General features: G+C 64.1%; 46 protein-coding genes and 2 pseudogenes. 20 read left to right on the top strand and 28 right to left on the bottom strand.

The features are described from left to right. The first annotated feature begins 45 nt into the window (after window positions 1-45). On the top strand, window positions 46-387 hold the full coding sequence (locus AXW67_RS19910; RefSeq protein WP_063679214.1) for a DUF190 domain-containing protein: 342 nt from the start codon (window positions 46-48) through the stop codon (window positions 385-387). Between the two features lie 46 nt (window positions 388-433). After that, window positions 434-739: an ATP-dependent Clp protease adapter ClpS gene (gene clpS, locus AXW67_RS19905; protein WP_027554299.1), complete on the top strand. Its 306-nt coding sequence runs from the start codon at window positions 434-436 to the stop codon at window positions 737-739. An 89-nt stretch (window positions 740-828) separates the two neighbouring features. Here clpS and AXW67_RS19900 read toward each other — a convergent pair whose 3' ends face one another. The 5 genes from AXW67_RS19900 to fabI all read right to left on the bottom strand — a co-directional run bounded on the left by AXW67_RS19900 (window position 829) and on the right by fabI (window position 6,480). Further along, window positions 829-2,010, bottom strand: coding sequence for a radical SAM protein (locus tag AXW67_RS19900; RefSeq protein WP_063679213.1), 1,182 nt, complete (start codon window positions 2,008-2,010; stop codon window positions 829-831). 567 nt (window positions 2,011-2,577) lie between these two features. After that, window positions 2,578-3,768 carry an adenylate/guanylate cyclase domain-containing protein gene (locus AXW67_RS19890; protein ID WP_063679212.1) on the bottom strand — a complete coding sequence of 397 codons (1,191 nt, stop codon included), beginning with the start codon at window positions 3,766-3,768 and terminating at the stop codon, window positions 2,578-2,580. A gap of 77 nt (window positions 3,769-3,845) precedes the next feature. Continuing rightward, window positions 3,846-4,934, bottom strand: coding sequence for a chorismate synthase (gene aroC, locus AXW67_RS19885; protein ID WP_027554295.1), 1,089 nt, complete (start codon window positions 4,932-4,934; stop codon window positions 3,846-3,848). Window positions 4,935-5,052: 118 nt separating this feature from the next. Next, window positions 5,053-5,652: a histidine phosphatase family protein gene (locus AXW67_RS19880; RefSeq protein WP_027554294.1), complete on the bottom strand. Its 600-nt coding sequence runs from the start codon at window positions 5,650-5,652 to the stop codon at window positions 5,053-5,055. Between the two features lie 12 nt (window positions 5,653-5,664). Further along, entirely contained in the window at window positions 5,665-6,480 is an 816-nt protein-coding gene (gene fabI / locus AXW67_RS19875) for an enoyl-ACP reductase FabI (RefSeq protein WP_063679211.1), read from the bottom strand. Between the two features lie 171 nt (window positions 6,481-6,651). Between fabI and AXW67_RS19870 the strand changes: the two genes are divergently transcribed. Both AXW67_RS19870 and AXW67_RS19865 read left to right on the top strand, forming a co-directional pair. Continuing rightward, a complete protein-coding gene (locus AXW67_RS19870) occupies window positions 6,652-7,140 on the top strand; it encodes a sigma-70 family RNA polymerase sigma factor (RefSeq protein WP_027554292.1) in 489 nt (162 codons plus the stop codon). Window positions 7,141-7,246: 106 nt separating this feature from the next. Then, entirely contained in the window at window positions 7,247-8,017 is a 771-nt protein-coding gene (locus tag AXW67_RS19865) for an anti-sigma factor family protein (protein ID WP_027554291.1), read from the top strand. 323 nt (window positions 8,018-8,340) lie between these two features. On the opposite strand, the gene AXW67_RS19860 is transcribed toward AXW67_RS19865, so the two are convergent. Together AXW67_RS19860 and AXW67_RS19855 are read right to left on the bottom strand one after the other, a co-directional pair. Beyond that, complete coding sequence (locus tag AXW67_RS19860; protein ID WP_027554290.1) at window positions 8,341-9,306, bottom strand: DnaJ C-terminal domain-containing protein; 966 nt, start codon at window positions 9,304-9,306, stop codon at window positions 8,341-8,343. 112 nt (window positions 9,307-9,418) lie between these two features. After that, the gene (locus AXW67_RS19855) at window positions 9,419-9,829 is read right to left on the bottom strand and encodes an RT0821/Lpp0805 family surface protein (RefSeq protein WP_027554289.1); all 411 of its coding nucleotides are present in this window, start codon (window positions 9,827-9,829) and stop codon (window positions 9,419-9,421) included. A 113-nt stretch (window positions 9,830-9,942) separates the two neighbouring features. Between AXW67_RS19855 and pdxH the strand changes: the two genes are divergently transcribed. Both pdxH and AXW67_RS19845 read left to right on the top strand, forming a co-directional pair. Next, window positions 9,943-10,584, top strand: coding sequence for a pyridoxamine 5'-phosphate oxidase (gene pdxH, locus AXW67_RS19850; RefSeq protein ID WP_027554288.1), 642 nt, complete (start codon window positions 9,943-9,945; stop codon window positions 10,582-10,584). A gap of 14 nt (window positions 10,585-10,598) precedes the next feature. Then, window positions 10,599-11,351 carry an SDR family NAD(P)-dependent oxidoreductase gene (locus AXW67_RS19845; protein ID WP_027554287.1) on the top strand — a complete coding sequence of 251 codons (753 nt, stop codon included), beginning with the start codon at window positions 10,599-10,601 and terminating at the stop codon, window positions 11,349-11,351. Between the two features lie 150 nt (window positions 11,352-11,501). On the opposite strand, the gene AXW67_RS19840 is transcribed toward AXW67_RS19845, so the two are convergent. Both AXW67_RS19840 and AXW67_RS19835 read right to left on the bottom strand, forming a co-directional pair. After that, the gene (locus tag AXW67_RS19840) at window positions 11,502-11,714 is read right to left on the bottom strand and encodes a hypothetical protein (protein WP_063679210.1); all 213 of its coding nucleotides are present in this window, start codon (window positions 11,712-11,714) and stop codon (window positions 11,502-11,504) included. Window positions 11,715-12,005: 291 nt separating this feature from the next. Continuing rightward, complete coding sequence (locus tag AXW67_RS19835) at window positions 12,006-12,983, bottom strand: magnesium transporter CorA family protein (protein WP_063679209.1); 978 nt, start codon at window positions 12,981-12,983, stop codon at window positions 12,006-12,008. 340 nt (window positions 12,984-13,323) lie between these two features. Between AXW67_RS19835 and AXW67_RS19830 the strand changes: the two genes are divergently transcribed. After that, on the top strand, window positions 13,324-14,010 hold the full coding sequence (locus tag AXW67_RS19830; protein ID WP_027554285.1) for a L,D-transpeptidase: 687 nt from the start codon (window positions 13,324-13,326) through the stop codon (window positions 14,008-14,010). A gap of 36 nt (window positions 14,011-14,046) precedes the next feature. Here the strand turns inward: AXW67_RS19830 and AXW67_RS19825 are convergent, their stop codons facing one another. Beyond that, entirely contained in the window at window positions 14,047-15,204 is a 1,158-nt protein-coding gene (locus tag AXW67_RS19825; RefSeq protein ID WP_063679208.1) for an extensin family protein, read from the bottom strand. Window positions 15,205-15,268: 64 nt separating this feature from the next. Here AXW67_RS19825 and AXW67_RS19820 point away from each other — a divergent pair, with 64 nt between their 5' ends. Beyond that, window positions 15,269-16,897, top strand: a complete 1,629-nt coding sequence (locus tag AXW67_RS19820; protein ID WP_063679207.1) for a fatty-acid--CoA ligase — start codon at window positions 15,269-15,271, stop codon at window positions 16,895-16,897. 194 nt (window positions 16,898-17,091) lie between these two features. Here AXW67_RS19820 and AXW67_RS19815 read toward each other — a convergent pair whose 3' ends face one another. Then, the gene (locus AXW67_RS19815; RefSeq protein WP_063679206.1) at window positions 17,092-18,288 is read right to left on the bottom strand and encodes a TAXI family TRAP transporter solute-binding subunit; all 1,197 of its coding nucleotides are present in this window, start codon (window positions 18,286-18,288) and stop codon (window positions 17,092-17,094) included. 57 nt (window positions 18,289-18,345) lie between these two features. Further along, window positions 18,346-19,491: a hypothetical protein gene (locus tag AXW67_RS19810; RefSeq protein WP_245315638.1), complete on the bottom strand. Its 1,146-nt coding sequence runs from the start codon at window positions 19,489-19,491 to the stop codon at window positions 18,346-18,348. A gap of 475 nt (window positions 19,492-19,966) precedes the next feature. Between AXW67_RS19810 and AXW67_RS19805 the strand changes: the two genes are divergently transcribed. Continuing rightward, window positions 19,967-20,821, top strand: coding sequence for a DUF1499 domain-containing protein (locus tag AXW67_RS19805; protein WP_063679205.1), 855 nt, complete (start codon window positions 19,967-19,969; stop codon window positions 20,819-20,821). Window positions 20,822-20,943: 122 nt separating this feature from the next. Here AXW67_RS19805 and AXW67_RS19800 read toward each other — a convergent pair whose 3' ends face one another. The 4 genes from AXW67_RS19800 to AXW67_RS19785 form a co-directional block, all read right to left on the bottom strand. Next, window positions 20,944-21,867: an MBL fold metallo-hydrolase gene (locus tag AXW67_RS19800; protein ID WP_063679252.1), complete on the bottom strand. Its 924-nt coding sequence runs from the start codon at window positions 21,865-21,867 to the stop codon at window positions 20,944-20,946. Window positions 21,868-22,002: 135 nt separating this feature from the next. Then, window positions 22,003-23,217 carry an acyl-CoA dehydrogenase gene (locus AXW67_RS19795; RefSeq protein ID WP_027554278.1) on the bottom strand — a complete coding sequence of 405 codons (1,215 nt, stop codon included), beginning with the start codon at window positions 23,215-23,217 and terminating at the stop codon, window positions 22,003-22,005. A 188-nt stretch (window positions 23,218-23,405) separates the two neighbouring features. Continuing rightward, complete coding sequence (gene ribB / locus AXW67_RS19790) at window positions 23,406-24,482, bottom strand: 3,4-dihydroxy-2-butanone-4-phosphate synthase (RefSeq protein WP_063679204.1); 1,077 nt, start codon at window positions 24,480-24,482, stop codon at window positions 23,406-23,408. 176 nt (window positions 24,483-24,658) lie between these two features. After that, on the bottom strand, window positions 24,659-26,389 hold the full coding sequence (locus tag AXW67_RS19785) for a cation:proton antiporter (RefSeq protein ID WP_063679203.1): 1,731 nt from the start codon (window positions 26,387-26,389) through the stop codon (window positions 24,659-24,661). 67 nt (window positions 26,390-26,456) lie between these two features. On the opposite strand from AXW67_RS19785, the gene AXW67_RS19780 reads away from it, so the two are divergent. Continuing rightward, a complete protein-coding gene (locus AXW67_RS19780) occupies window positions 26,457-26,984 on the top strand; it encodes a DUF3124 domain-containing protein (RefSeq protein ID WP_027554276.1) in 528 nt (175 codons plus the stop codon). An 88-nt stretch (window positions 26,985-27,072) separates the two neighbouring features. Further along, window positions 27,073-28,308, top strand: coding sequence for an aminotransferase-like domain-containing protein (locus AXW67_RS19775; protein WP_063679202.1), 1,236 nt, complete (start codon window positions 27,073-27,075; stop codon window positions 28,306-28,308). A gap of 12 nt (window positions 28,309-28,320) precedes the next feature. Here the strand turns inward: AXW67_RS19775 and AXW67_RS19770 are convergent, their stop codons facing one another. Beyond that, a complete protein-coding gene (locus AXW67_RS19770) occupies window positions 28,321-28,593 on the bottom strand; it encodes a helix-turn-helix domain-containing protein (protein WP_063679201.1) in 273 nt (90 codons plus the stop codon). A gap of 155 nt (window positions 28,594-28,748) precedes the next feature. On the opposite strand from AXW67_RS19770, the gene AXW67_RS19765 reads away from it, so the two are divergent. Together AXW67_RS19765 and AXW67_RS19760 are read left to right on the top strand one after the other, a co-directional pair. Further along, window positions 28,749-29,198: a hypothetical protein gene (locus AXW67_RS19765; RefSeq protein ID WP_245315646.1), complete on the top strand. Its 450-nt coding sequence runs from the start codon at window positions 28,749-28,751 to the stop codon at window positions 29,196-29,198. 95 nt (window positions 29,199-29,293) lie between these two features. Then, the gene (locus tag AXW67_RS19760) at window positions 29,294-29,518 is read left to right on the top strand and encodes a hypothetical protein (RefSeq protein WP_063679199.1); all 225 of its coding nucleotides are present in this window, start codon (window positions 29,294-29,296) and stop codon (window positions 29,516-29,518) included. Window positions 29,519-29,588: 70 nt separating this feature from the next. Here the strand turns inward: AXW67_RS19760 and AXW67_RS19755 are convergent, their stop codons facing one another. The 8 genes and pseudogenes from AXW67_RS19755 to AXW67_RS19720 form a co-directional block, all read right to left on the bottom strand. After that, complete coding sequence (locus AXW67_RS19755; protein WP_063679198.1) at window positions 29,589-30,407, bottom strand: aldo/keto reductase; 819 nt, start codon at window positions 30,405-30,407, stop codon at window positions 29,589-29,591. A 190-nt stretch (window positions 30,408-30,597) separates the two neighbouring features. Beyond that, window positions 30,598-32,172, bottom strand: coding sequence for an alkaline phosphatase D family protein (locus AXW67_RS19750; RefSeq protein WP_063679197.1), 1,575 nt, complete (start codon window positions 32,170-32,172; stop codon window positions 30,598-30,600). A gap of 304 nt (window positions 32,173-32,476) precedes the next feature. Next, on the bottom strand, window positions 32,477-32,896 hold the full coding sequence (locus AXW67_RS19745; RefSeq protein ID WP_063679196.1) for a hypothetical protein: 420 nt from the start codon (window positions 32,894-32,896) through the stop codon (window positions 32,477-32,479). Window positions 32,897-33,003: 107 nt separating this feature from the next. After that, entirely contained in the window at window positions 33,004-34,005 is a 1,002-nt protein-coding gene (locus AXW67_RS19740) for an NAD(P)H-dependent flavin oxidoreductase (protein WP_063679195.1), read from the bottom strand. Between the two features lie 63 nt (window positions 34,006-34,068). Then, the gene (locus tag AXW67_RS19735; protein ID WP_027553705.1) at window positions 34,069-34,806 is read right to left on the bottom strand and encodes an SDR family oxidoreductase; all 738 of its coding nucleotides are present in this window, start codon (window positions 34,804-34,806) and stop codon (window positions 34,069-34,071) included. Window positions 34,807-35,043: 237 nt separating this feature from the next. Further along, window positions 35,044-36,663 (bottom strand): DHA2 family efflux MFS transporter permease subunit, encoded by a 1,620-nt coding sequence (locus AXW67_RS19730; RefSeq protein ID WP_063679194.1) that lies wholly within the window; start codon window positions 36,661-36,663, stop codon window positions 35,044-35,046. Continuing rightward, entirely contained in the window at window positions 36,660-37,820 is a 1,161-nt protein-coding gene (locus tag AXW67_RS19725) for an HlyD family secretion protein (RefSeq protein ID WP_063679251.1), read from the bottom strand. The genes AXW67_RS19730 and AXW67_RS19725 overlap by 4 nt, the downstream gene beginning before the upstream one ends. Before the next feature lie 359 nt (window positions 37,821-38,179). After that, window positions 38,180-38,550: pseudogene (locus AXW67_RS19720) on the bottom strand (PRC-barrel domain-containing protein). Window positions 38,551-38,694: 144 nt separating this feature from the next. Between AXW67_RS19720 and AXW67_RS19715 the strand changes: the two are divergent. From AXW67_RS19715 to AXW67_RS19695, 5 genes and pseudogenes are all read left to right on the top strand, one after another. Continuing rightward, the gene (locus AXW67_RS19715) at window positions 38,695-38,922 is read left to right on the top strand and encodes a hypothetical protein (protein WP_063679193.1); all 228 of its coding nucleotides are present in this window, start codon (window positions 38,695-38,697) and stop codon (window positions 38,920-38,922) included. Window positions 38,923-38,962: 40 nt separating this feature from the next. Continuing rightward, a complete protein-coding gene (locus tag AXW67_RS19710; RefSeq protein ID WP_063679192.1) occupies window positions 38,963-39,547 on the top strand; it encodes a phosphatase PAP2 family protein in 585 nt (194 codons plus the stop codon). Next, window positions 39,544-39,891 carry a DUF3147 family protein gene (locus AXW67_RS19705; RefSeq protein ID WP_063679191.1) on the top strand — a complete coding sequence of 116 codons (348 nt, stop codon included), beginning with the start codon at window positions 39,544-39,546 and terminating at the stop codon, window positions 39,889-39,891. Before AXW67_RS19710 ends, AXW67_RS19705 begins: the two co-directional genes overlap by 4 nt. Next, window positions 39,891-40,325, top strand: a pseudogene (locus AXW67_RS19700) (DUF3147 family protein); the annotation flags it as partial. The gene AXW67_RS19705 and the pseudogene AXW67_RS19700, both read left to right, overlap by 1 nt. 527 nt (window positions 40,326-40,852) lie before the next feature. Next, a complete protein-coding gene (locus tag AXW67_RS19695; protein WP_027553712.1) occupies window positions 40,853-41,095 on the top strand; it encodes a hypothetical protein in 243 nt (80 codons plus the stop codon). Between the two features lie 132 nt (window positions 41,096-41,227). Here the strand turns inward: AXW67_RS19695 and AXW67_RS19690 are convergent, their stop codons facing one another. Both AXW67_RS19690 and AXW67_RS19685 read right to left on the bottom strand, forming a co-directional pair. Further along, a complete protein-coding gene (locus AXW67_RS19690) occupies window positions 41,228-41,434 on the bottom strand; it encodes a hypothetical protein (RefSeq protein WP_027553713.1) in 207 nt (68 codons plus the stop codon). 340 nt (window positions 41,435-41,774) lie between these two features. Continuing rightward, window positions 41,775-41,969, bottom strand: coding sequence for a hypothetical protein (locus AXW67_RS19685; RefSeq protein WP_063679190.1), 195 nt, complete (start codon window positions 41,967-41,969; stop codon window positions 41,775-41,777). A gap of 97 nt (window positions 41,970-42,066) precedes the next feature. Between AXW67_RS19685 and AXW67_RS19680 the strand changes: the two genes are divergently transcribed. Beyond that, a complete protein-coding gene (locus AXW67_RS19680; protein ID WP_063679189.1) occupies window positions 42,067-42,579 on the top strand; it encodes a DUF4142 domain-containing protein in 513 nt (170 codons plus the stop codon). 5 nt (window positions 42,580-42,584) lie between these two features. Here the strand turns inward: AXW67_RS19680 and AXW67_RS19675 are convergent, their stop codons facing one another. Next, entirely contained in the window at window positions 42,585-42,881 is a 297-nt protein-coding gene (locus AXW67_RS19675) for a hypothetical protein (RefSeq protein WP_063679188.1), read from the bottom strand. 274 nt (window positions 42,882-43,155) lie between these two features. Here AXW67_RS19675 and AXW67_RS19670 point away from each other — a divergent pair. After that, on the top strand, window positions 43,156-48,024 hold a 4,869-nt coding region (locus AXW67_RS19670), incomplete at its 3' end, for a HAMP domain-containing protein (RefSeq protein WP_245315636.1).

Below are 48,024 nucleotides of genomic sequence, written 5' to 3'. Positions count from 1 at the left end.
CCATATGATGGCGAGCCGCTATAATCGGTTGAAAAGGAGCTGATCATGCAAATTCCCAGACAGGCAGTTTTGCTCCGGATCTTCATCGGCGAGAGCGACCATTACGACGGCAAGCCGCTCTATGAAGCGATCGTGACGACGGCGCGCGAGCGGCATCTTGCCGGCGCCACCGTGCTGCGCGGACCGATGGGTTTCGGCAAGTCGAGCCGGCTCCACACCTCGAAGATCCTGCGACTCTCGGAAGACCTGCCGCTCGTGATCGAGATCGTCGACAGCGAGGACAACATCAATGCATTCCTGCCCATCCTGGATGGCATGATGTCGAGCGGCCTGATCACCTTGGAGAAGGTGCAGGTCCTGCAATATGGTGAGAAAGCCGCAGGCTAAGGCGCCGCGGCAGGAACCCGAAAGGCCCGCCGTTTCAGGAGGCGGAATGAACGACACCGTCACCACGCCGAAAACCAGGACGAAGACGAAGGTCGAGCGGCCGCGGCTGCACAAGGTCATCCTGATCAATGATGACTACACGCCGCGCGAATTCGTCACCATGGTGCTCAAGGCCGAATTCCGCATGACCGAAGATCAGGCCTACAAGGTCATGATCACCGCGCACAAACTCGGCATCTGCGTCGTCGCCGTGTTCACCAAGGACGTCGCCGAAACCAAGGCCACCCGCGCCACGGACGCCGGCCGCGCCAAGGGCTATCCGCTGCTGTTCACGACGGAGCCGGAGGAATAGTCGCGCGCGTTTTCCGACTTTGCATCCCCGCCAAAGATCATCGACAATGCCGTAAAACCGGCGCAGGCCTTGCGACGAAGCAGCCGCGACTAGGCGCCCGTCGGCGTGTCGCGCACGTTGACGCGCCCCCCGTCCGGCTTGCTGACATAGAGATGGCTCTCCAAGACGGATTGCATGTTCTCAAACATCGAATAAAGATCGTCGCAATAGACTGAGGGATTGTCGTAACCGTTTTTCTTGGAGAAACGATGCGGAAGATATCCTCCCCCGCAGGCGTTCATGAACTTGCATTGCTGACACTTCGCACAGAGATTGATTGAAGCATCGCGCGCGGCTTTCCAGCGAGGCTCATTCCTGACCTCATCGATCGCGTGATCGAAGATGTTGAATCTGGTGCTCGTGAAACCGTCGCCTGCAATCCGCAGCACATCGTGGGCCTCCACGGTGCCATCGGTCATCACCGTGCAAAGCTCAACGGGTTTGTGACCCACGCCCTCGGTCGGCGAATTGTTGCCAAGCAGGGCGGTGATCATGTCGGAGATGATGCGGATATCGGTCGTCGGCGTCGTACGATTTGCCTCCAGCCACAGGTCGAACAGGCCCTTGTAGAAGGCGGCAATGGATGGCGGCCTCTCATCCACCGTCGCGTCAGGGATCATGATGTCGTAGTTGGAGATTCCACACGCGGCGAAGAAATCGGCGTATTGCTGCGGCGCGTAAGCGGGATTGCAGACGGCCAGGGCAATGACGCCAATGTTGCGTGATACCAGCATGCGAGCGGCGCGTTCCACGGCGGAATGGGTGCCCGTCCCCTGAAACGTCCTGCGGTGGAGGTCGTGAATATGGGCCGGCCCGTCCAGGCTGATCGCAACCGAAATGTTGCGGGCCTCGAAGCAAGCGAGCCATTCGTCATCGATCAGCACGCCATTGGTCGTGACCGCGATGGGTATCTCGCAGCCCGTCCGCAATGAGATGGCATCGCAAGCCTCGGCAAAACGGTGGAAGTTCTCGACGCCCCACAGCAGCGGCTCGCCGCCGTGCAGAACGATGGGAAAATCGACGAGGGCGTATCTGACGACGTGCTCCTCGATGCGTTGCAGCAACCGATGCTGCACATCAGGGCTCATCAGCTTTGGCTTGCTATAAACGGAGGCGTCGCGGAACCAGTAACAATACGAACAGTCGATGTTGCATCTGGTCGCGACCTTGACCAGCAGCTGCGTGATCGGCTGATCCTGGAAGGCGACGCAATCTGGCCCCTCAGCCGACATGCCGATACCGCGACAAGTTGGAGGAAACGTACCTAGTACCCTCGAACAAATCCCCCTCGGCGGAACGCGCCTGCGCCCGGAGCGTATGCCGCCCTACGAAAGGCGCCTGCATTGGGTCCTTTCGCGAACCCGCCTCGCCTGAAAGCAGCCTGGGTCGCCACGGGTTCGTCGGAGACAACGCCTTGCTCCGCACCCTGTCCACGCAGATCGTTCAGCAACGCGTCGATACCCTGATGGTCGCTCTGAATGGTTGCCCCTGGCCCATGCAATTGGATGAGGCTCGCCAATACCTTCAGCGTCGTAATCGGCATGATTGTGCTCCTCTTTTCGCGACGCAATGCAGGGATCGAACGAAAGGCCGGGATGTCGAGCCGGCTGAGCAGTGACAAACACTATACCTTTTCCAATGTTGCGGCAATGTGTCGGGGCGAACCGGACTTAACCGATCCATACGAACGCACTTGTCGAACTCTCGGCGCCGGATCGAGATGCTTGCGGCCCTAGTCTGAGCCTGACGTTTCGGTCTGCTTCGCCTCGGAGAGCGGACTTCGCTCCTGGAAACATGCCCTAAGCCATCACCACCGGCGCTTCTTCGGCGAGCCCGTACACGCGCTGCGCCTTCGAGAACCCGGCGATCGGAAACTCGCCGAGCTCGCGCCAGCCGTGGTGACAGACATTTGCAAAGCCTTCCGAGGCGACGACGGTGCGCCCCAACCGGCCGGCGATCTTCTCCAGCCGCGCCGCGAGATTGACCGCGGGGCCGATGCAGGTGAAGTCGAGCCGGTTGCCGCCGCCGATATTGCCGTAGAGGATGTTGCCGACATGCAGCGCGACGCCGAAGCGGAAGCGCTCGATGATCTCGCCGACGGGGAATGCGAGGGCATCGACGCTGGCGCGGGACTCGCGCGCGGCTTCCAGCACGCGCGCACAGACATGCGCGGCGTCGCCGACATACTCGTCGATTGGAAACACCGCGAGCAGGCCGTCGCCCATGAACTTCAGGACTTCGCCGCCATGGCCCCGGATCGCGGTCACCTGGCAGTCGAAATATTGGTTGAGGATCTCGACCACCGTCTCGGCCGGCAACCGGTCCGACAGCGCCGTGAAGCCGCGCAGATCCGACAGCCAGATCACCGCCTGCATGGTGTCGGTGTGGCCGCGGCGGATCTGGCCGCCGAGGATGCGCGCGCCGGCGCGGTTGCCGACATAGGTGTCGAGCAGCATCGCGGCGGTGCGGCGGAGGCTGACGATCTCGCTGACGCGCGCAAGCGGCGCCATGATGGCCCGGATCGTCGCGATGTGGTCATCGCTGAAACCGCCGGGATGCCGTGTCATCCAGCTCGTCGCGTGGATCGATCCATCGAGAAACGGCATCGGCACCGCGACGTAGTCGGTCACCCCTTCGGAGCGCATGTCGTTGATGATCGGAAAGCGCTTGCTGTCGGGATCGTCGGCGCGCCCCCTGACCTCCAGCCCTTGCTCGAACACGATCCGAAGCGGGCTCTGGGCGAACTCGGGTGAATCCAGGATATCGAAATCGACGGTGCCGACCTCGACCTCCCCGCCCTGCCGCCAGATGAAGTTACGACCGAAGATTTCAGGATGCAGCGTGCGGATGAAGATGCCGAACCGCCACAGCGGCAGGCCGGCCCCGACCAGATGCTCGCAGACATCGGCGACCATCTCGGCCGGCCCGCCCGACGACCTCGCGCCGTCGATCAGCCAGTTGGTGATCCGCTGCAGCTCGGAGCTTTCCATGGCCGCATTTGCGGACGAAGTTGCAGGCCCGTCAAGCTGCTCGGAGGACTGGTGGCGCGACCTTAGAGCGCGATGAGCTAGCGCCCGACCTGACCGCGGTCGCGCAGGAAGTGGTCGGCCAGAACACAAGCCATCATGGCCTCGCCGACGGGGACGGCGCGGATGCCGACGCAGGGGTCGTGGCGGCCCTTGGTCATGATCTCGGTGTCGGCGCCCTTGCGATCGACCGTCAGACGCGGTTGCAGGATCGACGAGGTCGGCTTCACCGCGAAGCGCACCACGACCGGCTGGCCGGTGGAGATACCGCCCAGAACGCCGCCGGCATGGTTGGACAGAAAGCGCGTGCCGTCATTGCCGGTGCGCATCTCGTCGGCGTTCTCTTCGCCGGTGAGCTCGGCCGCGCCAAAGCCGGCGCCGATCTCGACGCCCTTCACGGCATTGATGGTCATCATCGCGCCCGCGAGGTCGGAATCGAGCTTGGCGTAGATCGGCGCGCCGAGGCCGGCCGGCACGCCCTCAGCGACGACCTCGATGACCGCGCCGATCGAAGAGCCGCTCTTGCGGATGCCGTCGAGATAGGTCTCGAAGAATGCGGCCTTGTCCTTATCGGGGCAAAAGAACGGATTCTTCGCAATCTCGTCCCAATCCCATTTCTCGCGATCGATCTTGTGCGGACCGATCTGCACCAGCGCGCCGCGCACGGTCATACCGGGCAGCACCTTGCGCGCGATTGCACCCGCAGCCACGCGCATCGCCGTCTCGCGCGCCGAGGAGCGCCCGCCGCCGCGATAGTCGCGCAGGCCGTATTTGGCCTCATAGGTGAAGTCGGCGTGACCGGGTCGGAACTTGTCCTTGATCTCGGAATAGTCCTTCGAGCGCTGATCGGTGTTCTCGATCAGAAGGCCGATCGGCGTGCCCGTCGTCACCTGCACGCCAGTCTCCGGATGCGCCATCACGCCGGAGAGGATCTTGACCTGGTCCGGCTCCTGGCGCTGGGTCGTGAAGCGCGACTGGCCGGGCCGGCGGCGATCGAGATCGCGCTGGATGTCGGCCTCGGTGAGCGGGATCAGCGGCGGACAGCCGTCGACCACGCAACCAATCGCCACCCCGTGACTCTCGCCAAAGGTGGTGACGCGAAACATGTGGCCGAAGGTGTTGAAGGACATCCGTCTCTAGCTCGTAAGTCAGTTCTGACTTGTGGTAGCGCCCAGGGACACGGCGTTCAACCCTGTTCCCGTCATTCCAGGTTCGCCCTTCGGGCGCCCCGAGTGACGGCGTGTGGGGTTAACTATACTTCTCCAGCCGCCCATCGCGAAACACGTAGACGGCGCCCTGCTCGATATAGAGCTCCGCGGCGCTGGCCGGGGTCTCGATGCCGAGGGCGACCATCAGGGCCCGGGCGGTGCCGCCATGGGCAACCGCGACGGTGTCGACCAGCCGCGACTCGTACCAGTCGAGCATGCGCTGCTGCACGGCCGCGTAGGTCTCGCCTCCCGCGGGGGCCACCGTCCATTTGTCGGCGAGGCGGCGGGCATAGACCTCGGGATCGAAGGCCTCGCTCTCGGCCAGAGTCAGCCCTTCCCAGCTGCCATAGCCGATCTCGCGCAGGCGATCATCCAGCGAATAATCCATGGCCGGCAGTTCGAGCTTGCCGCGCACGAGCTCCATGGTGGAGCGCGCGCGCCCGAGCGGGCTCGACACATAGGGCAGCGCCGCCTTGTCGCGGCCATCGCGCTTGAACAGATCAGCCAGGATGCCGGCAGCCTGCACGGCCTGGCCACGGCCGCGCGCATTCAGCGGAACGTCTTTGTTGCCCTGCAGCCGCCCGAGCGCATTCCACTCGGTCTCGCCATGGCGAAGATAGTAGATCGTAGGCACGGACATGCGGTCGGCAGGTTAGTCCTTCCCGCCCAGCGCGATGTCGGGCGCGTCGGGCCGCTTCATGCCGAGCACGTGATAGCCGGAATCGACGTGATGCACCTCGCCTGTGACGCCGCGCGACAGGTCGGAGAGGAAATACAGCGCACTGCCACCGACGTCCTCGGTCGACACGTTGCGCCGCATCGGCGCGTTGTACTCGTTCCACTTCAGGATATAGCGGAAATCGCCGATGCCGGAGGCGGCGAGCGTCTTGATCGGTCCCGCCGAGATCGCGTTGACGCGGATGTTCTTCTCGCCGAGATCGGCGGCGAGGTAGCGCACGCTGGCCTCCAGCGCCGCCTTCGCCACGCCCATCACATTGTAGTGCGGCATCCACTTCTCGGCGCCGTAGTAGCTGAGCGTGATGAGCGAGCCGCCGTCGGTCATCAGCTTCTCGGCGCGCTGCGCCACCGCAGTGAACGAATAGCAGGAGATCAGCATCGACTTGCTGAAGTTCTCCTGGGTGGTGTCGACGTAACGGCCGTCGAGCTGCTCGCCATAGGCGATCGCGTGCACCAGGAAGTCGATCTTGCCCCACTTCTCCTTCAGCACCGCAAACGCGGCGTCGATGGTCGCCGCGTCGGTGACGTCGCAATGGCCGAGCACGAGGCCGCCGATCTCGGCAGCGAGTGGCTCGACGCGTTTCTTCAGCGCGTCGCCCTGATAGGTGAACGCGAGCTCGGCACCGGCAGCGTGGCATGCCTTGGCGATGCCCCAGGCGATCGAGCGGTTGTTGGCAACGCCGAGGATCACCCCGCGCCTGCCCTGCATCAGACCTGAATTCTGCGCCATTTCCTTATCGTCCCATCGAGCGGGGTTGAGATCTGGAGGTACACCAGCCCTCTCTCGCGGTACAGTCCTAATACGCGGCGTTAACGCTGTTTCGAAGCCCGGAATAGCCGTTCCGCTCGGGTGTTATGATCGTTGAGGCGCTCGCGCCGATCGGCAGGACTTCAAGACGGCATGAGTGCATTTCGCCAGAGTGTGGAAGCGATGATCCCGGCGTTGCGCCGTTACGCCCGCGCGCTCACGCGCGATGCGGATGCGGCCGACGATCTCGTGCAGGACACCTTGGTGCGGGCGCTGCGCTCGGAGCGGCTGTTCCTCGGAGGCGACGTCAGGAGCTGGCTCTACACCATCCTGACGAACCTCAACAAGAATCGCCGCCGCTCGCTGGCGCGGCGGCCGCAGTTCATGCAGCTGACGGAGAACAACCCGGATGCCAGCGGCACGGAAGCCGAAGGACGCGACATCGAGAAGGCGCTGACAACGCTCGTCGAGGAGCAGCGCTCGGTGCTGCTGCTGGTGATGCTGGAGGGCCTCAGCTACCGCGAGGTCGCCGACATCCAGGGCGTACCGATCGGCACCGTAATGTCCCGGCTGGCGCGGGCCCGCGCTCACGTTAAAGCATCGCTGGAAGGTGAGCGCCCGGCGCTCAGGCGGGTGAAATGATGGCGGGATTGATGCATCGCGTGTCTCGCATCCTCCGCATGCAGAGGCGCAACGCGCAAGTAAGTCGCGAACGATATTTTGGGCCGCAGAGCCAGAGACGACCGATATGAACGACCGCAAGACTTCAGTGACCGAGGACGAACTGCACGCTTATGTCGATGGCGAGCTGCCGGCCGAGCGCCGCGCCGACGTCGAGGCCTGGCTTGCCGCCAACCCCGAGGATGCCGAGCGGGTGCAATCCTGGCGCGCGATGGCCGAATTGCTGCACGCCCGCTACGACGCCGTCGCTCATGAGCCCGTGCCGGCGCGTCTGGAGCTCGAGCGGCTGGAGCGCCGCCCCAGGCGATGGTTCTTTGGCGCCGCCGCGGCCACCCTGGTTGCGTTCGTTGCCGGCGGCACGGCCGGCTGGATCGCCCATGGCGCCGCCAAATCGCCCTCGACCTTCCAGAGCTTCACGGAGGACGCGCTCGACGCTCACCGCCTCTATGTCGTCGAGGTCCGCCACCCCGTCGAGGTCCCCGGCAACGAGCGCGACCATCTCCAGGCCTGGCTGACCAAGCGCTGCGGCTGGACCGTGTTCGCGCCGAACCTGGAAGCGAGTGGGCTCAAGCTGGTCGGCGGCCGGCTGCTGCCGGGGCCGAACGGCCCAGCGTCATTCCTGATGTATGAGAGCCCCTCGGGCGAGCGGTTCACGATCTACACCGCCAAAACCGAGAGCGGCGCGACGCAAATGCGCTATGCCAAGGCGGACAGGGACGGGGCGGTGTTCTGGGCCGACGGTGGCGTCGGCTATGTCGTCACCGGCGGCGGCGACCGTGACCGGCTGACCAAAGTGGCGCAGGCGGTCTACGACCAAACCGAGAAAAACGGAACATAATCAGCTGACGACCGCCGTGCCTCGATTCCGACATTGAAAATTTGGAATCAAGACATGCGTGCGTCTCATTATCGCACCGGATGATCACGCGAAAATGAGCAGCGTTCGATCCGCCGATCGACGCGGGCGGCCTCGATTGGGGTTTTTGGTACCGCGCTGGTCCCCCTCTCGAGGCCGCACCTTTTTGGCGGCTGCCCCGCCGGGCAGCCGACACGCCGAGGCCGCTTAGCGTCGAAGCGCTACTGCGCTCCAGGCGTATTGTGTCCGAGCATCATCTGTCGGGAAGAGAGTGCTCCCATGTGAAGACGGTCTCGGCCAGCGCCCTAGCCGAGCCCGCTGCGCGGATTGTAGGGGTGTTGATCCCGCCACTTCTCCATCAATGCTTCAAGCTCGGCGTCGTTCCCATCCGGTAGCATAATCCTGATGGTGACGAAGAGATCACCGGTTCCAGCCGCCTTCGGCAGGCCCTTGCCCTTGAGGCGGAAGGTCCGGCCGCTGGAGGTGTTTTTCGGGACAGACAGCTCCACGGCATTGCCGAGGGTGGGCACGCGGACCTTGCCGCCGAGCACGGCCTCGTAGAGCGTGACCGGCAGATCGATCCGCAGGTCGGCGCCCTCGACCTTGAAGAACGGGTGCGGAGCGATGCTGATGGTGATCAGGAGGTCGCCGGGCGGATGGCCCTGCGCGGTCTCGCCCTGCCCCCGCAGCCGAATCTGCTGGCCTTCGGTGACGCCGGCCGGAATCTTGACGTTGAGTTCCTTGCCGTTCGGCAGCCGGACGCGCTTATCCCCGCCTTTCACCGACTCCTCCAGCGAGACGGTCATGGCGACGTTCAGGTCCAGATCGAGCCCGATCCCGCCGGTGTCGAATTCGAACTGGGCACCGCCGCCGGCGCCGGGCCGCGCACCGCGCATTCCGCCGCCGAACATGCTGTTGAGGATATCCTCGAACGCACCCGCGCCGGCTCCGCCGCCAGTGCCACCGCTACGGAACGTATAGCTCTCGAAGCCGCCGGGACCCGCCCGCCCGCGCGGACCGCCGCCGCCCGGAAAGCCTTGGAAGCGCGGCTTGCCGTCGGCGTCGATTTCGCCGCGGTCGAACTGCTTGCGCTTGTCCTCATCGCCGAGGATCTCGTTGGCGGTGTTGATCTCGGCGAAGCGCTCGGCGGCCTTCGGGTCGTCCTTGTTGCTGTCGGGATGATGCTTTTTCGCAAGCTTGCGATAGGCGCTCTTGATCGCGGCAGCGTTGGCGCTCCGCGGCACCCCCAAGACCTCATAGGGGTCGCGCATCCGTCACGTCTCCTTCAAAGGGATATCGATGTTTTCAAAGGGCTCCCCGCCCCACCTGCACTTCATGTGGAGGGCGAGTGGCATTTTTGCAACTAGGGTCGCGAGACGATTCCTAGCTCCGCCACGGCTTTAGCGTATGAATCTCCCAGCGACCATGGCTGCTTTGGCAGCCGGCCCCCTGGAGCCAGCTTTCGGTGTTGCCGTTGACGTAGCTGGCCAGGAAATCGCGGCACTTGCGGCCATCCTCAGCAGCATAGGATTGTGCGATCGGCGTCACCGAGCCGCGCGCCCCGGTCTCCGGATTCTCCCAATGCTGGCTGGAATCCTTGTCACCCTTGCTCAGCACATCGGAAGCGGCATTGCGGGCAAAGGCGAGATCGGTCTCGGTCGGCGCGGCGTCCTTCGCGGATCGCGTGATCGAGCCGGTGAGGTCGCTTTCGTCGGCCTTGGCGAAGGGACCGCCGCTGTCATTGCGGGAGAAGCTGCAGCCGCCGGCACCGAGGCCGATCAGAATCATTGTCATGACGAGGCCGGACGGGCGGATCGCCGATAGGCCAACGGGTCCCCATGCCCTATATAGGGCGAGAGCAGACAACAACGCGCTTTGGGCCGCGGGACGCAACTCGGACTCCGGACATGACCGACACGACCTCGATGAAACACCAGACACCCTTAACATCCGGTGATTTCACCGCCGCCGACGAGCCGTTCGTGCTGTTCGAGGCCTGGCTGAACGAAGCGATCAAGAGCGAGCCCAACGATCCCAACGCAATGGCGCTCGCAACCGTCGACCCGGACGGCCTGCCGGACGTGCGCATGGTGCTGATGAAGGGCTTCGATACCGACGGTTTCGTCTTCTACAGCCACATCGCGAGCCAGAAGGGCCGCGAACTCGCCGCAAATCCTAAGGCGGCGTTACTTTTTCACTGGAAGTCGCTGCGCCGCCAGGTCCGCATCCGCGGCAACGTGACGCCGGTGACTGATGCGGAAGCCGACGCCTATTTCGCTACCCGCCCCAAGCAGGCCCAGATCGGCGCCTGGGCCAGCAAGCAGTCCGAAGCGCTGGAAAGCCGCTTCGCCTTCGAGCAGGCGATCGCCAAGGTCGCCGCCAGACACGTCATCGGCGAGGTACCGCGGCCGCCGGGTTGGAGCGGCTGGCGCATCACGCCGTTGCGCATCGAGTTCTGGCACGACCGCCCATTCCGCCTGCATGACCGCATCGAATTTCGTCGTGACGCCGTCGGCCAGCCGTGGTCCAAGACGCGGATGTATCCTTGACCTGAAAGATCTCCATGCCGCATCCATCCAACGTGCCGCGACGTACGCTGCTCCTCACCGGCGCCAGCCGCGGCATCGGCCATGCCACCGTAATCCGCTTCTCCTCGGCGGGCTGGCGCGTCATCACCTGCTCGCGGCATCCGTTTCCGGAGGACTGCCCGTGGGATGCAGGCCCTGAGGATCACATCCAGGTCGACCTCGGCGACCCCGAGGATACCGCGCGCGCGATCAGCGAGATCCGCCGCCGTCTCGAGGGCGGCACCCTGCACGCGCTCGTCAACAACGCCGCGATCTCGCCGAAGGGCCCGGGCGGCAGCCGGCTCGGCTCGGTCGACACCGACCTAGACACCTGGACCCACGTCTTCCACGTCAACTTCTTCGCGCCGATCATGATGGCGCGCGGATTGATCGAGGAATTGAAGGCGGCCAAGGGATCGGTGGTGAACGTCACCTCGATCGCGGGCTCGCGCGTGCATCCCTTCGCGGGCGCCGCCTATGCCACCTCGAAGGCCGCGCTCGCCGCGCTGACGCGCGAGATGGCGTCCGACTTCGGCCGCGTCGGCGTGCGCGTCAACGCGATCGCGCCGGGCGAGATCGACACCTCTATCCTGTCGCCGGGCACCGAGAAGATCGTCGACCAGCAGATTCCGATGCACCGGCTCGGCACGCCGGACGAGGTCGCCAAGATCATCTACGTGCTGTGCACGGACACCTCGTCCTACGTCAATGGCGCCGAGATCCACATCAACGGCGGCCAGCACGTGTAGATGCTTGCGGGCATTCCGGGACGCCCGAAGGACGAACCCGGAATGACGTCTCAGATCAAGGATGTCGCGGAAATCTTTGGCGCGTAGACGGAAGCAAGGCGATCCAGACAAGGCCGCCGCAAGACCTGGATCGCCCTTACCTTCCGTTGCTCATTCGACTCGAATCCGACGTGACCTCTCGCGCAGCCGCGGAGCGGCCGTGCTGAATGCGGTCGAGCAGTCGTCATCGTTCTCGCCATCGAGCAGCGGAGCACCACAGTGCCGGCACAGGCGTGCCGACATCACCATGCCGCTCGCCAGGACCTGACGATAGCTCGCCAGATCGATGACGTTGCGGGGCGATGTTATGCGTTTTTCAACCATGGCTGTTCCTCGCGGCTACCCCTGTCTTATCGCAGACAAGTTTCGCCCAAACGTTCAGCCCACCGCTCAAATTTTACCGGAGGAATTGGGGCAGAGCGCACACATCACTTCGCGGCCAGAATCTCGATCTATTCTGCGACACTAGGCGCCGCCTCTCTGCGAACGGCGTAAGGTCTCGGTAGGTATCTCCTTTTGAGCATGATCACCGCGCAAACGCGTTCCGTGTTGTCGCGAGGGAAAACCGCTGTGCACTTTGTGCCAGCGCACGGCCCTTCGGGTCCGTATTGTGCGCTAGAGCCACTTCTTGAACTTGAAGATCCAGTACGGAACGATCGCCGCGATCAGCATCATCACCAGCGCCATGGGATAGCCGTGCACCCATTCGAGCTCCGGCATCACTTTGAAGTTCATGCCGTAGATCGAGGCGATCAGCGTCGGCGGCATCAGGACAACGGCCATGACCGAAAACAGCTTGATGATGTTGTTCTGCTCGAGATTGACGACGCCGAGCATGGCGTCGAGCACGAAGGTGATCTTGTTGGACAGATAGGACGCGTGGTCGGTCAGGGACGCCACGTCGCGCTGCATGGTCTTGAGTTGCTCGCGCATGTCCTTGGACCATTTGACGCCTTCGACCACCGCGGAGAGGAAGGTGACGAGGCGGCCGATCGAGACCAGGCTCTCGCGGACCTTGGAGGTCAGGTCGCCCTTGCGGCCGATCGCGATCAGGATCTGCGAATACTGCTTGGCGTGGCCGTGGCGCTCGCTCTCGGGCTCGAAGATGTCGTGCGAGACCTGGTCGATCTCGGCGCCGCAGCGTTCCAGAATGTCGGCGCAGCGGTCGATCACGGCGTCCAAGAGTTCCATCAGCACCATCTCGCCGGTGATGGCCGGGGTGCAGGTCCGGGCGAGCTTGGCCTCCACCAGTGAGAACGGCTTGGGCTGGTCGTAGCGCACCGTCACCAGGCGATGGTCGCCGAGGATGAAGGTCACCGCCGTGGTCCGGGGCATGTCGGTGTCGGACTGGCACATCAGCGTCGCGGTCATGTAGCGCGCGCCGTTCTCGATATAGAGGCGGCTGGAGATCTCGATCTCCTGCATGTCTTCCCGGGTCGGGATCGCGATCCCCGCCAGTCGTTCCACCGCCTTGTCCTCGACGGAGGTCGGGTTGAACAGGTCGATCCACACCGCGGTCTCGGGCAGCGCCGAGAGATCTTCGACGACGGCCTTCTTCAGGGAGGACTCGGACGGAACAAACACGGAAAACATCAACAACTCCAGATGAGGCCTCAGAGCGACCAAGACCCCCTTAGCGCGATTCTGACAAGTTCATGATGACAAGCACATTAACGAGGCCTTTGCATTTGTGGCCGCCCTGTGGCCCAACCGTGACACGTGATCGAGAGTTGGGCACGCCTTGCCCAAAAATCCGCCCAAGCCCGCAAAACTTGCGGCAAAAAAGCCACAGCTTCGGCCTTGCAGCGCGGGAAAACGCCCTAAATGCTGGAATTGTGGCAGATTTCAACGATAATGGGATTAACGGAGTCGAGGGAACTGTGGCGGTAAGCTCAGGTCCTGCGCGGTATTGCTTGATTGGAAGAACCAAACCATGTCGTCGCTGAAAGTTAAGTTCGGTATTTTGGCCGCCGGTCTGATGTTGTCTGGTTGTATGCAGGCGACACATTTCGAGGCGACCGACACCAAGGCCTTTAAGCCGAAGGACAAGGAACTCCTTGCCAAGGTCCGGTACGAGAACACCCCCGTTGCGGAGCCGTTCCGGCGCGCCATCGTCGATTACCACCGCAAGGAATCGCCGGGCTCGATCGTGGTCGATTCCGACAATCACTACCTCTACTACGTGATGGATGGCGGCAAGGCGATCCGTTACGGCATCACCGTCGGCGAAGAAGCCATGGCCTGGTCCGGCATCGCCAAGGTCGGCAGCATGACCGAGTGGCCGGCTTGGCACCCGACCCCCGGCGAGATTTCGCGCCTGGGCGTGCCGACCTATGTTGCCCCCGGCCCGGACAATCCGATGGGCTCGCGCGCGATGTATCTCTACTCGGGCGGCAAGGACACGCTGTTCCGCATCCACGGCACCAACCAGCCGGAATATATCGGCGCCTCGATCTCCTCGGGCTGCATCCGCCTGACCAACGAGGACGCGATCGACCTCTACAACCGCGTGAAGGTCGGCACCATCGTGGTCGTGCTCGAACCGAAGCACGGCGACTCCCCGTACAACTCGCGGCTGGCGCTCGGCAGCAGCCAGACCGGTCAGGCCGGCAGCTACTGATCGCCTCCTGATCTCTGAGATCCAAAAGCGCCGGTTTCACCGGCGCTTTTTTGTTGCGCCCTTGCGCGGCGGCGGGCTGGGTTTGGCGTCAGGCGACGGCTTGTCCGCCGCTACGGCCGCATCTCCCTCCTCGGCCCCGTCCTTCTCAGCTCCGTCCTTGACCCCGTCCTTTGCCCCGTCCTTGGCCTTGTCGGATTTCGCTGCGACTTCGCGCGGCGGTGCCTCCTCGGGGCGCTCCACCGGGAGCAACGGCGCGACGTGCGGCAGGGGATCCCAGACGTTCCACTGGCAGATCCGGTAGTCGTTGCGCCGCTGCGCGAGATCAAGGTGGATATGGTCCTCGTGGTACCAGTCCGAGCCCGGGCCGAGCACGGTGGTGAAGCGCGAGCAGACTGAATGCAGCACGCGCTCGCGCACCTCGCGCGACACGGCGCGGTCGGTCAGGCCGATCGACTGGCCGTTGGCGAGCTTGAGCGAACGCACGTCGAGCGCATTCGCCTTGCCGTGCTCGGACAGCATCGCGCCGACGATGCGATTGCGGCCACGGCACTCGAAGGAGTCGAAATTATCGAGATCGCTGATCGTGGATCCGAGGCTCGCGGCGAGCGGTACCATGTCCGAGCGCACCCAGTCGGCGATCGCGGACGCCATCGTGCAGCGGAGGATCGCGGCCGGCTTCACCGCCACCTTGCGCTTGTCCGGCAGCACGATCGCCTCCAGTCGTACCAGGTCATCGCCGCCGCAGCCGCCGGGGCCGCGGACATCGGGAATGGACGGCGCGATCGCGATCTCCTCGGTCAGCGCGAGCCGGCAGGCCGAGACCTTGGGCTCCGCCGGCTGGCGCTCCGCCGTTGAGGGCTCGCTCGGCTTTTCGGCGGGAGCCTTGTCAGGGGAAGGCTTGCCCTCGGCCGCCGGAATCTCCGGTTCGGTCTTGTCAGACCCCTTTTGCGCCTCATCCGGACGCGGTCTCGGCAAGGGGATTTGCGGGGAGATTTTTTTGGCCGAATGCACCGCTCCGCGCGGCCGTGGTGTACCAATGCCAAAGATATCCAGCGGGGCAGCAAATTTTCGCGCCTCCGCCGTCTCCACCAGAACGAGCGACATCCCGAGCGCGGCGGTAACCATTGCCGCACGGGCGGACATATAGCCGCGACAAGACCATTTGCGGCGAAACTCCTGCAGGCTAAAATTCATGACAATTCTTTGGCCCGCGCTGAGAGCAATAACCCGCCCAGCGAATTCTCGGAGGAACGTCGGAATGCTTGGTTTGATGCAAGATTGGCCCCTGCTCTGCCACCGGATCATCGAACACGCCGCCAGGATTCATGGCAAGCAGGAGGTCGTCACGCGATCGATCGAGGGACCGATCCATCGCACCAACTATGCCGAAATCCACAAGCGCGCGCTCAAGGTCTCGCAGATGCTGGAGCGCGACGGCATCAAGCTCGGTGACCGTATCGCCACCATCGCCTGGAACACCTGGCGCCACCTCGAAGTCTGGTACGGCATCATGGGCATCGGCGCCATCTGCCATACCGTCAATCCCCGCCTTTTCCCCGAGCAGATCGCCTGGATCATCAACCATGCGCAGGACCGCATCGTGATGACCGACCTCACCTTCGTTCCGGTCCTGGAGAAGATCGCCGACAAGCTCCCGAGCGTGGAGCGCTACGTCATTCTCACCGACAAGGGGCATATGCCCGAGACCACGCTGAAGAATGTGGTCGCCTACGAGGACTGGATCGCGGAGGCCGACGGCAAGTTCAAATGGAAGGATTTTGACGAGAACACAGCGGCCGCGATGTGCTACACGTCCGGCACGACGGGCGATCCCAAGGGTGTGTTGTATTCGCATCGCTCCAACGTGCTGCACGCGCTGATGGCCAACAATGTCGACGCGCTCGGCACCAGCGCCTCCGAGACAATGTTGCCGGTGGTGCCGCTGTTCCATGCTAACAGCTGGGGCATCGCCTTCTCCGCGCCCTCACAGGGCACCAAGCTGGTGATGCCAGGCGCCAAGCTCGACGGCGCTTCGGTCTACGAGCTGCTCTCGACCGAGAAGGTGACGCACACCGCCGGCGTGCCGACAGTGTGGCTGATGCTAATCCAGCACATGGCCGCCAACAATCTGAAGCTGCCGGATTTGAAGATGGTGATCTGCGGTGGCTCGGCGATGCCGCGCTCGATGATCAAGGCCTTCCTCGACATGGGCTCGAACGTGCGTCATGCTTGGGGCATGACCGAGATGAGCCCGATCGGTAGCGTCTCGGCGCTGAAGCCGCCGTTCAGCGACGCGACCGGCGATACGCGGCTCGACGTGCTTCAAATGCAGGGCTATGCGCCGTTCGCCGTGCAGATGAAGATCACCGACGATTCCGGCAAGGAACTGCCTTGGGACGGCAAGACGTTCGGCCGCCTGAAGGTTTCGGGCCCTGCGGTAGCCAAGGCCTATTACCGGGTCGACGCCAACATCCTCGACGAGGAGGGCTTCTTCGACACCGGTGACGTCTCGACCATCGACGAGGACGGCTACATGCGGATCACCGACCGCTCCAAGGACGTGATCAAGTCCGGCGGCGAGTGGATCTCCTCGATCGACCTGGAGAACCTCGCGGTGGGTCACCCGGCCGTGGCGGAGGCCGCCGTGATCGGCGTCTTCCACCCCAAATGGGACGAGCGTCCGCTGCTGATCGTCCAGCTCAAGCAGGGGCAGCAGGCCACGCGCGAGGACATCCTGAAGTTCATGGACGGCAAGATCGCCAAATGGTGGATGCCCGACGACGTCGCCTTCGTCGACGGCATCCCGCATACGGCAACAGGCAAGATCCTGAAGACGGCGCTGCGCGACCAGTTCAAGGACTACCGCTTCCCCAACGCGGCGGCGTGAGCGGACCGGAATAGCTTGCCCAAAAACCGGTTCGGTCCTGCGGTTGCGAACTCGCTTCATCTCCCCCGCTTGCGGGGGAGATCGGTTTCATCACGAACGCAACTCGATCCAATCTCGTGACGCCCTCTGGGCCCTCCGGACGTATCGAGGTCAGGCAGGCAGAATGATCATGATCTGGTCCACCTTCGGCGGATCTAGTGCTTTGCATCTGCCTGGCCGGAGCTCTTCTGCCATTTCAGGAATTGTTGATAGAGCGCCTCGTCCTGTTCCGGCGTTCGCGTGCCCTGCTGACCGGTTTCTCGGGTCTGCGCGGCCAGGAACCGGTCGAATCTCGCGCGTGTGTCGGAGGCCGGACCGGAATGCTGGTCCAGCCACTCCTGCGCCGGCGGAAAGCGATTCCATCCCTTCAGTGGCGCGCTCAACACCACCTCCTTCCACTTCGGATGGAAGGGCGGCCGCTGCAGGTCTTTCAGGCGGTCGAAGAAGACCTGAACGAAATGCTCCACCTTGCCGTATCGCTCGGTCTTTGCGGGCCAGTTGTAGGCCGCAAGGATGGCGGGCACAGCGATCGTGTCAACGCGGCCGCCCGGCGGGATCAGTGAAGGATAGTCCTCCGCCTTGAGGACAGATGGAAGATAGTCGCTCTGCAAGGGCCCGCTATACGGGATCGGCACGAAATGCAGGCCGTCTCCAGTCACCTGGCTCACGGCCTTAGAGGGACTTCCCTGCACCGCGATCACCGCGTCGAGCTCGCCGTTCTTCAGTTTTTCATAGGCGATGCGCTGCTCGATATAGGCGTAGACCGGCTTGATGCCGAGCCTCTCGAAGATCGTGATCGCGGTGACGAAAGTGCCTCCGTTCGGCAAGTCGACGGCAACACGCCGGCCGTTCAGATCGGCAAGGTTGCGGATCGACGACCGCGCGACGACGTGCATCTCCTCATTGTAGAGCTTCGTGATGTAGACAAACTGGTTGCGGATGTTGCCGGTGTAACCCTTCCTTTCCAGGTAATCGAGCGTATCGGCGCGCACGATGCCGAGATCGACCCCCTTGAGGAACAGGATGTCCGCGATGCTCTGGACCGAGCCCCTCCCGATGATCGGCAGCACGCGCATCCGGTCGCCGTCATCCAGCGCGGAGGCAAGGTCGGCGCCGAACTGGACATAGGTTCCGCCGATCGTGCCTGACATCAGCGTCACGGTGTTGGCGTTGAGCCGCTCACGCGTGCTCTTGCTGGTGCTGGAATAGCTGAAAATCGCCTTCAGGCCCTCGCTCACTGCGGCCGGATCGACCTCTCCTCCCCGGTCCTGGGAAAAGGCCGGCGTCGTCAGCAGCAGCCCGACGCCGGCCGCGCAGCCGAATGCCAGGTCGGTCAAACGTCGGATGATCATGTCGTGAAGCTCCGGATGGTCGAGATTGACAGGCGCGCGCGACGCACGGTGCCGGGATCAGCGGGTGGGCATGAGCGTATCAAGCTGTCGCTGCGCTTCGGGGTCGCCCCATTCTTTTGCTTTCTGGTACCAATTCCGGGCCTGCGCGAGGTCCGCAAGCGGTCCACTGGCGCCCAACTGCTTAAGCACGGTCGGATCGTACGTCCTGGCCACCAGCAGCGCGGCACGCGCGTCTCCTCCTTCGGCCGCGCGCAGCAGCAGTAGCCTCGCCGCCGAGACGTCGCCGCTGGTGAGCAAATCCTGTCCACGTTTGACGAGGCCAGAAATTTCCTTCGGATCCAGGTTGCGCACGGCGTCCGTCTGCGGCGGTGGGGAGGCCACCACGGAGCGCGCCGGCGGTACGGCCGTGACGGCGGCCGACGGTTGCGGAGCGACTGTGACTGCGGGTTTCCAGGAAAGCCGGCTCGAGCCAACCACGAGCACGGCGCCGTTACTGTCACGCAATTCTGCCATCGCGACCATCTGACCGGCGAAACCATGTGGCGGAATGACCGACACGGCGGAAATTTCCGACGCGGGCACGCGCCACTCGTTGGCAACGCGCTTGCCCGACGTCAACCGCGCGTCGCCTGGCAGTCCGTTGATGGCAACGATAGCGCCGGAAGGGGGAGCACCCAGGCGCATCCCGAGCGGCAAGGGAGCGTTGGCAGGCCCGCTGCTGTCCTCCACCGCAAGGCTCGCGACCTGCTTGCGTTGCGGTGCCGGACCGATCGCGGCTTTCACCGATTGCCAAAGCGACGAGATCGATGTGGCGTCGTTCGATTGAACTCCGGGCCTTTGCGACGCCGGAATGACCATGACGAGAATCAGCGCGATGCCCCCCGCAACTGCTACCGCGATCGCGAACCTGACCACGACGCTGAGCAGCGCGCGCCTTCCCGAGTTACGGAGGGCGGCCGGCACCTCGATGGGCTCCATCGCCTCGTGCATGGCTTGGGCGACGGCTTTGGAGAACACGTCCGAATGGTCACGACGTCGCGGGTTGCCGGGCGATGGCAAGGGCGGACCATCGGCAGTCGACGATGGATGCTCCGCGGACCGTCTCGGCGCCGCCGTCTGCATCGTCCGCTCGCGCAAGCTGCGCGGCGCGTAGTACATCGGATCGTGCGGATCGATATAGCCTTCGTGCGGTCCACCACTCATACTGAACACTCGCCCTGATGGGGCTGGCCGCCAGCCGCGCTGGTCGGTACCGGCTACGCTGTTTGCGATCCATGCAGCCCATGAGCGCAACCGCGCACATCCGGTCAGCCTTTTGCTGCACAACCGGGAGCTGAGGTCACTCTTACAACGTTTCCGGCTGACGCCCGCCGTTGTTCCTGCCGTTGTTCTTTTTTGACTGCCGTTCGCTGATGTCCCTCTCGCTGGGACAGTCCCTCGCTTCGGCGGTTCCGACAACCTGCAGTAGAGCCTTGAGGCGAAATTGCGACCAAGTCAATCTACAACTAAAGATCATTTCGATTGAATGGTTAATCAATTAAGTTGCAGATTCCCGCCTGTTCTCTGTGCCATATGGCCCGCAAACCTTGAAATTGCCGGGCCGCCGTGGTCTCAAGCAGCCAGTTTCCAACTGGCCCCCCTGGCGGCGGGCCAAGCTCCAACCCGGCAGTTTTCGTCGATGGCCCGCAGGTTTTCCGCTCCCTATCAGTCGGAGCCAGTGTCCAGCCTCGCGAGCTGGGCGCGCAATCTGGCTGTGTTCGCTGTGGTGGCGGTGGTGGTGTCGATCATCATCGTCCGCTTCGGCTTCTTGGAGCCGAAGCCGGCGCTCGCCACCTTCTTCGGCGGGCTCGCGATCGCCGGGCTCTCGTTCCTGTTCGGGCTCGCCGGCTTTGCGGCGATCTGGCAGAACGGTTCGCGCGGGATGGGGCGCATCCTGCTCGCCTTCCTGATCAACGCGCTGATCCTCGCTTATCCTGCCTACCTCGCCCTTCAATACCGCAGGCTGCCGGCGATCCACGACATCACCACCGATCCGATCGACCCGCCGCGCTTCGACGCGCTGGCGCGCCTGCGCACCGGCGACGGCACCAACCCAGCGGTGTATGCCGGCCTCTACTCGGCCGAGCAGCAGCGCCACTTCTATCCCGACATCGAGCCGATCGAGCTGGAAATCACCGCCGAGCGCGCCTATGCGCTGGCGCTTCAGCTCGTCAACAAGCGCAAATGGCTCGTCATCGACGAGCGCGCGCCGCAGCCGCCGCGCCGCATCGGCCGCATCGAGGCGGTGGCGCGCACGCCGATCATGGGGTTCCGCGAGGATGTCTCGATCCGGGTCGCGCCTGATGGCGACGATTCCCGCGTCGATATCCGCTCCGCCTCGCGTTATTTCGACAGCGACCTCGGCAGCAACGCCGCGCGCGTCACCAAGTTCATCGACGATCTCAACACCGCGGCCGATTCCGACGCGCTGAAGCCGGTGAAGAAGACGCCGGTCATCCCGCCGAAGGCGCCGGCGAAGACGGTGAAGAAGTGACGCGCTAGCGTCATTCCGGGGCGGTCCGCAGGACCGAACCCGGAATCCATCGGGCAGCAGGGTTGGTGGATGAATGGATTCCGGGCTCGATGCTGCGCATCGCCCCGGAATGACGGGTGGAGCTAGGTGCTCGCCATCCTGTACGTCCCGGAAATCACGGGATCGCCGTCCGTCGCGACCACGCCGCGGGCGACCAGATCCTCCAAATGCGCCAGCACGGAATAGCCGGCGGCCGTCGTCAGCCGCGGATCGATGCCGATATAGATCGCCCGCACCATGGTAGGGATATCGGCCTCGCCCTTGGCGAGGCGGTGCAGGATTGACGCCTCGCGCGCCTTGCGGTGGCGGATCAGGAAGCGCACGAAGCGCGGCCCATCCGGGATCTCCGGTCCATGGCCGGAAAAATAGAGATCCTCCTCGCGCGCAGCCAGCCGCTCGAGCGAGTCCATATAGTCGATCATCGAGCCGTCGGGCGGCGCCACGATCGAGGTCGACCAGCCCATCACGTGATCGCCGACGAAGTTGAACTTTCGCTCGGGCCAGGCGAACGCCAGATGATTGGCGGTATGGCCGGGCGTCGCCACGGCCTCGAGCCGCCAGCCGGCGCCTTCGATGACGTCGCCATGAGCGATCCTGACGTCGGGCGCGAAGTCGCGGTCGGCACCGGACTCCGGATTGTGCTTCTCGCTCTCGAAGCGCGGTCGCGAGGCGCGGTGCGGCCCCTCGGCGTAGACGGTCGCTCCGGTCGCCTGCTTGATCCGCCCCGTGTTGGGCGAGTGATCGCGGTGGGTATGGGTGATAAGGATGTGGCTCACGGTCTCGCCGCGAACGGCATCGAGCAGCGCGGCCGCATGCGCCCCGCTGTCCGGACCGGGATCGATGATCGCGACGTTACCCTTGCCGACGATGTAGCTGACCGTACCGGTGAAGGTGAACGGGCTCGGATTGTCGCACAGCACGCGTCGCACGCCGGGACGGACTTCCTCGACGATTCCAGGCTTCAGCGGGAAATTGCGGTTGAACGGGACGTCGTCGTTGTCGGACATGGCTTCTTCTTTGTTCTTTGACGTCATTCCGGGACGGCCCGTCAGGGCCAGACCCGGAATCTCGATTGAACAGGATGATGCGGCCCGAGATTCCGGGGGCGCGCTTTGCGCGCCCCGGAATGACGGAAGACGTACTTAGAAGAACGCCTGGATGCCCGTGATGGCGCGGCCAAGGATCAGGGCGTGGACGTCGTGGGTGCCCTCATAGGTGTTGACCGTCTCGAGGTTATGGACGTGGCGCATCACATGGTACTCGATCGAGATGCCGTTGCCGCCGTGCATGTCGCGCGCGACGCGCGCGATATCGAGCGCCTTGCCGCAATTGTTGCGCTTGACGATCGAGATCATCTCGGGCGCGAACTTGCCCTCGTCCATCAGGCGGCCGACGCGCAGCGAGGCCTGCAGGCCCAGCGCGATCTCGGTCTCCATGTCGGCGAGCTTCTTCTGCACGAGCTGGGTCGCGGCGAGCGGCTTGCCGAACTGCTTGCGGTCGAGCGTGTACTGGCGAGCGCGGTGCATGCAGTCCTCGGCGGCGCCAAGCGCGCCCCAGGAGATGCCGTAGCGGGCGCGGTTGAGACAGCCGAACGGACCCTTCAGGCCGGAAACGTTGGGCAGCAGCGCGTCTTCCGGAACCACGACACCGTCCATCACGACTTCGCCGGTGATCGAGGCACGCAAGGACAGCTTGCCGCCAATCTTCGGCGCGGACAGGCCCTTCATGCCCTTCTCCAGCACGAAGCCACGGATCTGGTTGTCGTGCTCGGCCGACTTGGCCCAGACCACGAAGACGTCGGCGATCGGGGCGTTCGAGATCCACATCTTGCTGCCGGTCAGGCGATAGCCGTCCGAGACCTTCTCGGCGCGGGTCTTCATGCCAGCCGGGTCGGAGCCGGCGTCGGGCTCGGTAAGGCCGAAGCAGCCGACCCACTCGCCGCTGGCAAGCTTCGGCAGGTACTTCTTGCGCTGGTTCTCGTCGCCATAGGCGTAGATCGGATACATCACCAGCGAGGACTGCACCGAATTCATCGAGCGATAGCCGGAATCGACCCGCTCGATCTCGCGCGCGACGAGGCCGTAGGCGACATAGCTCGCGTTGGCGCAGCCATATTCCTCCGGCAGCGTGATGCCAATCAGGCCGAGCTCGCCCATCTCGTTGAAGATCTCTCGATCGGTCTTCTCTTCCAGATAGGCCTTGGAGACGCGCGGCAGCAGCTTGTCCTGGGCATAGGCGCGCGCGGTGTCGCGCACCATACGTTCGTCTTCGGTGAGCTGTTCGTCGAGCAGGAACGGATCGTCCCACTGGAAAGAAGCCGCAGCCGGCTTGTCCTTGGCCTGAGGGCGCACGCTCATGAAACGTCCTTTCGCGTCTGGTTCCGTCTAAAAATTGCCCGACAAATTAAAGCGCCGGGGCAACAAGTGCAATTGCATCCTGGTTTCGGTCATTCCGGGACGCGCAATGCGCCCCCGACATCTTTCGACGTCAACCAACATCGAGGCTCCGGGGCTGGCGCTTTGCGCCAGCCCCGAATGACAACGCCTCAGGTCTCGAGCTGTTCGTTCGCAACGATCTCGATGCCGAAGCCCGACAATCCCTTGTAGTCGTGCACCGAAGAGGTGAGATGCCGGATCGAGGTGACGCCGAGATCGCGCAGGATCTGCGCGCCGACGCCGACCTCGCGCCACTGGCGGTTGCGGTCGGCCTCGGTCGACGTCTCGTCCGGCAGCGGCGACACCGGCACGCCGGCCGCGCCGTCGCGCAAGTACACCAGCACGCCACGGCCGGATTTCTTGAAGTGCTCGAGCACGGCCGCCATGCGCTTGTGGCCGGTAAAGGTGTCCTTGACGATGTTCGGCTTGTGGAAGCGCGTCAGCACGTTCCTGCCGTCGCCGACCCCGTTGTAGACGAAGGCGACGTGGGCGATGGAGTCGAAGGGCGAGCGGTAGGCATAACCCTGGAGCGGGCCGATCGGGCTCTCGGTGACGAAGGTCGCGACCCGCTCGATCAGTTTTTCGCGCGCCTGGCGATATGCGATCAGATCGGCGATCGTGACATGCTTGAGCTTGTTCTGGGCGGCGAAGCGGGCGACCTGCTCGCCCTTCATCACGCTGCCATCATCGTTCATCAATTCGCTGATCACGCCGACCGGCGGCAGCCCCGAAAGCTTGCAGAGATCGACTGCCGCTTCGGTGTGGCCGGAGCGCAAGAGCACACCGCCGTCCTTGGCGATCAGCGGGAAGATGTGGCCCGGACGGGCGAAGTCGGCGGCGCCGACATTGGGATTGGCGAGCGCGCGGCAGCAGGAGGCGCGTTCCTCCGCCGAGATGCCGGTGCCGCCGTCAGGCTTGTAGTCGATCGAGACTGTGAAGGCGGTGGTGTGGGCGGAGTCATTGTGGGCGACCATCGGATCGAGCCGCAGGCGGCGCGCGTCCTCGGTGGTGATCGGCGCACAGACGATGCCGGAGGTGTGGCGGATGATGAACGCCATCTTCTCGGCCGTGCAGAACGAGGCCGCGACAATGAGATCGCCCTCGCCCTCGCGGTCTTCGTCGTCGGTCACGACGACGAGCTCACCCCGGGCAAAGGCCTGCAAAACTTCCTGAACGGTATCGGGCATTTCCCAATCTCTATCGGTTATGGCCGGAGGCTTAGCCGGACTTGGGCCGGCGCGCTAGTGTCCTGGGCGCAACCACATATGCCCGGCGGCTGGCCTGCTTACGGGGTTTCAGGTTTGCACCGAAGATACCAGCGATATAGGCGCGGTCCGGTCAGGCGGAAGATGCCCGGATGCCCTCAGGGCAGCACTTCGCGCCGCTCGCTCAGCCGCAGGTCGAGCTCCGCCCGCTTGTCGGCCAGGAGACCGGCCTGGGCGGCCTCGATCACCGTGAACAGCTCATGGGCGTCGCCGAGCCGGGTCACCGTGACATAGCTGGCGCCCGCCGTGTAGAGCTCGCCGACATCAGCCAGCAGGTCGGCCGTCGCGACGATCAGGGCATTCGGGTTGAGCGCGCGGACGTGGCGAACCAGCTTCTCGTTGGTGGCGCCCTTCAGGAGCGAATCCGGCACGCTGAGGATGATCATCTCGGACTTGCCGACGCCGGCATGAACCAGCGTATCGACGTTGCTGATGTCGCCATAGATCACGTGCAGGCCGCGCGAGAGCAGGGTCTGATACACATTGGGGTTGAAATCAACGACCGTGATCTGCTCCAGCAACACGGGCGCCTGACGCTCGATCTCCGCCAGCAACGCGCTCGCCGCACGGAAAAAGCCGAGGATGACGATGCGGCGGGCCTCGCCATGGCCGCCCTCGTCCCCCTCCTCGGCATGGCCGTTGCCATGGTCGAGGTCGCGCAGGCCGATCCGCTTGAGGGGCCCGATCGCCCAGCGCGTGATCTCGTCGCTGCGCACCATCACGAAAGTCGAGAGCACGGCCAGCACCACGAAGGCAAAGGAAGCCGCGTTCGCCGTCTGCGGCGCGATGTGGTGGTCGGCGACGCCGGTCTGGATCACCACGAGCGAGAACTCGGAGATCTGCGCGAGGTTGATGGCCGGCAACAAGCTGGCTCGCAACCCCTGCTTCATCAGATAGAGGGGCGCGAAGGTGGTGACGACGCGGCTCACCACCGTGAAGGCCGCAATCATCAAGGCGAGCCCGATGACGGAGAGGCCCGGCACCGGAATGGTCATGCCGAGGGCGACGAAGAACAGCGTGATGAAGAAGTCCCGCAAGGTCGTGACCTTGGCCGTGACGTCGAGCGCATAGGGGAAGGTCGACAGCGAGACGCCGGCGATCAGGGCGCCCATCTCGCGTGACAGCGACAGCCGCTCGGCGGTCTCGGCGACCAGAAAGCACCAGGCGAGCGCACCGAGCAGGATCAGCTCGGGCCGGCGGGCGATCTGGTGGAACAGCCGCGGCAGCACGTAGCGGCTGACCAGCAGCGCCGCTGCAACCAGCACCGCGACGCGGCCGATCGAGAGCAGGATGACGCTGACCTGCAGATTGGCGAGGCTCGGCTGCACCGCCAGGAACAGGATGGCGAAGATGTCCTGGAGCACCATAACGCCGAGCGTGATGCGGCCAGGCAGCGTGTCGAGCTCGCGCTTCTCGTAGAGCACCTTGACGATGATGACGGTGCTGGAGAGCGCGCAGGCGACGCAGAGATAGAGCGCATCGAAGTGCCCGCCGCCGAGCGACAGGCCGATGCCGACGAAGAACAGGATGCCGAGCAGGCAGCCGCCGAGGAGCTGGCCCCCGGCCGCGAACAGGATCACTCGCCCTGCCCGCACGATCTTCTTCAGGTCGATCTCGAGCCCGATCATGAACAGCATGAAGATCAGGCCGAGCTCGGAGATGACGCTTATCGATTCCTGCGACTTGACCCAGCCGGCGCCGAATGGACCTATGCAGAAGCCGGCGATAAGGTAGGCCAGGATCAGCGGTTGCCGGGAGAAATGGGCGAGCAAGCCCAGCATCCAGGCAAACAGAATACAGAGAGTGATGTCGCGAATGAGTTCGTGCATGCCAAATTGGTCCGTTTTGCCGCACCCTAGAGACGGGTTGCGGCGCGGCAAGCGAGCAATTCGTCACATGCAGGCGGCGCTTGCCGCTGCAATGCTGCTATGTCCGCTCGCCTCGATGCCATCCGCGGTCGCGCAGCCCAAGGTCAATATCGAGCAGGGCTTTGTCGATTCGCTCACCACGCTGCCGAAGGAGGAACTTGCGGTTTCCGGCGGCTTCTATGTGCCGGCCTATTCCAGCGTCGCGATGAGCCAGGGCAAGCTGCGCGTCGACTTCTCGGTGACACTCAGCGTCCACAACGCGTCCGAGACCCAGCCGCTAGTCGTCAGACGCATCGCCTATTTCGACACTACAGGCAAGCAGGTCGAGAGCTATCTGAAGGCACCGGTCGCACTGAAACCGCTCGCCACCGTCTCGATCTTCATTCCGACCGACGATGTGCGCGGCGGCACCGGAGCCAACTTCATCGTCGACTGGGCCGCCACGGGCGAAATCGCCGAGCCGGTGGTCGAAGCCCTGATGGTTGGCGGCGTCGCCAACGCGCATTACGCTTTCATCAGCCAGGGCCGTCCGACTCGGACGGCCGGCAAGAAGTAAGACCGTCCGACCCGGACGGTCGGCAAGAAGTAACCGGCCAGCCGGTGCAATGCCGGCCGGCTCAACAAGAACAGAACGAGGAACGCCCATGACGTCCAGCTTCGATTTCGCGCCCCTGTTTCCGCCGGGGTTGCCGGCCCCCACTGCGCGCTGGACGGGCCTTGCCAAATACAGCTTCGTCGGCGGCAACAATGATTCCGAGCAGGTGCCCGTCGATCGGCTGATCGAAGCGGTCGACGCGGTGTTGCGGCGCGAGGGCCGGACGCTCGCGACCTACGGCCTGGCGCACGGGCCGCAAGGCTATTTGCCGCTCCGCGAATTCCTCGTCGCAAAACTCAAGCGCGATGCCGGCATCGCTTGCACTGTCGACGATCTCCTGATTGTCTCCGGCTCGCTGCAGGCGCTAGACCTCGTCAACCACACGCTGCTGGCACGCGGTGACACCGTGATCGTCGAACAGGAGACTTATCAGGGCTCGCTCAACCGCCTGACCCGGCTCGGGGTCAACACCATCGGCATCCCCCTCGACGAAGACGGCATGCGCATGGACGTGCTGGCGACGACGTTGGCCGATTTGAAGAGCCGCGGCATCCGGCCGAAATACATCTACACCATCCCGACCGTGCAGAACCCGACCGGCAGCATCATGCCGGAGAGCCGGCGTGCCGAACTGCTGCGGCTATCGGCCGAATACGGCGTGCCGATCTTCGAGGATGATTGCTACGCCGACCTCGTCTGGTCCGGAGAGCGCCCGCCGGCGATCTACGCGATGAGCCCCAAGGGCGGGGTGATCCACATCGGCTCGTTCTCGAAATCGATCGCACCGGCGCTGCGCGTCGGCTTCATCGTCGCCCCCTGGGAGGTGATGTCGCGGATGCTGTCGTTGAAGACGGATGCCGGCTCCGGCGCGCTGGAGCAGATGGTGCTCGCCGAATATTGCAGGCCGCATTTCGCAACCCACGTGCCGGCGCTGACGAAAGCGCTGCGCACCAAGCTCGATACGCTGATGGAAGCCCTGAACGAGCAGTTCGGGACGGCCGCGGAATTCGAGGAACCGAAGGGCGGCATCTTCCTGTGGGTGAAACTGCCCGATCAGGTCGATACGCTGAAACTATACCAGGCCGCGCTTGCCGCGGGGGTCTCGATCAATCCGGGCCCGGAATGGTCGACCAACAAGGGCCATTCGAGCCCGCGCCTGCGGCTATGCTTTGCCAGCCCGACGCATCAGCAGATCCGCGAGGGCGTCGCCGTTTTGGCCGAGGTCTGCCGCAAGGAGTTCGGCGTACCCTCGCGCAGCGCCAATGTGGAGAAGGCGCGCGCCTAGATGGCTCGACGATCAGGCCGCCTGCGGCTGACTGCCGTGTATAGCGGAGGCCAGCCGCAGCAACAGCACGATCGACACGTTGCCCTTGCCCGCCTCGATCTGGGCGATATAGCGCTCGGAAATCCCCGACCTGCGGGCAAGTTCGCGGCGCGACAGCGCGCAGCGCAGGCGCGAGGACCGCAACCGGTCGCCGAGCTCGGCCAGGAACGCGGTCTCGGAATAAGGCGGCGCGGCGCAGCCTCCCGGCAGCACATCGCCCGCGAATTCGACGACTTCATCCAGCATTGATCTATCCACGATCACCCTCCGGAAGCTCGATATTACCTGAGGGCCGGACCGCCTCATTGACGCGGATCAAATTGGCGAAGGGTTGATGGACTGCCTGGGTGAGAATGCTAGACTTCGGGCTCGATCGAGGGGCGGGGCTTTCTTTGGACATGATGCGTTGCTTGAGCCGCTGGACTGCAGCCGCGCTGCTGTGCGCTGCGCTGACATCTGGAGCCGGCGCCGAGACGCTGGCGACGACGGTCGAGCAATGGGGCCTGCTCGGCTCATGGTCGGTCGACTGCGCGCTGCCGCCCGGCCGCGACAGGGGTGCGGTGCTGACTTACGAGATCAGACCCGACGGCCGGGTGATGTACCGGCGCAATTTCGGCGAGGCCAAGGATGACAGCGAGGTCGTGGCCGCCTCGATCAATGCGGAGGGCCTGCTCAATCTGATGGTGTTCTTCCCATCGCTGCATCAGACGCGTGAGTTCGGGCTGCTGCTGTCCAAGGATGGCGACCTGCGCGCGATCTACAATCGCAGCGAACGCGGTGACTACACCATCAGGGACGGCAAATACGTCAAGACCGGCGCGCCGACGCCTGCGCAGCATCGCTGCGATTAGCCACCTGAACATCCGTTCAGAATTCTCCCGCAGCTCCTCCGGAACGTTCGCGCGCAAGCGCAGTTCTCATTTGCGTTCAACTGGAGGAGGACATCATGAAGAAGCTTGGCTACGTCGTCGCGGCTCTCGGTGCGCTTGCGATCGTGGCGCCGACGCTGGCGAGTGCCGAGACGGTGGTGATCAAGCGCCATCATCACGGCCCTTACGGCGCCCGGGCCGAATTCCGCGAGCATCGCGACTACGGCATGCATCGCGGCTGGCGCCATCACGGCGACAACGTCGTGGTGATCAAGCGCGGCCATCGCCACATGGACTACTAATGCGCAACGTGGAAATGGCCCCATGAGGGGCCATTTCTTTGCATGTCCGAAACGTCAGGCACGGACACACCTAATCCCAGGCCGGCGCGAAAGCTGGATCGACGCAGCGAATGTTCTTCGGCATCGCGGCGATCTTCCTGCGGTCGGCATCGTCGAGTGTGATCTTCAGCGCATCAAGATTGGCCTCTTGGCTCTCGCGCCGCGACGCCTTCGGGATCGCAGCGACGCCATCCTGATCGACGAGCCATTTCAGCGCCACCTGCGCGGCAGTCGCGTTGTGCTTCGCGCCGATCTCGCTCAGCACCGGATCTGTGGCGAAGCGCCCCTGCGCCAGCGGGCAATAGGCGACCAGCGGAATCGACTTGGCCGCGAGATAGGCCAACACCTTCGATTGATCGAGCATCGCGTGATATTCGACCTGGTTGCAGGCGATCGGAGCCTTGATGTCCTCGATGGCGGTCTTGAGCAGCGCGGTGGGGAAATTGGCGACGCCGATGGCCCGCGTGCACCCCTCCTCCTTCAGCTCCATCAGCGCCTCGAACACCGCGCCCCAGTTCGCGGCTTTGGACGGCCAATGCACGAGATAAAGGTCGACATGGTCGAGTCGGAGTTTTTTCAGGCTGGCGTCGAAGGCACGGTGAATCGCGTCGGGCTTTAGGTTCTCGTACCAGACTTTGGTCGTAACATGCAGCTCGCCGCGCGGCACGCGGGAAGCCGCAATCGCCGCGCCGATCGCCTCCTCATTGGCGTACATCTCGGCGGTGTCGATATGGCGATAGCCGAGTGACAGCGCACTCTCGACCGCGGCAAGGCAGGCATCGCCCTCCATGCGGAAGGTGCCGAGGCCTAGCTTGGGCAGGCTGATGCCCTGGGTCTTCAGATTATCCATGAAAAGCTCCTGACGTATTCCGCCGAACGCGCGGCGGCGCCGCGTGAGCAGACTCTTCGGTGATGGAAAAGAGGTGGCGGGAGCGAATACTATAGCGCGGCGGCCGCGAGGCGGCCAATCAAGATCGGGTTAGGAGCTTCCCCAACGTCTTGCCCGGGCCGTGACGCTCGTGGTGATAGCTCCCCGTCCCTTACGAATGCTGCGCCACCACGGCCGGACGTGGTTGCGGGTGCGGCACGATGTCCACTGACCAGAGGTCGCGGTTGTCGACATCCTTCAGCGTCACGGTCATCACCGCAGTCTCGCCATCGATGTCGACGCGGCCGAAGAACTGTAGTCCGAAGCAGGGCGCAAGATTCTCGCCCTGCGCCTCGCTGCATCCGTTCTGGTACATCGCGACTGGGCCAAAGGTGTTGTCGAGCTCGCCCGGGCCCCAGGTCCCGGCGTGCAGGGGGCCGGAGACGAACTCCCAGAACGGCTCGAAATCGCTGAACTGCGCCTTGTTCGGATCATAGTAATGCGCGGCGGTGTAGTGCATGTCGGCGGTGAGCCAGACGACGTTGCGAACACCGGCGCGCTTGATGGACGCGAGAAGGTCGGCAATCTCATGCTCGCGCCGATCAGGCGCGCCATCGCCGAGTGCGACCGCGTCTAGGCTGATCAGGCCGATCGGCAGGTCGGCCGCGATCACCTTCCAGGTCGCGCGCGAAGCGGCGAGCTCCCGCTTCAGCCAGGCGAGCTGCTCGGCGCCAAGAATCCAGCCGCGATGGTCATCACCCTTGTTCCAGGTGCCATCGCGAAAGCTGCGCATGTCGATCATGAAGACGTCGAGCAGCGGGCCGTAAGCAATGCGTCGATAGACCCGGCGCAGCGGCGTCCCGATATCGCGGATCGGCATGAAGTCGAAGAAGGCGCGGCGTGCGCGCGCGACCAGGCGCGGCGTGCCATCGGCCTCATAGCCGGCTGCGTCGTAGCTGCCGGTCGGGGACCAGTCGTTGGTGACCTCGTGATCGTCCCACTGCGCGAACATCGGCACCTCGGCATGGAAGGCACGAAAATGCTCGTCGAGGTGATTGTATTTGTAGTTGCCGCGAAACTGCGCCAGCGTGTGCGCGACCTCTGACTTCTCTTCGGTCACAACGTTGCGCCAGAGCTCGCCGTTCGGCAGCTTCTGTTCGGAGGGGATGGTGCAGTCGGCATAGATGTGATCGCCGGAATGGATGAGGAAGTCCGGGCGATTGTCGAGCATAGTGCGGTAGCTGCGATAGCCGCCGCGCGACATATCGATGCCCCAGCCCTGCCCCGCCACGTCGCCGGACCACACGAATGAGACCGACTGGCCTGCGGCCGGCGCAGTTCGAAAATGGCCGATGCGGCTTTCGCCGGCAATGCCCGATGCAATGTCGTCGAAGCGCACACGGTAGAAGATGTCCTGCCCGGACGGCAGGTCATTCAGCAGGAGTTTTGAGGTGAAGTCGGCTTCGGGCAACGCATCGCCTGATGCCGTCGCAAGAATGGTCTTGAAGCTTTCGACGGTCGAATAGTCGACTTGCATCCGCGCAGGGCGATCGGCGCGCGCCCAGATCACGGCAGACCCGTCCGATACGTCCCCCGACTGGATGCCGCCCGCGATCTGCGGACGGTCGGCGGCGCGGCCGATGTAGGGGGTGGCGAGCGTGCCGAGCGAGGCAATGGCGAGAGTGGAGGCGGAGCGGTTCAGGAATTGTCGCCGGGTCCATGCGCGCGAAGCGCGGAGCGTTGCCATTCAGGAGACCTTCGTCGAATCGCGACGGAAGGTGCCTGCGCTCCTTGACTCCTATCCTTACGGTTTCTTGACTCCATGCCTACGGTTTTGCGACGCGCGGATGACGTGTCCGCCGGGCTGCAGCCGTGGCAAGAGTGCGCTCCCTCGCCCCGCTTGCGGGGAGAGGGGTGGGGTGAGGGGGAGTCTCCTCAGGGACGATGAGAGTTAGACTCACGGAGAGTCCCCCTCACCCGGAATTCAAGCTGCGCTTGAATTCCGACCTCTCCCCGCAAGCGGGGCGAGGTGAAGCAACATCGTCAACGCTCTAGCGCTTCCAGTTGCAGATGCCGCCGGAACGGCACGGCCAGGTCTGGATACGGGTGTCCATCGCCTGCGCGTCCAGCGGGTTGCCGTGACGCTGCGCGAGCTTGGTGCGCGCGGCGCCGCGTGGCTGGGCGCTCTTGGCGCGAGCGACCTTCGGCGCCGGCACGTGCACGCGCTCGGCCGCAACCTTCTTCGGTACGTCCATCGGTTCGATGCGCGCCTGCGCGTCATTGCCGCCACGGGCCTCGAGCGCGACCGGCGCGAACTGCGTCTCCGGCCCGAGCCGCTTCGGCGACAGCACGGCCTTGGATAGATCGAGGCCCAGATATTCGTCGGGCTTGTAGTCAGCGGCGCGCGAGATGCCACCCCACGCGAGCACGAGGGCGGCAGCTAGAGCAAAGTGAGCGCCTTTCAGGACCACGGACGCCTCCTGAAACTTGATTAATAGGGACAATTTATCCCTATTTAGGAGGCGCCTCGGGCAATTCCAGCGGCCAATTGCCGCCAGGGTTAAGACTGTACGGACGGTCAGGCGACCTTTCGCGCCGCACCGGTCCCGTCCAGGAACCCCAGCAGGCGGCTGCGGATGATGGTTTCCGCCTCGCCCATGATGCGATCGACGAGTTCCTTGCAGGACGGAACGTCATGGATCAGGCCCGCGACCATGCCGCAGCTCCAGGCGCCCGCATCCATCTCTCCGTCGATCATGACTTTCGGATAGATGCCCGCAACCTGGTCGTGGATATCGTCGATCTTGAGCTTGCCGCCCCTCTCACGCTCGATCTCCAGCAGGCGCTCAACATTGGCGTTCTTCAGCACGCGCTCGGTGTTGCGCAGCGCGCGCATGATCAAGCGGGTGTCGAGCTCGGTCGCAGCGACCAGCGCATTCTTCACGTTCTGATGCACCGGCGCTTCCTTGGTGGCGATGAAGCGCGTGCCCATGTTCATGCCGGACGCGCCCAGCGACAGCGCGGCGACGAGGCTGCGCCCGTCGGCCATGCCGCCCGAGGCGACGAAGGGGATCTTCAACTCCTCCGCCGCGCGCGGCAGCAGGATCATGTTCGGGATGTCGTCCTCGCCGGGATGACCGCCGCACTCGAAGCCGTCGACGCTGACAGCGTCGCAGCCGATCCGCTCGGCCTTGAGCGAGTGGCGCACCGAGGTGCATTTGTGGATCACCTTGATGCCGGCCGCCTTCATCGCCGGCATGTACTGCTCAGGGCTGCGGCCCGCGGTCTCAACGATCCTCACCCCGCCCTCGACGATGGCCGCGATGTACTCCGGATAAGGCGGCGCCGAGAAGGTTGGCAGAAACGTGAGGTTCACGCCGAACGGCTTGTCGGTCATGTCGCGGCAGCGCGCGATCTCCTTGGCGAGCAGCTCCGGTGTCTTCTGCGTGAGCCCGGTGATGATGCCGAGCCCGCCGGCATTGGAGACGGCGGAGGCCAGCTCGGCAAAGCCGACGAAATGCATGCCGCCCTGGATGATCGGATGCTCGATGCCAAACAGTTCGGTGATCGCGGTCTTCACGTAGTGGCCTCCCGGAGTTTTGGTTCGCGTTCGGATCAGTCTAGCCGGACTTTTGCGCCGCGGTCACCACTTCTCTCCGAACGGCCGGATCTCCATCTCGAAGGTCCAGGCGCTCTTCGGCTGCTGATAGAGCTGCCAATAGGCGTCCGCGACCGAAGATGGCGGCATCAGGAGATCGGGATTGTCGAGCGCCTCCTTGCCCCAGAGCTGCTCTCGGCGCTCCCGAACCCAAGCCGTATCGACGCCGGAGTCGATGATGAGATGCGCGACGTGGATGTTCTTCGGTCCCAGTTCGCGCGCCATCGCCTGCGCTACCGCACGCAAGCCGAACTTGGCGCTGGCGAACGCGGCAAAGCCGCTGCCGCCGCGCAAGGACGCTGTCGCGCCGGTGAAGAAGATGTTGCCGCCGCCCCGCGGCAGCATCAGCCGCGCGGCTTCGCGGCCGGCAAGGAAGCCGGAATAGCAGGCCATCTCCCAAACTTTTCGAAACACGCGCTCGGTGGTATCGAGGATCGGGAAATTGACGTTGGCGCCGATGTTGAAGATGCAGACCTCGAGCGGCGCGTGCTTGTCGGCGTCGTTGAGGAAGGAGATGATCTCCTCCTCCTTGCGCGCATCGAGTGAGCGCGCGTGGATCTCGCCGCCGGCGGCCTCGATATCCTTGACCAGCGGCGCGAGCTTGTCGCCGTTGCGGCGGCCGGCGAAGATGGAAAAGCCCTCGGCGGCAAACTTCTTGGCAATCTCGGCACCGATGTAGTCGCCGGCGCCAATGACGGCGGCTGTGGCGTTTCGCTTGGGCAACGTCGCCTCCTCCGGTGAATGCCGCGACGCTAGGATCAACGTCGCGCGCAGGCTGTGTGATTGAACGGGATGCTATAGTTCTAAAACAGAACTGTCAAATTTTGGAACCAGATACCATGCGGATCGCGAAATCTCCCTTATCCTTCAAGTTAGTTCCTTTTTCAGACTAACTAATGCTCCGGGGAGATCCGACATTTCCGGTGTCGTCCTGGCGAAAGTCAGGACGACGTTGGGGCCTCAATGCCCCCGCGCCGGCGCGCGCAGGTCGATTGGTCGCAGCACCGCGGCAGTCGGGATCATCAGCACCGCGATGATGGCCAGCGTCCAGAAAACGTCGATATAGGCGAGAAGGTCGACCTGCTGCTGCAAGGTCTTGCCGACCCAGGCGATCGCCTGTGACGCGGCGTCCGTCGCATTTGAGCCTTGCGCCTCGAAGAAGCGCGTCATCGCGTCGATGCTCTGCTGATAGCCGATATCGGACGGCGCGGCGTGCTCGATCAGCCGGCTTTGATGGAATTGCTGGCGCTGCGCCAAAATCGTCTGCGCCAGCGCCACGCCCATCGACCCGCCGATGTTGCGGGCGACGTTGATCAGCGCGGAGGCCTGGTTGGTCTTGTCCGGCGGCACGCCGTCGTAGGATGCCGTCGTCACCGGCAGGAACAGGAACGGCAGGCCCATCGCCAGGAAGATGCGCGCCATGGCCGCATAGCCGTAGGTGATGTCGCCGGTGAGCCCGGTGAGATGCCACATCGACAAGGCGACCATCGCGGCACCCGCCATGATGAGATATTTCGGTTGCACCACGCTCACGAGCCGCCCGACGACCGGCATCAACACCAGCGTCGCGACGCCGCCGGGCGACAGCGCAAGACCGGCGAGCATCGCCGTATAGCCGAGCTCGGTTTGCAGAAGCTGCGGGATGAGCTGGGTCGTCGAGATCAGCACCGCGCCGGTGCCGAGCATGACCAGGAAGCAGGCGCCGAACTGCCGCCGGCCAAGCAGGCGGATGTCGACGATGGGATCCTCGCGCGTCAGCTCCCACGGGATCAGCGCGATCAGGGATACGGCCGCGAGCAGCGTGAAGGCCACGATCATGTTCGAGCCGAACCAGTCGTTGCGCTGGCCTTCGTCGAGCACGAATTCGAGCGAGCCAAGGCCGATCGCGACCAGCAGGAAGCCGACATAGTCGACGCGCAGGCCCTTGCTCAGGAGCTCCGCCCTCTCCTCTTCCGCACCCGACGGCTCCTTGACCAGCGTGCCGACCAGAAACAGCGAGATCAGGCCCATCGGCACGTTGATCAGAAACACCCAGTGCCAGGAATAGGTGTCCGTGATCCAACCGCCGAGCGTCGGACCGATCACCGGTGCGACCACGACGGCGACGCCGTAGATGGCGAAAGCCTGCCCGCGCTTGTGGGGCGGAAAGGAGTCGGCGAGGATCGCCTGCTCGCTGGTCGCCATGCCGCCGCCGCCGAGGCCCTGAAGAATGCGGAACAGCACCAGCGCCTCGAGATTCCAGGCGAAGCCGCACAAGAGCGAAGCGACCGAGAAGGTCGCCACGCACATCATGTAGAAGCGCTTGCGGCCGATCACGGTCGACAGCCACCCGGAGATCGACAGCACAATGGCGTTGGCGACGAGATAGCTGGTGATGACATAGGTGCTCTCGTCGAGGCCGACGGCGAGCCCGCCGGCGATGTGGCGCAGCGCCACGTTGGCGATCGTGGTGTCGAGCACCTCCATGAAAGTCGCGATCGAGACAACGAAAGCTATCAGATAAGGATTGTGCCCTCCGGCCGCCGAACGTTCCGGCGACCAGCCGCCGGCGGAGGCACCGCCTTGCGCGATGTCAGTCATCGTGCCTTGGTCCAGGGCACGACCGACATGCCTGGGCCGATCGGCAGATCGGACGGCCAGTTGTCGACCACGATCTTCACGGGCACACGCTGCACCACCTTGACGTAGTTGCCCGTGGCGTTCTCCGCCGGCAGCAGGCTGAACGCGGTACCCGAGCCGGGCTGCACGGAATCGACATGACCGGTCAGCTTGCGGCCGGGATAGGCATCGATGCGGATCTCGACCGGCTGGCCCGGCCGCATGTCGCTGAGCTGAGTTTCCTTGTAGTTGGCGACGATCCAGACCTCGTCAGGCACAAACATCATCAGGCTCTGCCCCGCCGTGACGAAGGTGCCCTTGGCGCCGTTGAGCTTGACGACGCGGCCGGACTGCGCGGCAACGACGTCGGTGTATTGCAGATTCAGCCTGGCCTGATCGAACTGCGCCTGCGATTGCTGGAGCTGGGCCTTCACGCCCTCAAGCTGCGCCTGAAGCGTCTTGATGCCGACTTCCGCCGCGGTCACGGCGGTCTTCGCGCGCTCGGTATTGGCCTGTTGCGCCCCGAGATCGGAGCGGGTCTGCTGCTGACGCTGCACGGTGCCGGCGCCCTTCTCGACGAGGTCCTCGGCGCGCAAAAACTCTTCCTGCGAGAATTGGAGTTGGGCCTGCGCCTGTTCAAGCTGGGCCTTCGCCTGCTTGATCTGCTCCTGCTGTGAATCGATCTGTGCCTCGACATTGGCGATGTTCGCCTTCGAGACTTCCACCTGTGCCGCGGCTTGGTCGACGGCGATCTTGTAGTCGCGCTCATCGATCCTGGCGAGGAGATCACCGGCATTGACATGCTGGTTGTCCGTAACCGGAACATCAATCACGTAGCCGCCGACCTTCGAGGCCACGGAAAAACTGCGCGCCGCGACGAAGGCGTCGTCAGTTGATTCATAGTGGCGGGTCTGGAGCCAGTAGACGAGACCGCCGACCAGCGCGGCGAGCAGCACGATGGCGCCGACCGTGGTCAGCAGCCAGTGCTCGCGAAACCGGTCGCGCAGCGACGGCGTTTTCGCTTGCTCTTGCGACCGGTCCGCGCCCTCGCGGGTCTTGTCGGGCGAGTTATTCGGAGCGTCCTTCGTCCGCTGCGGCTGCTCCGCGGACGGCCCGCGTTCCCGGGTTTGAGCATCCACGATGAGCACCTTTATCGGGGATTGAGCCGGCGCCAACTTCGCGCGCACCGGACCTAACCGCAGCGGGGAAACATCGTTCCGGCGCCTGGAGCACCGCAGGCATTCGTGAATGCCTTGCTCACAAGAAAGGCGCGGCATTCCAAACGCCGTGCCTTCACCATCAACGCGCGAGTGTCAGTGCGTGTTCGTCTCATGCCATTTTTCAAGATCCGGCTTCGCCTCGCCGGACCTCTGCTCTTTCTCCGGCTTCTCCTTGAGGGCTTCTTCGTCTGGGAGTGAGATCCCCAATCGTTCTGCTGTCGCGGATCGTCGTTGGGCCGTTCCTTGCTCATCAGATTCTCGCTCTCAACTCTAAGGCGCTATGCGACGGGAACAGCGTAATAGGCATTGATGCCGCGCAGCGCAGCGTCATCGGCCCAGTTCCAGTCGCTTCGCTCACCATATTTCGGTGCGCCTTCCAGGGCCTTGGCGGTGATCCCGGTGACGTAGCCGCCGAGCTCGGTGTCGTATTTCAGCGACTGCCAGGGCAAGGGATAGTGATCATTGCCAAGGCCCAGAAAACCACCGAAGCCAAGCACGGCGTAGGACACCCTGCCGCTGATCTTGTCGATCATAACGCGCTCGATCGAACCGATCCTATTGCGATCGGACCATAGACCGATGTTCCCTCGACCTTGTCGCTCCCGATCAAGCGGCCCGTCTCTTTTTGGTCCAGTTCGCGTTGGTCCATCGTTTCAATGCTCCGCTCGGTCAATCTATGGGCCAACAGGATATGCGCTCGATCGTTCCGGGAACACGTTCCGCGCTCGGCAGGAACATAGCTGGAAACGAGCGGTTCTTGCAGTTTCAAGGTGGGAAACGAATGAGGTGAACCATGAGCGACTTCCGCGATATCCAGCACGGCGTCAACGACCCCGTCGACGGCGTCGATGTGAAGCGGCACTTCAACGACAACAAGACACCGCATGAGCGGGCGCAACGCCACGCCGACGCGCGCGCCGAGCCCACAGCCTTGCGGAGCGAGCCGTTTCTCCCGGAGGGACTTCGGCGCAAGCCGACCGATCCGATCAACCCGCGCACCGGTCGCAACCCGACGGACTAGGCGTTACTGCCAAGGAAGATAGCTCGCCGAGCCTGGATCGATGGCACTCGTAACGATCAAACCCACGCGGATCGATACTGCGATCGCGCATGAGATCGCGGATCATACCAATTCGAAGCTCGAACGGACCGCCGAGACGTTGACCTGGGGCGCGGACGAGCATGTGCTGCTCGCGCTGGCGGCCGCGGGTTGGCTTTACGTCCAGTTCCAGCGTCCCGAAGAGCGTCCCGTTGCAAATCACATCCTGACGGTTTCGCTGGCAACGGCAGTGCTGCCGCACGTGCTGAAATCCGTGTTCGATCAGACCAGGCCGGATCGGCTCACGATTCGCGGCCATCGGCGCGGAGTCCCCTTCTCCGGTCGACCCAACGATGCGTTTCCCTCCGGCCACGCCGTACACATGGGTGCGCTCGCCTCGGCGGCCGGTCTGCTCCCGACGGGGCCGCGCCGCCTGGTGCGCTCCGTCGCGGTGCTGCTGTCGTTGACGCGCGTCGCGTTGCTCGCGCACTGGGCGAGCGACGTGGTCGCCGGCTTCTCACTCGGTGTCTTGGTCGAGAGGCTGCTCCGACCGCCGACGCTGACGAGACCGCGCCGCAGTCGCCTCACGTCGCGGACAAGGCCTTGACCGAGTATCTCCTGCGCTTCATTGCTGGCGGCATGATCGCCTCCGCCTTCGCAATCCTGGGCGATATGCTGCGGCCCAAGAGCTTCGCGGGACTCCTGGGCGCCGCGCCCTCGGTCGCATTGGTAACCCTTGGCATCGCCGTCGTGCAGCACGGCCCGAGCTACGCCGCGGCTGAAAGCTGGACGATGATCTACGGCGCGGTAGCGCTCGGCTGCTACAGCGTCGTCGTTTGCCATTTGCTGATGAGATCTCGTCTCCCGGCGCTCCCCGCCACCATCGCCGCCCTCGCTGCATGGCTTGCGATCGCCTTCGGTCTGCTCGCCGGTTTCGGAGGCGCCGCCTGATGCTGATCAAGCTGTCATTGACCGCACTGAAACAGACGTACTGGTACGAATACGGCATTCGCTTCGCGCTCGGCGGGCTGGCGACGGTCCTCACCGGCGCGGTCGGTGCGCGATTCGGCGTGTCGGTTGGCGGGCTCTTCCTCGCGCTTCCCGCCATCTTCTGCGTCAGCGCGACACTGATCGAAAGCCACGAGCGGCGCGCGAAGGAGAAGGCCGGACTCAGCGGGCGCCGCCGCGGACAGGAGGCGGCAGCGCTCGATGCCGCCGGCGCGGCGCTCGGCAGCATCGGTCTCGTCGCATTCGCAGCCGTCTTTCATGTTACCGTGACGGCGAGCGTCGTCGGCGCCTTCATTGCTGCGCTGGTGACGTGGGCCATCATTTCGGTGTCGGCTTGGTGGATCAGGCGAAAGCTTCGTACCGTATTCAATCATCCGCGCGGGCACCGGCCGCGATCAGCGGACAACCCCAGCCTCTTCCCGTACCGACAGGAATTCATGCATCTCGGCGGCTGCCTGAAGCTGCTCGATCCGCGTCGCCACAGCGTCACGTTCACTGCCATCAGGCAGGCGTGTCAGTTCGTGCTCGAGCCGTCGCCTCTGCGCCGCGAGACGCTGTTCGAATGTGTGCGGTTCAGATCGTCTTCTCATCGCGTGTCCTTGGTGGCTGCAGGCCGGGACTGTTGGCCCAGCGCTCCAATTGCTCGATGACCTTCCGATGGCTTTCGCGTAGCGGCTTCGGCGCTTCGGGTTCTTCGGAAAGTTTGCGAGGTAACCTGACTTCGTCCGTCATGGCCTCTCTCCCTTTCCAATAGAATGCGCAATCGCGCGAGTCGTTTCAATGTAACTTATTGATTTTATTTGGTATTTTTGCTCATTTGCCAAATTTGTCGAGTTCTGAGGAACCCTGGCTAAGTTGAATCGTTGAGCAAACTACTCAACTTGCACATTTTGCGTGATTGACCATGAACGACCTTCGCGCCGAGCGGCTTCAAGTGATGCTCTCGCCGGAAGAGCTGGCCGCCGTAGACGATTTCCGGTTCAAACACCGTATGCCGACCCGCGCGGCAGCCGTGCGCGAGCTGCTCAAGCTCGGCCTTGCCGCCGCGGGCGTGGATGCAGGCGCCGGAGTCAAGTCGAGCAATTTTGGCGTCTTCGGTCGCGGACCCGGGGGGCACATCCAGGGGAACTCCGACACTGAGGATTGATTCCTTGGCCCCACAAGCAAGCGGCCCCGGCACGGGAGTGCCAGGGCCCTTGGAGATTGCTTCCGGCGCACCGGGGGCATGACAGCCGGAAGCAATCAGTCGACTCTCGGTTCGTAAATTCGTTCCTCGCAGTTAGCCGGTCGGCGCGTCGCCGGAATCATCGGGCGCCATGCCGGAGCCCGGCGTCTTGCTGTTGTCGTTGAGCTTGGGGTCGCGCGTCGCCTCGCGCGATGGTGAGCCCTTTGGATTCGACTTATGCACGGTCTGCGCACGCTGCTTGTCGCGCGGCTGGTCCTCCGCCCGCTTGTCCCTCACGATGCCATGGTCGGAATGCGCCATGATGCTCCCTCGCTTTTGCTGATGTCCTGCAGCGCCTACGCGCCGGAGCGTCGAATGTTCCGACAGGCGCTGCGAGAGCAAGCGCGAGACTAACTATGCGCTGCGTGCAGCGACGAAGGCGTATGCGCCAAATGGACCTGGCGGACTGTCGTTACCGTCGCGAATGCGACCGAGACGCCGAAGGCGAGAACGAGCGAGAGAAGAGCCAGACGTGGAGCCATCGGAAAACCCTCCTTCTGGAGTCAAAAATCAACGCGATCGACCGGTCCCGAATGATTGTCGATTTGTCGCCGTCATTCCGTGCGCGGTCTCACACGCAGATTCACCAAAGCGAGAGCGGTCAGGCGTCCTGCTTTCGAGGAACGCGGACCGTTACAGGCGGAATCTCGCCATCGAGCCAATCCTGCTCTTCGGCCAGCTCCATCCAGGCCTCCGCCATGCGCGAATAGCGCTTATAGGCGGGTCGCCCTTGAGCGCGCTCGGCGAGCTGCAGGCAGTTCTCAGCGTTATCCCTGAAAATGTCAGATTGCTTCATGAAAGGGACGTGGGCACGGAACCCGTGTTCCGCAACCGTCCCTTTCCAGATCGTAACGCTTGCCGGAACTTCGCGCGGGATAGGTCATTGCAAATCCATGCGAAGTCTCGTCGCGATAGTCCTGCTGCTGATCAGCACCACGGCGTTTGCCGACAGTACCGGCGAGCGGATGCGCGGCAATCCTACGCCGACCGCAACGGATGTCATCAGCGGCCTCTACGCATTCAGCCGCTTCCAGCACGGCCTGCTGGAAAGCACCGATCTGAAAGGCAATGCAGAGGTCAAGAACCTCGCCGCCCTGCGCGCCGAGGAGGCGGCCAAGCGCGACAGAACCCTGAAGGACATTCAGCAGGCAATCGGCGCCGAGACACGCGTCGGCAAGAGGACGCTGGCCGGCGCAAGCCTGGCCCAGCCCGAAAATTCGGACGGACCCGCCTATGTCAGAAGCTTCTACGCGGCCCAGATCCCCGAATACGAATCTGCCGTCGCCCTGCTTGAGCGCTATCTGCTCGCGCCCGACAATGCTGCGCTTGCAACCTTCGCCCGCGAGCACCTGCCCATCCTGCGTTCACAACTCAGGAACGCCGAGCACACCATGGCGGACAAGTAGCGGATCTACTTGTCTTGTGGATGATGCTGCTGGCTCTCCGGCCGCACCGTGCGGTCGCTCTCGGGCATCTTGTCCCGACCCCGATCGCCATTGTCGTCCTTGCCGCCGGAGGTCGAGGTGCCGCTGCCGCTTCGGCTTGGCCTGGTCGCCGCTCCCGTGGTCGGGGACTCCGCGCGGGGGGTCGCAGAGCTTGCGGCGGGATCGCCGGTCGCGGCCCCGCGTCCGCTGGGCGCGCCGCCCTGTGCGAGCGCTGGTCCGGCGGCAAACATCGTTACCACAAGGACTGCAAGTCCGGCTTTCATATGAGCTCTCCCTCTTCCTGCGGACTAACAGCAGCCGCCGGTCCTCCGTTCCGAAACCGGCGGCCGGATGCGGACCCGTCCGAGGGCCGAACTTTGTTGGAACCGGAAAGGAACCAATTGCGCGAACAGCCGTTTATTTGGCCGGGCTGAGCGAGGCAGGTTCCATTTTCTTGGGCCGCAAGGTTGCCGCTTGATTTGGAATTTGGCTGACGTTCTATTTCGGATGCTGCGTTTTGACCGGATTCGGTGGCGCAACCTGCGGGGGGAGTTGAGAATGAGCGACCTTGATCCCGGACCTTCACGATCCGGCCGTCGCATCCCGAAACGAACCACCAACGGCACATCAGAGCCCGATTCCCGGCAGGAATTGCTGCTCGTGCTGCAAGCCATGCGCAGTGGCGATTTTTCCGTGCGGATGAGCGGCGACTATCTCGGCATCGACGGCAAGATCGCCGACACTTTTAATGAAATCATCGCCGCCAACCAGCGCATGGCGCAGCAGCTCGAGCTGGTCGGGCAAGTGGTGGGACGCGAAGGCAAGACCCGCCAGCGCGTGAAATTCGGTCTCGCCAGCGGCTCCTGGGCCGACATGGAAGGCTCGGTCAATACGCTGATCGATGACCTGTTGTGGCCGACGCGCGAGGTGACGCGGGCGGTCGCCGCGGTCGCGCAAGGCGACCTGCTCCAGACCGTCAAGCTCGACGTCGACGGCCGCCCCCTGCGCGGCGAATTCTTGCAGTCGGCGACCATCGTCAACACCATGATCAAGCAGCTCGGCGTGTTCACCTCCGAGGTGACGCGCGTCGCGCGCGAGGTCGGCACCGAAGGCAAGCTCGGCGGCCAGGCCCAAGTGCCGGAGGTGACCGGCGTCTGGAAGGACCTGACCGAGAGCGTCAACTCGATGGCGAACAACCTGACCGACCAGGTTCGCAACATCGCCGAGGTGACGATCGCGGTTGCCAACGGCGACTTGTCCAAGAAGATCACCGTCGACGTCCGCGGCGAGATCCTTCAGCTCAAGGAAGCCATCAACACGATGGTGGACCAGCTGCGCTCCTTCGCCTCCGAAGTGACGCGCGTCGCCCGCGAGGTCGGCACTGACGGCAAGCTCGGCGGCCAGGCGATCGTGCCCGGCGTCGCCGGCACCTGGAAGGACCTCACCGACTCCGTGAACGCGATGTGCGGCAACCTGACCGCACAGGTGCGCAACATCGCCAACGTCACTACGGCCGTGGCGCGCGGCGACTTGTCCCGCAAGATCACCGTCGACGTGCGAGGCGAAATCCTGGAGCTGAAGGACACCATCAACACCATGGTGGACCAGCTCAACTCGTTTGCGTCGGAAGTAACGCGCGTCGCCCGCGAGGTCGGCACCGAAGGCAAGCTCGGCGGTCAGGCCCAGGTGCCGGGCGTCGCCGGCACCTGGAAGGACCTCACCGACAACGTCAACTTCATGGCGTCGAACCTGACCGCGCAGGTCCGCAACATCGCCGACGTCGCGACCGCAATCGCGGGCGGCGACCTCTCCAAGAAGATCACAGTGAACGTGTCGGGCGAGATCCTTCAGCTGAAGGAAACGCTGAACACGATGGTCGACCAGCTCAACGCCTTCGCCGGCGAAGTGACGCGCGTCGCCCGCGAGGTCGGCACCGAGGGACGGCTCGGCGGTCAGGCCAACGTGCTCGGCGTCGCCGGCACCTGGAAGGACCTCACCGAGAGCGTCAATTCGATGGCCTCGAACCTGACCGCGCAGGTCCGCAACATCGCCGAGGTGACGACCGCGGTCGCCGGCGGCGACTTGTCGAAGAAGATCACAGTGACCGTACGCGGCGAGATTCTGGAGCTGAAGGACACCATCAACACCATGGTGGACCAGCTCAACGCCTTCGCCGGCGAAGTGACGCGCGTCGCCCGCGAGGTCGGCACCGAAGGCAAGCTCGGTGGCCAGGCGCAGGTGCGTGGCGTCGCCGGTACCTGGAAAGACTTGACCGACTCGGTCAACTCGATGGCCTCCAACCTGACCGGCCAGGTCCGCAACATCGCCGAAGTCGCTACCGCCGTGGCCAAGGGCGACCTGTCCAAGAAGATCACGGTGAACGTGTCGGGCGAAATCCTTCAGCTGAAGGAAACGCTCAACACCATGGTCGACCAGCTCAACGCCTTCGCCGGCGAAGTGACGCGCGTCGCCCGCGAGGTCGGCACCGAAGGCAAGCTCGGCGGTCAGGCCGAAGTGCCCGGCGTCGCCGGCACCTGGAAGGATCTCACCGACAGCGTGAACTCGATGGCGGGCAACCTCACGGCCCAGGTCCGCAACATCTCCGAGGTCGCAACCGCCATCGCCGGCGGCGACCTGTCTCGCAAGATTACCGTCGACGTGCGCGGCGAGATCCTTCAGCTCAAGGACACGCTGAACACGATGGTCGACCAGCTCAACCGCTTTGCGGGCGAGGTGACGCGCGTGGCGCGCGAGGTCGGCACCGAAGGTCGTCTCGGCGGCCAGGCCAACGTGCCCGGCGTCGCCGGCACCTGGAAGGACCTCACCGACAGCGTGAACTCGATGGCGGGCAACCTCACCGCCCAGGTCCGCAACATCGCCGAAGTGACCACCGCCGTGGCGCGCGGCGACTTGTCGCGCAAGATTACCGTCGACGTGCGCGGTGAAATCCTCGAGCTGAAGAACACCATCAACACCATGGTGGACCAGCTCAACGGCTTCGCCGGCGAGGTGACGCGCGTCGCCCGTGAGGTCGGCACCGAAGGCAAGCTCGGCGGCCAGGCCGAGGTGCCCGGCGTCGCCGGCACCTGGAAGGACCTTACCGACAACGTCAACTTCATGGCCTCGAACCTTACGGCGCAGGTCCGCAACATCGCCGAGGTCGCGACCGCCATCGCCGGCGGCGACCTCTCCAAGAAAATCACCGTGGACGTGCGTGGCGAGATCCTTCTCTTGAAGGACACCCTGAACACCATGGTCGAGCAGCTCCGCTCCTTCGCCGCCGAAGTGACGCGCGTGGCGCGCGAGGTCGGCACCGAAGGCCGGCTCGGCGGTCAGGCCGTGGTGCCCGGCGTCGGCGGCACCTGGAAAGACCTCACCGACAACGTCAACCTGCTGGCTGCGAATCTCACCACACAGGTCCGCAACATCGCGGAGGTCACCACCGCCGTGGCGCGCGGCGACCTGTCGCGAAAAATTACCGTCGACGTGAAGGGCGAAATCCTCGAGCTGAAAAACACCATCAACACCATGGTGGACCAGCTCAACGCCTTCGCCGGCGAAGTCACGCGCGTCGCCCGCGAGGTCGGCACCGAGGGCAAGCTCGGCGGCCAGGCGCAGGTGCCGGGTGTCGCAGGCACCTGGAAGGACCTCACCGACACCGTGAACTTCATGGCGGCGAACCTGACCGAGCAGGTGCGCGGCATCGTCAAGGTCGTCACCGCGGTCGCCAACGGCGATCTCAAGCAGAATCTCACCGTGAAATCGAAGGGCGAGGTCGCAGCGCTCGGCGACACCATCAACAACATGACCGAGACGCTCGCGACCTTCGCCGACCAGGTGACGTCGGTGGCGCGCGAGGTCGGCGTCGAGGGCCGCCTCGGCGGTCAGGCCAACGTGCCCGGCGCCGCCGGCACCTGGAAGGATCTCACTGGCAACGTCAACCTGCTCGCGGCCAACCTTACTTCGCAGGTGCGCGCGATCGCGGAAGTGGCGACCGCCGTGACCAAGGGCGACCTGACGCGTTCGATCCAGGTCGACGCCCGCGGCGAGGTCGCGGAGCTGAAAGACAACATCAACACGATGATCACGAACCTCCGTCTCACGACGGACGTGAACACCGAGCAGGACTGGCTCAAGACCAACCTCGCCAAATTCACCAACATGCTCCAGGGCCAGCGCGATCTGGCCACCGTCGGCCGCCTCCTCTTGACCGAGCTGTCGCCGCTGGTGAACGCCCATACCGGCGTGATCTACCAGGTCGAGAACGAGGACAATCCGCAGCTCCTGCTGCTCGCCTCCTACGCCAGCGACGGCGTTTACCCGTATCAACGCGTACTGCAATTCGGCGAAGGCCTGATCGGCCAGTGCGGGCTCGACAAGCGGCAGCGCGTGGTCGCGGACATTCCGTCCGACGTGGTACAGATCAACTCGGCGCTGTTCCGCGTCGCGCCGAAGAACCTCGTCGTCCTGCCAATTCTGTTCGAAGGTCAGGTCAAGGCCGTCATCGAGCTCGCCTCGCTCGCCTCGTTCACGACCTCGCAGATGACGTTCCTGGAGCAGCTCACCGACTCCATCGGCATCGTGCTCAACTCGATCGAGGCGACGATGCAGACCGAAGGCCTGCTCAAGCAGTCGCAGCAGCTCGCCGGCGAGCTTCAGACCCAGCAGCGCGAGTTGCAGCAGACCAACGACCAGCTCGAGCAGAAGGCGCAGCAGCTCGCCGAGCGCAACGTCGAGGTCGAACGCAAGAACCAGGAAATCGAGCAGGCCCGCCGCGCGCTGGAGGAAAAGGCGACCGAGCTCGCGCTGACCTCGAAGTACAAGTCCGAGTTCCTCGCCAATATGAGCCACGAGCTGCGCACGCCGCTGAACTCGATCCTGATCCTCGGCCAGCAGCTCACCGACAATCCGGACGGCAACCTCTCGCCCAAGCAGGTCGAGTTCGCCCGCACCATCCACGGCGCCGGCACCGACCTGCTCAACCTCATCAGCGACATCCTCGATCTCTCCAAGATCGAGTCCGGCACGGTGACGGTCGACGCCGAGGAGATCCTGACCTCGAACCTGCTCGAGACCGTCGGGCGGCCGTTCCGCCACGAGGCGGAGAACCGCAACCTGTCGTTCAACATCGACGTCGATCCGAACCTCGCGCGCAGCATCGTCACCGATTCCAAGCGCCTGCAGCAGGTCTTGAAGAACCTGCTCTCCAACGCCTTCAAGTTCACCGCAGAAGGCGGCGTGCGGCTGAAGGTCGAGGGCGCACTCGGCGGCTGGAGCACGGATCATCCCGTGCTGAACACAGCGCCGGCCGTGATCGCCTTCGAGGTGACCGACACCGGCATCGGCATTCCTCCGGAGAAGCAGAAGCTGATCTTCGAGGCGTTCCAGCAGGCGGACGCCGGCACCAGCCGCAAATATGGCGGCACC

Origin of the sequence: Bradyrhizobium neotropicale (assembly GCF_001641695.1) — a bacterium.
Taxonomy (GTDB): domain Bacteria; phylum Pseudomonadota; class Alphaproteobacteria; order Rhizobiales; family Xanthobacteraceae; genus Bradyrhizobium; species Bradyrhizobium neotropicale.
This window is presented reverse-complemented; position numbering and strand designations above follow the sequence as displayed.

What these genes read in the sequence shown, in the direction of transcription:
- AXW67_RS19795 (WP_027554278.1), bottom strand. Translation starts at nt 23,217, where the DNA reads ATGAGCGTGCGCCCTCAGGCCAAGGACAAGCCGGCTGCGGCTTCTTTC.
- AXW67_RS19775 (WP_063679202.1), top strand. Translation starts at nt 27,073, where the DNA reads ATGACGTCCAGCTTCGATTTCGCGCCCCTGTTTCCGCCGGGGTTGCCG.
- AXW67_RS19765 (WP_245315646.1), top strand. Translation starts at nt 28,749, where the DNA reads ATGCGTTGCTTGAGCCGCTGGACTGCAGCCGCGCTGCTGTGCGCTGCG.
- AXW67_RS19805 (WP_063679205.1), top strand. Translation starts at nt 19,967, where the DNA reads ATGGCCCGCAGGTTTTCCGCTCCCTATCAGTCGGAGCCAGTGTCCAGC.
- AXW67_RS19750 (WP_063679197.1), bottom strand. Translation starts at nt 32,172, where the DNA reads ATGGCAACGCTCCGCGCTTCGCGCGCATGGACCCGGCGACAATTCCTG.
- AXW67_RS19860 (WP_027554290.1), bottom strand. Translation starts at nt 9,306, where the DNA reads ATGCGCGACCCCTATGAGGTCTTGGGGGTGCCGCGGAGCGCCAACGCT.
- AXW67_RS19870 (WP_027554292.1), top strand. Translation starts at nt 6,652, where the DNA reads ATGAGTGCATTTCGCCAGAGTGTGGAAGCGATGATCCCGGCGTTGCGC.
- AXW67_RS19695 (WP_027553712.1), top strand. Translation starts at nt 40,853, where the DNA reads ATGAACGACCTTCGCGCCGAGCGGCTTCAAGTGATGCTCTCGCCGGAA.
- pdxH (WP_027554288.1), top strand. Translation starts at nt 9,943, where the DNA reads ATGACCGACACGACCTCGATGAAACACCAGACACCCTTAACATCCGGT.
- AXW67_RS19755 (WP_063679198.1), bottom strand. Translation starts at nt 30,407, where the DNA reads ATGGATAATCTGAAGACCCAGGGCATCAGCCTGCCCAAGCTAGGCCTC.
- AXW67_RS19815 (WP_063679206.1), bottom strand. Translation starts at nt 18,288, where the DNA reads ATGATCATCCGACGTTTGACCGACCTGGCATTCGGCTGCGCGGCCGGC.
- AXW67_RS19785 (WP_063679203.1), bottom strand. Translation starts at nt 26,389, where the DNA reads ATGCACGAACTCATTCGCGACATCACTCTCTGTATTCTGTTTGCCTGG.
- AXW67_RS19770 (WP_063679201.1), bottom strand. Translation starts at nt 28,593, where the DNA reads ATGCTGGATGAAGTCGTCGAATTCGCGGGCGATGTGCTGCCGGGAGGC.
- aroC (WP_027554295.1), bottom strand. Translation starts at nt 4,934, where the DNA reads ATGTCCTTCAACACCTTCGGCCACATGTTTCGCGTCACCACCTTTGGC.
- fabI (WP_063679211.1), bottom strand. Translation starts at nt 6,480, where the DNA reads ATGGCGCAGAATTCAGGTCTGATGCAGGGCAGGCGCGGGGTGATCCTC.
- AXW67_RS19690 (WP_027553713.1), bottom strand. Translation starts at nt 41,434, where the DNA reads ATGGCGCATTCCGACCATGGCATCGTGAGGGACAAGCGGGCGGAGGAC.
- AXW67_RS19685 (WP_063679190.1), bottom strand. Translation starts at nt 41,969, where the DNA reads ATGAAGCAATCTGACATTTTCAGGGATAACGCTGAGAACTGCCTGCAG.
- AXW67_RS19840 (WP_063679210.1), bottom strand. Translation starts at nt 11,714, where the DNA reads ATGGTTGAAAAACGCATAACATCGCCCCGCAACGTCATCGATCTGGCG.
- AXW67_RS19675 (WP_063679188.1), bottom strand. Translation starts at nt 42,881, where the DNA reads ATGAAAGCCGGACTTGCAGTCCTTGTGGTAACGATGTTTGCCGCCGGA.
- AXW67_RS19800 (WP_063679252.1), bottom strand. Translation starts at nt 21,867, where the DNA reads ATGTCCGACAACGACGACGTCCCGTTCAACCGCAATTTCCCGCTGAAG.
- AXW67_RS19900 (WP_063679213.1), bottom strand. Translation starts at nt 2,010, where the DNA reads ATGTCGGCTGAGGGGCCAGATTGCGTCGCCTTCCAGGATCAGCCGATC.
- AXW67_RS19825 (WP_063679208.1), bottom strand. Translation starts at nt 15,204, where the DNA reads ATGAATTTTAGCCTGCAGGAGTTTCGCCGCAAATGGTCTTGTCGCGGC.
- AXW67_RS19845 (WP_027554287.1), top strand. Translation starts at nt 10,599, where the DNA reads ATGCCGCATCCATCCAACGTGCCGCGACGTACGCTGCTCCTCACCGGC.
- AXW67_RS19680 (WP_063679189.1), top strand. Translation starts at nt 42,067, where the DNA reads ATGCGAAGTCTCGTCGCGATAGTCCTGCTGCTGATCAGCACCACGGCG.
- AXW67_RS19710 (WP_063679192.1), top strand. Translation starts at nt 38,963, where the DNA reads ATGGCACTCGTAACGATCAAACCCACGCGGATCGATACTGCGATCGCG.
- ribB (WP_063679204.1), bottom strand. Translation starts at nt 24,482, where the DNA reads ATGCCCGATACCGTTCAGGAAGTTTTGCAGGCCTTTGCCCGGGGTGAG.
- AXW67_RS19835 (WP_063679209.1), bottom strand. Translation starts at nt 12,983, where the DNA reads ATGTTTTCCGTGTTTGTTCCGTCCGAGTCCTCCCTGAAGAAGGCCGTC.
- AXW67_RS19855 (WP_027554289.1), bottom strand. Translation starts at nt 9,829, where the DNA reads ATGACAATGATTCTGATCGGCCTCGGTGCCGGCGGCTGCAGCTTCTCC.
- AXW67_RS19830 (WP_027554285.1), top strand. Translation starts at nt 13,324, where the DNA reads ATGTCGTCGCTGAAAGTTAAGTTCGGTATTTTGGCCGCCGGTCTGATG.
- clpS (WP_027554299.1), top strand. Translation starts at nt 434, where the DNA reads ATGAACGACACCGTCACCACGCCGAAAACCAGGACGAAGACGAAGGTC.
- AXW67_RS19880 (WP_027554294.1), bottom strand. Translation starts at nt 5,652, where the DNA reads ATGTCCGTGCCTACGATCTACTATCTTCGCCATGGCGAGACCGAGTGG.
- AXW67_RS19715 (WP_063679193.1), top strand. Translation starts at nt 38,695, where the DNA reads ATGAGCGACTTCCGCGATATCCAGCACGGCGTCAACGACCCCGTCGAC.
- AXW67_RS19810 (WP_245315638.1), bottom strand. Translation starts at nt 19,491, where the DNA reads ATGAGTGGTGGACCGCACGAAGGCTATATCGATCCGCACGATCCGATG.
- AXW67_RS19730 (WP_063679194.1), bottom strand. Translation starts at nt 36,663, where the DNA reads ATGACTGACATCGCGCAAGGCGGTGCCTCCGCCGGCGGCTGGTCGCCG.
- AXW67_RS19910 (WP_063679214.1), top strand. Translation starts at nt 46, where the DNA reads ATGCAAATTCCCAGACAGGCAGTTTTGCTCCGGATCTTCATCGGCGAG.
- AXW67_RS19780 (WP_027554276.1), top strand. Translation starts at nt 26,457, where the DNA reads ATGCAGGCGGCGCTTGCCGCTGCAATGCTGCTATGTCCGCTCGCCTCG.
- AXW67_RS19865 (WP_027554291.1), top strand. Translation starts at nt 7,247, where the DNA reads ATGAACGACCGCAAGACTTCAGTGACCGAGGACGAACTGCACGCTTAT.
- AXW67_RS19820 (WP_063679207.1), top strand. Translation starts at nt 15,269, where the DNA reads ATGCTTGGTTTGATGCAAGATTGGCCCCTGCTCTGCCACCGGATCATC.
- AXW67_RS19890 (WP_063679212.1), bottom strand. Translation starts at nt 3,768, where the DNA reads ATGGAAAGCTCCGAGCTGCAGCGGATCACCAACTGGCTGATCGACGGC.
- AXW67_RS19760 (WP_063679199.1), top strand. Translation starts at nt 29,294, where the DNA reads ATGAAGAAGCTTGGCTACGTCGTCGCGGCTCTCGGTGCGCTTGCGATC.